This window comes from Moorena sp. SIO4G3 (genome assembly GCF_010692305.1).
Classification (GTDB): Bacteria; Cyanobacteriota; Cyanobacteriia; order Cyanobacteriales; family Coleofasciculaceae; genus Moorena; species Moorena producens_A.
Genome location: NZ_JAAHIG010000035.1, coordinates 1 through 57,671 on the forward strand (window position 1 = coordinate 1; position 57,671 = coordinate 57,671).

Consider the following 57,671-nt stretch of genomic DNA (forward strand, 5'->3'; position numbering starts at 1 on the left):
ATAATTACCCTATCTCCCTATCTCCCTATCTCCCTATCTCCCTATCTCCCTATCTCCCTATCTCCCTATCTCCCTATCCCCCTATCTCCCTATCTCCCCATCTCCCCATCTCCCCACCTCCCTATCTCCCCATTTCCCCATCTCCCCATCTCCCCATCTGCTTACCCTCTTCAACTAAGCTTGATGTTTCATCCTGTTCCAGATTAATGGTATCGGTCGTTTGTACCACAAATGGTAGACTAGCCCCTAGTAAGCCTCGCTGAATCCGTTGGGGTGTCTCTGGGAAAACCACAAACAGGGGATAGATACGGTTGACGCCATCACTGAGAATGTGTTGATAGCCAGGAGGCATTAGCCATTCATAGTCTTTGTCTAGTAAAACTTGGGTCTGACGCCAGCGACTGAGCAAGTCAGAAAAGTCTTCATGGGGGCGATGGATAAATAGAACAATCTCTATCTCCATCTTGACTTTCCATTCGGGATCGCACATTACCATGGCTAGATCACAGGGCAAACCTACGGCTTCGGTGATCGTGCCATGGCTAACGTTTTTATGCCCTAAGGAAGATGGCGAGTGACGAATTCTCACCACTGGTAAGGGAATGGTGATCACACTCTCGTAAGGTCGGCGCATACTAGGAATCATTTCCAGGTAAGGTCGATAGGATTTCAGGAGTGCGATCGCACCATCATGGTTACTATACTCTGCTAGCCAAGCTTCGTAATCAGATTTCTGAACAGGCATTGAATTAAGCTGTTGCGCATTTAAATTGGATATTATTCAGTTATCAAAAAAACCGTCAAACCCTATCCCATGCTCATTTTCCCCCCTTCCGCGCGGGGGGTTAGGGGGGATCCCTGCTGCCCTGCTGTCAGAACCATTGAATTTAAATTAAGACCAGCTTAGCCCATAGTTTCAAACACTTTAAACATTGGTAGATACATAGATATCAAGATCACACCAACCATGCCTCCCAAAACCACAATCATAATTGGTTCCAAGATACTAGTTAGAGCTTTAACCGCTTGCTCCACTTCATCTTCATAGAAGTCAGCAACTTTCATCACCATAGAATCCAACTCCCCCGTCTCTTCTCCAATACTAATCATTTGAATTGCTAGAGGAGGAAAAATGTTTTCTCGTTGTAAAGCGAGGCTAATCATTCCACCCTGTTGAATCTCATTCTTAGCTGAGTTAATAGCATTAGAAATTACCTGGTTACCCGCTGTATCTCTTACAATATCTAAGGAATTCAGGATCGGTACTCCCGAACGAGTTAAGGAGCCAAACACTCGGCAAAAGCGAGCTACTGAGCCTTTTTCATTCAACTCACCAAACAGAGGCATTTTCAACTGCAAACCATCAATTTGCAACTTACCCATGGGAGTTTTATAGTAATATTTAAAAGCGGTAACTAATGCACCTACAACAACAATAGGAATCAGAACTTTCCAACTTCTGAGGATGCCGCTCAACCATAGCATAAATCGGGTTAAAACCGGCAATTCTGTTCCTAAATCTTGAAATATACCAGCAAAGATTGGGATCAGAAACATTGTCATTGCCAGAAAAACCAGTAGGGCTAAGAATCCTACCACACTAGGGTAAGCCATAGCTGATTTGATTTGGTTTTGCAGGCGATTCATATCTTCCAGCAGCTTAGCTAATCGGTTGAGCACTTCATCAAGCACACCCCCAACCTCCCCAGCCTGAACCATACTCACGTAAAGATCATCAAAACAATCTGGATGGTTACGCATGGCATCCGATAGATTAGTTCCTTGTTGGACCTCAGCACTGATGTTCATCAACGCCTTTTTCAGCTTAGGATTAGAACACTGTTCCCCTAATACCCCAAGACATCGGACGATCGCCACACCAGCATTAACCATAGCGGCAAACTGACGAGAAAAGACTGCTTTGTCTTTGATCGTGACATTGGTAAATTTTTCAGAAAGGCCTGATAGGCTAAAGTCAATATCTATGCTTTTCTTGACGCTGCCAACAGTAGCATACCGATGTTCTAGCATGGTGCGGGCTTGTTCAGGACTAGCAGCGTCAATTTTTTCTTTTTTAGATTTGCCTGATTTGTCCCGAACTTGAGCAATAAAAGTAGGCATGGCTTTTTTCTAGATTAAGTCTAATCGAAAGTTTGATGGTACGAGTCGGTCCTTTCTCTAGACTAGCGGGTTGCCTTTGCTCTACCGCCCTTAGAATTCATCCCTGCAGAACCAGCAACGATACGTTGCAATTCATCCGGTTTAGAACTTTTACTAAGTCCTGCTTCCAAAGAGATCAAGCCAGATTTCACCTGACCCGCTAAAGCTTGTTCCAGGGTCTGCATTCCCAATTTCACACCGGTTTGGATAGCAGAGTACACTTGAGACGTTTTTCCTTCCCGGATCAGGTTAGAAATAGCAGGTGTCACTACCATGATTTCCTGAGCCATAGTCCGACCAAACTCACCGGGTTTAGGATTTTTCTTGGGTACTAGACATTGACTAAATACTGCAATCAAAGAGTTAGACAGCTGAGCTCGGATTTGAGCTTGCTGTCCAAATGGAAACACATCAATGATCCGGTCTACGGTTTGAGCGGCTGAGTTAGTGTGTAGCGTTCCAAATACTAAGTGACCAGTTTCAGCTGCGGAAATAGCGAGACCAATAGTTTCCATATCCCGCATTTCACCCACCAAAATCACATCCGGGTCTTCCCGCAGTGCCCCCTTCAGAGCATTGGCAAAGGTCTTAGTATCTTCACCTTTTTGACGTTGGTGAATCAAACTCTTGATGTTAGGAAACACATATTCTATCGGGTCTTCCACTGTCAGAATATGTTCTGCCCTTGTGCGGTTAATTAAATCAATCATGGCTGCTAGGGTAGTGGTTTTCCCAGAACCAGTCGGTCCGGTAACCAATATCATTCCCCTTGGTCGTTCACTCATCGACCGCACCACATCCGGTAAACCCAATTTGTCAAAATTAGGAATCTTGGAAGACAACGCCCTCAAGCAAGCCGCATAGCAACCCCGTTCTTTGTAAACATTGACACGGAAACGAGCCAACCCCTTGACACCATAGGAACAATCAAGTTCCCAGTTTTGCTCCAATTCCTTACGCTGTGAATTGTTAAGCATACTGAAAATCAATCGCTGACAGGCTTGAGGGTTAAGGGCTTCGTCATCAATGGGTTGAAGTTTACCACTGACGCGGAAGTAGACTGGCGCACCCGCTTGGATGTGCATATCTGACCCCCCCATCTCAATCATCTGCTCCATCAAGTCTTCAATCATCAGTTCCATAATGTTGCCTCCCTTAAAAACGTCAGTAGTCGTTAGTGATTAGACCTTAGTCAAAATAAAATAGCCAATTGTTAATTTTTACTTTTAAATTAACAATAAACTAATAACTAAATTAATTTTGAAAACGCGGTGTCATACAGTAAGGACAGTCTAGCCACTCCGGCTGTAATTGAGCTGAGCAAGTGGTACAGGTCAGAGAACTCTTGCGCTTAGCTTTCAGTTCTGCCTCTAAGCCGGAATCAGTAAAGGTTACTCGTTCCACTTCTTCAAAGGTGGTGTAACCTTGCTGTACCAAATTCAAGCTATAGGCTAATATGGTGATCATCCCTTCCTCTACAGCAGCTTCTTTAATCCTCTCCGTGGGAGCTCCTTGGTTGATTAAGGCTTGCAGGTTCTCTGAGATGCGCATAACTTCATAAACACCAACCCGTCCTTTGTAACCAATACCATTACAGGTTTTACAGAGTGTACCTTGTGCCCTAGCTTCAAGGATTTGCTCCGGTGTTAGGGTATTGGCGCGATAGATGGTAATCTCGCCATCCCTAGAGGCTGACAGACCATAGCGGGCTAGTTCTGCAGAACTTGGTTGGTAAGAAATGCGGCAATTGGAACAAACACGCCGCATCAATCGTTGAGCCAATACTCCCAGCAAGGCACCGGAAACCATGAAGGGTTCAACACCCATTTCATCTAAACGAGCGATCGCACCAGCCGCATCATTAGTGTGTAGAGTAGTCAATACTAGGTGACCAGTCAACGCTGCTTCAATCGCCGTTTTGGCTGTTTCTTTGTCTCGGGTTTCACCCACCAGAATCACGTCCGGGTCTTGGCGCAGAAAGGCTCGTAGAATTGAGGCAAAATCCATGCCTTTTTCCCGGATAACTTGCACTTGGGTAATCCCAGGTAAGGAATACTCAATCGGGTCTTCTGCAGTACTGATATTAACCCCAGGGTCATTACGTTCAGCCAGAATTGAATACAAGGTGGTTGATTTCCCCGATCCCGTCGGACCCGTCACCAAAATTAATCCAAAGGGACGCTTAGCCATTTCCCTGACTAATTCTAAGGTGTCTGGGTCTGTGATCAACTTATCCAACCCCAACTGGGTGGATTCGTTATCTAGGATCCGCAGAACCACCTTTTCCCCATAACGACTGGGCAAGGTATTGACCCGAAAGTCAACTTTGCGCCCCTGGAACATACGTCGAATTTTACCGTCTTGGGGTAAGCGTCTTTCCGCAATGTCGAGATCTGCCATGATTTTGAAACGAGCCGCCACCGCTGTATGTATTCGCTGTGGTAAGGCATCAAAGGCTTGACGCAGTACCCCATCTTTGCGATAGCGCACCCGCAACTGCTCCTCTTGGGGTTCGATGTGAATGTCAGAAACCCCTTCTTGTAAAGCCTTAGCCAGGATTTTGTTAACCAAGTTAATGATCGGAGCCCCCCCTGCCTCATTCAAAGACGAATCTAGGTCTGCTTCTGCTTCCTCTGGGGCATCCTGTAAAGTATCGAATGAGCCTAAATTCTCTAAATCCTCCTTTACATCTACGGATTTTTGTTGATCTAGTTGCTTTTGCCGTGCCAACTGATCGTCAAGATACTGACTAATGATGTGCTGATAGTCTTCCTTAGTGATGACCATCCGTTGCAACTTGATTCCCTGAGGTCGTAGAATCCGATTCAAATCATCCTGGGCTTCTAGATCATCAGGAGAAACCATTGCCACCAAAACCGATGGTGGCTCAGTTTCATGCTTAGATATGGGGAGCAGGTGATAGCGACGGCAAATATCAATGGGAATCAGGGTTTCGATCAAGCCACCGACTTGCTGAGTAGAAATATCACTAATTTCCGGATCTAGAGACTCAACACCAAACAGAACTTTCAGTTCAAACAACTGCTGCTTCTTGTATTGGCGGATCAAATCAGGTGGTAACTGACGTCCGGTCATTGCTTCGATGACTTCCGTCAGGGGTCTTCCGGACTTGCGAGTTTCCAGCCAAGCTTGCTGCATCTGGTCAACATTAACGTAACCAGCCTGAATCAGTTTATTACCAAAGGGAGAAAAATCGTTACGGACTACTAGGGCGCGTCGTTGAGATGAGGAGTAAGTCATGACGGAATAGGAACTCTCCTTACTTTACACAATATTCCCAAAAGCCTTATGTTAAGTGACATAGGAGTGGCTGCCACTCCCTTATTTTTATGTTTTAGTTAGATTTACGGACTAGAATAATTTGTCGCAGTTAAATATGGAATTATACATCATCAGAAAAGCTCAGTCAAGTCATTTGCTGTATAATTCTTATCAACCCCTACTCGCTCAAGGTGGTTCACAATCACAGATGCTAGATTTTGGTTAATGACCGATTTACCATCACAACATTCAACTATGCAACAAGGCCAGCCAAAGTATGCAACAAGACCAGCAAACTCAAGTAGCACCATCAAAGACAGTCCGTGGAAAAACCACAGTAGGTGGCGAGCGTAAGCGTACAGGCCATAAGGATCTGATCGGCGACCCTACCCAAGACCTGCATTGTTGCTAACCGAGGGCTTGCCAGACGACACAGTTGAGGTAAGTGTAAGGTCGTAACAACTCTCAATCAAGTTAGAAAGCCATGCTATAGTCTTAGACTGAACGTGGTTAGTTTACAAAATTTGCTGGAAAATTGGATGGCTAGTAAGAAATTATAGATAAACTAGCAGTCTATTGAATTGGGATGAGTGGAGCATGATTGACGAAGCAAAACAGTCAGATAACACTTCGCATGAGACAAACGAAGAGTCCACCACGGTACTCGAAGACAATCGTGAGGCGGAAGCGGTAGCCGTAGCCTCTGACTCAGATGTTAAGCCTGAAGCAGCACAACCAACTGAACCCCCTGCTGCGGAAGCATCTGAGCCAGAGTCGGTAGACCAAGAAGCCCAGACCGAGGTAGCTGCAACAGCTACTACCAATGAATCACCTACCGAGGACGATGCCAAGATTCTAGAAACCATCAAGCAGGAAAATGAAGCCCTGAAAGCTCAACTAGAAGAGCGAACTCAGCAATGTGACTCCTTTAAATCTCAATACATCCGGATTGCGGCAGATTTTGAGAATTTCCGTAAACGGTCAACTAAAGAGAAAGAAGACTTGGAACATCAAGTTAAAGGAAACACCATCACTGAGTTATTGTCAGTCGTAGATAATTTTGAACGGGCCCGCACCCAAATTAAGCCTCAAAATGATGGGGAAATGTCGATTCACAAAAGCTATCAAGGTGTTTATAAACAGCTGGTAGATAGCCTCAAGCGCCTTGGGGTTGCTGCAATGCGACCAGAAGGGCAAGAGTTTGACCCCAATCTCCACGAAGCGGTTATGCGAGAACCAACGGATGACTATCCAGAAGGAGTAGTGATAGAACAGCTAATGCGGGGTTATTTGCTCGGGGAGCGGGTGTTACGTCACGCTATGGTGAAAGTAGCTGCTGCCGCAGAACCACAGGAAACCTCGGAAGCTCAGAAATCTGCTGAGGCAGAAAATTAGCTGCGATTGAGTGGTTAACCTTCCTTTGGTGTCAGTCTGTGATCATCCTAGCAAAAGGGACGAACGCACCAAGGGAAGTTCTATTATTTTGACCAACTCAACAAAAAATCAAACTAAAATAACTTTACTAACCGTTAAGCCGCAACCCTATGGGAAAAGTTATTGGCATCGACCTAGGCACAACCAACAGTTGTGTTTCTGTCTTAGAAGGGGGTAAACCCATAGTCATTTCCAGCTCGGAAGGTGGGCGAACCACACCGAGTATTGTGGGATTTGGCAAGTCAGGGGAGCACCTGGTGGGTCAACTGGCCAAGCGTCAAGCAGTCACCAATGCGGAAAACAGTGTCTACAGTATCAAGCGCTTTATCGGACGTCGTTGGGATGAAACCGCTACAGAGCGTTCCCGTGTCCCCTATACCTGTGTTAAGGGTCGTGATGAGACGGTAGATGTAAAGATTCGGCATCGAGAGTATACCCCTCAGGAAATCTCGGCCATGATCTTACAAAAGCTCAAGGCTGATGCTGAAACCTTTCTTGGGGACTCAGTGACTCAAGCCGTGATTACAGTTCCTGCCTATTTTACCGATGCTCAACGGCAAGCCACCAAGGATGGGGGTACCATTGCTGGGTTGGAAGTGTTGCGCATTATAAACGAACCCACTGCTGCTGCTCTCGCCTATGGCTTAGATAAGCTGGATCAAGACCAAGTTATCTTGGTGTTTGACTTGGGTGGTGGTACCTTTGATGTCTCAGTTCTCCAACTTGGCAATGGGGTCTTTGAAGTAAAGGCAACTTCTGGTAACAATCACTTGGGGGGAGATGACTTCGATAATGTGATTGTCCGCTGGATGGTTCAAAACTTTAAAGCCAAAGAGGGCATCAATCTCACCGAAGACAAAATGGCTCTTCAGCGTTTGCGAGAGGCGGCGGAAAAGGCAAAAATTGAACTGTCTAGCATGGTAGCCACCCCCATCAACTTGCCCTTCATTACTGCTGATGAAACAGGACCAAAACATTTAGAGATGGAGTTGTCCCGGGCTAAGTTTGAAGAACTATCCAGGGACCTGATTAACGCAACTATAGAACCGGTAAAGCAGTCGCTCAAAGATAGTGACCTCAAGCCAGAGGACATTGACCGGATTTTGCTGGTAGGGGGTTCGACCCGTATCCCGGCGGTGCAGGATGCTATTAAAAGGTTTTTTAATGGTAAGGCTACCGATCGTTCGGTTAACCCCGATGAAGCTGTGGCATTGGGAGCAGCAATTCAGGCTGGTGTTTTGGGGGGGGAAGTAGAGGATGTCCTGCTACTGGATGTGACTCCCCTGTCCCTGGGTATAGAAACCTTAGGAGAAGTGTTCACCAAAATTATCGAGCGCAATACTACTATTCCTACCAGTAAGTCCCAGGTGTTTTCCACAGCTACTGATGGACAAACCTCCGTAGAAATCCACGTATTGCAGGGGGAGCGGGCAATGGCTAGAGATAACAAAAGCCTGGGAAAATTCCTGCTCACTGGTATTCCCCCAGCTCCCCGTGGTGTCCCTCAAATTGAAGTTACCTTTGAAATCGATGTCAACGGCATTCTTAAAGTCGCTGCCAGTGATCGAGGAACTGGGAAAGAGCAAAGTATTGTGATTACCAATACGGGGGGATTAAGTCCAGCGGAAGTGGAACGGATGCGCCGTGAGGCAGAAGACTATGCTGACCAAGACCGCCGTCGCATGGAATTGGTGCAACTGAAAAACCAAGCCGATGGCTTACTATATAACTATGAATCTACTATCAAAGACCATGGGGAATTGATTAGCGCTAACCTTCAGGCTCAAGGACTAAAGGAGCAAGCAGATCAACAAAAGCAGCACCTAGACACCATAATCACAGACCCCTCAATTGAGGTCGAGGAGGTGAAAGAAGCTATTGAAACTTTGCAGAAAACTGTCTTGGAAATTGGGGGGATAATTTACGCGAGTGCCAGCCTGGGGTCAGACCCGGAATTTATCGCGTCTGACGAAACAGTTCAAGAGTCCAATTCAAACGACTCCACCCAAATAGAACCAGATGCTTTAGGAGAATTTGTGGTTGATTTTGATGATGAAACCTTAGAAGTAGATGTTGACTACGAAGCTGTTGATTACGGCAACAGCTCCCTAAAAGATAGATAATTCAATTCCTTGCTTTGACTAGCTCAAGCCAACCTTGAGATTATGGTCACATAATCAGGTGGCAATCAGCTGATTTTTTTGATAGACAATGATATAGGATGCAGGTAATGCTGGAATGCGCTCTTTGTGCTTTTAGAGCAATAACCTGAGGAATAACAATAGCCCCCACTATGTAAATGGAAGACCGATCAGCGCTCTATGGCTGACTATTATGATCTGCTTGGTGTCTCTAGTGATGCCGACAAAGATGAAATTAAACGTGCTTACCGTCGCTTGGCACGGAAGTACCACCCAGATGTTAACAAAGAACCAGGAGCTGAAGAGCGCTTTAAGGAAATTAACCGGGCTTACGAAGTCCTCTCAGAACCAGAAACTCGAGCAAGATATGACCGTTTTGGGGAAGCTGGTGTTTCCTCAGGTGCGGGAGCAGCCTACTCAGATTTTGGGGATATGGGCTTTGCTGATATTTTTGAAAGCTTCTTCAGCGGCTTTGCTGGTGGTATGGGTCAGCAAACTGGTCGTCGGCGTAGTAGTGGCCCGGTGCGTGGTGACGACCTGCGACTAGACTTGAAGCTGGCTTTCAAGGAAGCCATATTTGGTGGTGAAAAGGAAATCCGCATTCCTCACCTAGAAACTTGTAAAGTCTGTAACGGCACAGGGGCAAAGCCAGGAACTCGACCCCGCACTTGCCCAACCTGTAACGGTACAGGTCAAGTAAGGCGTGCTACTCGTACCCCTTTTGGTAGTTTCACCCAAGTCTCAGTCTGTCCTACCTGTAACGGTGAAGGTCAAATCATTGAGGATAAGTGTGAAGCCTGTGGTGGTGCTGGTCGTAAACAAGAAACCAAAAAACTGAAAATAACCATTCCAGCAGGGGTGGATAATGGCACCAGGCTAAGGGTTTCTAAAGAAGGGGATGCAGGATTACGTGCTGGTCCACCAGGAGACCTATACGTTTATCTATTTGTAAACGAAGACAGCCAGTTTCAGCGGGATGGCATTAACATTCTCTCTGAAATGAAAATTAGCTATTTACAAGCAATTTTAGGCTGTATTATCGAAGCAGAGACAGTAGACGGTCCAGTGGAATTAACTATTCCACCCGGTACTCAACCCAATACTGTATTAACTTTAGAGAATCACGGTGTCCCAAAATTGGGTAACCCAGTCAGTCGGGGCGATCACCTAATCACGATTTTGGTGGATATCCCCACTCGGATTAGCCCTGACGAAAGGGAATTGCTAGAGAAGCTAGCGAAAATAAAGGGTGAGCGCACTGGTAAAGGTGGTATAGAAGGATTCTTGGGAGGGTTGTTTGGCTCATGAGTAAACTAGCCTCCTCGCAGATGAGTTCATTACCTGATGAGCAGCTGGATCTGCGCGGCACCCCTTGCCCGATTAACTTTGTTCGCACTAAACTCTATCTGGAGAAAATGGCTCCAGGTGCCCTATTAGAAGTGTGGCTCGACCCAGGAGAACCCATTGAACAGGTTCCTGATAGTCTGACTATGGAGGGTTACCCCATAGAGGGTGTTGAAGAACGCGATCGCTATTTTGCTCTGAAGGTGCGTCGTCCACACCAGCATCTTCATGATTGAATTAGAATACACTAATTCGTCAAACTTGTCAACCCGTTGGCTGGGTACCGTGCTGGCGGTTCAGGCAAATTTCTATCAGGTGCGTTTAGATCAGTTGAAGGTTGACAAGTTGGAGGTTGTAGGTTGTGAAGATAACCTTCAAGCAAATAACCTACAACCTTCAACCCTCTTATGTACCCGTAGAGCCCGGTTAAAAAAAATTGGCCAGCAGGTGATGGTGGGAGACCGGGTTGTAGTAGATGAACCTGACTGGGCTGGTGGACGAGGGGTGATTGCTGAAGTGCTACCCCGGACAACCCAGCTCGACCGCCCACCAATCGCCAATGCTCAGCAAATTCTGGTGGTTTTTGCTCTGGAAGAACCGACCCTGGATGCTTATCAGCTGAGTCGGTTTTTGGTGAAGGCAGAATCTACTGGTTTCAAGGTATGTTTGTGTCTGAATAAACGTGATTTAGTAACACAACAGCAACAGCAGCATTGGCAACAGCGTCTGGAAGCATGGGGTTATCAGCCAGTCTTGATCAGCGTTCATAATGGTACTTGTTTAGCACAACTAACTGACCTGTTGAGTCAGACAATCAGCGTTATGGCTGGTCTTTCCGGTGTGGGGAAATCCAGTCTAATTAATTATCTGATTCCAGCAACAAGGGTGCGGGTGGCAGAAGTGACTGGTAAACTCGGTCGAGGACGCCACACCACTCGGCACGTGGAATTATTTGAGTTGCCTAAAGGTGGTTTTTTGGCAGATACCCCCGGATTCAATCAGCCTGACTTGACTTGTTCTCCTGAGGATTTAATCCATTACTTTCCAGAAGCAAGAGAGCGTTTAGCCCAACACCGCTGTCAATTCAGTAATTGCCTACATCGGAATGAGCCAAACTGTGCTGTGCGAGGAGATTGGGAACGGTACCAGCATTATCTGGATTTTTTAGCAGAAGTGATTGCACGACAAGAGGCTTTGAACCAAAAAGCTGATATAGAATCGACTATGAAGTTAAAAATTAAAGCTTCTGGTCGGCGTCAATACGAACCCAAGCTAGAAACAAAAAAATACCGCCGTCGCTCCCGCCGTACTCAGCACCAGACCCTAGATGAACTTTATGACGATATGAATGAAGGATGAAGTATGAATACTTCATCCTTCAACGGTTTAACTTCTCAACGGTTTAACTTCTAAGGCTAACCCCAAATTTTTCCTCTAGGGCTTCTCGCACTTTCTGATGCACTGGCTCGACTTCTGCATCAGTAAGAGTGCGATCGCTAGCACGATAGATTAGCCGAAATGCCAAACTTCTCTGTGCCTCAGGAACAGACTCCCCTTTATATTCATCAAACAATTCCACTGACTCCAACAAAGTTCCCGCAGCTTTGCGAGTTGAACGTTCGATTTCTGCCACAGAGACTTGTAGTGGGGCAAAGAACGCAATATCCCGGTCAATGGCTGGGTAGGTGGAATAGACTTGGAACCGGGGAGTCAAAATTTCATCGCGATCAAGAGCCTCTAAAATTAGCTCCAAGTCCAAATCAAATACATAAACCTGATCGGGAAAACCTCTTTCTGAGCGTAGCTGGGGGTGCAACTGCCCAAATTTGCCTAATTTTTCACCTTGCAACCACAAGGATGCAGTGCGTCCTGGGTGAAGACGGGGATCGCTGTGGTCTGGTTGGTATTCTACTGTCAGACCGCAACGGGAAAACACTCTCTCTAGTACTCCCTTAGCCTCATACCAGGTCATGGGTTCGGAACGCCCTCCCGTGACCCAGTTACCTTGGGTGATATTTCCCCCTAAAATCCCGGCAATAGCATCAGCTTCTGCGAAACCCTCTTCTGCTCGCCAGAAGATCCGACCAATTTCAAAACCGTTGAGTACACCATTGCCTTGCTCGATATTGTACTGACAGGCATCAATAAGCCCTGATAGTAAATCCGTGCGTAGGGATGAGTATTCTGTAAACAGGGGATTATCAAGACGAATTTGGGTCTGTTCCTCTGGCTTGACCAAGGAATACTGGACTAATTCGGTCAACCCAACTGCACGAAATTGCGATCGCAGTTTTCGCTTTAAAAATTCCTCAGCAGATAGATAACCTGGTTCAGTATTGTCTGGTAAGCTATCACAGAAGTTGTCATAGCCGTAGAGACGGGCAATTTCCTCAATTAAATCAATTTCCCGCTCTAAATCCCGGTAGCGGTAGGGCGGTACAGTCACTTTCCATTGGGGAGAATCCTCGGTGTAGCGCGGTTGTAGTTGACATCCGAGGGCAGTCAGGATTTTTTCCACATCTTCTGGCAGGATTTCCCCAAGCTCCTCTGACTGATGAACTGGTCCTAAAATCCGATTGACACGGTCAAGACGTAACTCAATGGAACGTGCCCAAGTAGAGGGGTCAGGGCGCTGGTCAGCAATACTCTGGGTTGTGGGAGTACCACCAGCTAACTCAGTAATTAATGCGATCGCTCTTTTACAAGCAATATCCAATTCTGCTTGATTGACACCACGCTCATAACGGGCAGATGATTCTGTGCGTATGCTTTGACTGCGGGAAGAACGACGAATAGTCACTGGATCAAACAGTGCTGCTTCCAAAACAATACTTTGGGTGTTGTCGTTCACTTCTGTGGCTTCCCCACCCATAACCCCAGCCATCGCAACGGGTTGGTCGTTAGCTGTGATCAGTAACGCTTGTGGTTCCAGGGAACGGGTTTGACCATCAAGAGTAGTCAGGGATTCCCCACTGTTAGCAAAGCGGACACCAATGGTGAGGTTTTCGACCCCAGCAACAGCTTGCAAGCGTTCCCGGTCAAAAGCATGGAGGGGCTGACCCCATTCCAAGAGAACCAAATTAGTGACATCCACTACATTATTAATCGGTCGCACTCCAGCGGCTTTCAAGCGCTGTTGTAACCAATCCGGAGAAGGAGCAATCTTAACCCCTTCAATCACAGTGCCAATATAGGCGGGGCAAGCTTTCGGTTCAGATACTTTCAAGGTCAAGGCATCCGTTCGCGTAGCGTGGCCTACGGCCTTTGTTTTTGGAATAGACACCTCAACAGCTTCTGGCAAGCTTAAGGATACCCCAGTTAAGGCGACTACTTCTCTGGCCACGCCCACCATACTTAGAGCATCTGCCCGATTAGCCGTAGACGTAACATCAAGAATGATATCAGTTAACCCCAGTAAGGGACGAGCATCACTGCCTAGGGGTATAGTTTCTGCCTCGAAAATATGAATGCCAGCGGATTCCTTGGCCAAGCCCACTTCTGCTAGGGAACAAATCATCCCTTCTGAGCGAACACCGCGCAGTTTTGAGGCGCGAATTTTCAAATCAATAGTTGGTAGGTAGGTTCCGATGGTGGCGACAGGCACGTAAATGTCTGGTCGGACATTGGACGCACCACAAACAATATTCAATGGGTCACTGCCACCAATATCCACTTGACAGACCCGAAGCTTATTGGCATTAGGGTGAGGCTCTACCTCCAGAACCTTGCCAATCACCACGCCATCGGCCAGGGTTCCTAGGTCTTCAATATCTTCTACCTCAAACCCAGCCATAGTTAGGGTTTGAGCTAGCTCTTCTGGTGTCAGAGTTACCTCTACTAGTTCTCGCAGCCAGTTTAACGATATACGCATGGACTCCTAAATTTTTTTGCTTAACTCTATATAAGGTAATAAATAAGGTGCAAGTTGCTGGTTACTTCCACCAAAACATTTTTCTATTGTGATCGGGATAACCGCTTAACGCTTGACCAAAAATAATGGGTTTCAAGCCCCGTCCTAAAAGGACGGCTTTAATTCTAATGGCATCCATTCTTGAGCTAACGCTTGCATCATAGCTCAAGAATGGGTGATAATTAGGCTAAGGAGGTAAGCAAAGTGTTTAATCTCACCTACGAGTTCAAGCTAAAACCGACCAAACAACAATCAAAAATATTTGAAGACTGGTTGGAGCAATGCCGCAAGGTCTATAATTATGGATTAGCTGAGCGCAAGGATTGGTATAAGTCTCGTAGCTGTCAGATTAACGCTTGCTCTGTCCGTAGTGAGTACATTATTCCAACAAATGCTAAACGTCCTACTTATGCCAGTCAGTGTCGTGGGTTAACTGCTGCTAGGAAAACTATTGAACAATTAAGAGCTGTTCAAGTTCATGTTTTACAGCAAACACTAAAAAGACTAGAAAAAGCTTTTGTTAGTATGTGGGAGCAAGGCCATGGTTTTCCTCGGTTTAAGAAGCACGGACAAATGCGGTCTTTTGTTTTTCCCCAACTAGGTGTTAAACCCCTCGAACCTGGCAGAGTAAAACTACCCAAGATTGGCTGGGTGAAGTTGAGACAATCACGGGAGATACCTGGCTTAGCTAGAGTCAAGCAAGCTAGAGTGATTAAACGATCCTCGGGTTGGTATGTAATGCTCACGTTAGCGTGGGACGTAAATATTCCCCAAGTTATGCCTCACGGAGAAGCATTGGGGATTGATGTGGGAATTTCGCATTTTGTTGCTGTCAGCAACGGTGCTCTGTTTCCTAATCCGCGCCCTTTCAAACGCCTCGAACGCAAGCTTAAATTGCTGCAAAGGAGGGTAAGTAGGAAACGCATTGGAAGTGGAAACCGTCGCAAAGCACAAAAGAAAGTCAGCAAGTTACACGAACGAATCGCTAACATCAGAAAAAATTACTATTGGGAATTAGCTCATAATCTCTGCGATTGGGCTGGGATGATCTTTGTTGAAGATCTAAATCTCAAAGGCTTGGCTAGAGGGATGTTGGGTAAGCACTGCCTAGATGCAGGATGGGGACAGTTTTTCCAGGTATTAGAGCAATGCTGTTTTAAGCGTGGCGTTTATTTCCAAAAAGTAGACTCTAAAAAGACTAGTCAAGTCTGCCCCAATTGCTTAACTGAAACTGGCAAAAAGACGTTAGCTGAGCGTGTACATCGTTGTGAAAATTGCGGCTACACAACCGATAGAGATGTGGCAGCTGCTCAAGTAGTCCTTCTACGTGGACTTGCAGCCGTGGGACACACGGTCAAGATGCTTTCCGAGGGCAAGTTTGTTGGAATCCCTATGAAGAAAGAATCCTCGTCCTTCTAGGATGGGGAGTGTCAAAAAAGTACACTACCTATGGTCAATACTAAATAAACGCTCTAAAATATAGGTAGCTTCATATACATTTTACTTTAATCACCCTTTACTTAACTCAAAATTGTCTTTTCGACCCTTAGATGGATGCCAAAAATAGGGTATCCTGGTTGAGGATCAGGTTTCACCGGAATAGTTGTCTAACTAAGGGGGTAGTTAAAGACATTTTGCAGAAAATAAAGAAAAGTAAAAGACTATAAATCATCTTTGCTGCTCAGGTGCTCCGAGCAAAAGTTTTAGTTTCAGTATGGGCAAAGCAACATCAGTAAGGCTGAATGAGCTACTGTCTAAATCCTACCTGCACTCAGGCACAAAACCCACAACACGCCGACTTTTGTCAGGCGTGCAGTTCTAAATTATTATTACTTGACCGCTATCGTGTGATCAAACCACTCGGTCAAGGCGGATTTGGAGCAACTTTCTTAGCAACAGATCAATCCTTGCCTGGTAAGCCGACCTGTGTAATCAAACAACTCCGCCCAAGCGCCAAAAGCTCAGAGATTTCACCGATGGCAAGGGATCTGTTTGAGCGAGAAGCCCGAACCTTGGGAGAAATTGGGAATCATCCCCAATTGCCACGGTTATTAGATTACTTTGAAGACAATCAGCAGTTTTATCTGGTTCAGGAATACATTAGCGGTTTGACACTGCAACAGCAAGTCAGACGGTCTGGTTCCTTCTCGGAAGAAGGAGTTAAACAATTTCTCAGTGAAATTCTACCACTGGTGCAATATATTCATCAGAAAAAAGTAATTCACCGGGACATTAAACCAGCGAATATAATTCGTCGTGAGCAAGACCGCAAACTGGTACTGATTGATTTTGGGGCTGTGAAAAACCGCCAAACCAACCCCTCCAACTCGTCAGACACAGTATTGACCAACTATGCTATAGGAACTCCAGGCTTTGCTCCTCCTGAGCAAATGGCATTGCGACCGGTTTATGCTAGCGATATCTATGCAGTGGGGGTTACTTGCCTTTATTTGTTGACGGGTAAATCTCCCAAAGACCTCGATTATAATCCTTCAACCGGAGAAATAGTTTGGCAGACTATTGTCAGCGTTAGTGACCACTTTGCTAAGGTTTTAAGAAAAATGCTGGAGTCTTCTGTCCGTTATCGCTATCAGTGCTCAGAAGACATCCTTAGAGCTCTTGACCTAGAGCCATATCTGGAGAGTTTAAACAAAAGTTTAGTGTCAAAACCCCTTGATGACGCTAATTCTGACTTCAATTCAGGGGATTTGGCTCCTGGGAATGGTTATTCATCCCCCTCGTCACTTCAATCCCGAAGAATGGCAGAGAAAATTAGAGAATTCCGGGAGCGTCGGGGATTGAGCAATGGTCGAAGATCAGAAGCTAAAAACGGTGGAGGTTTTACCAGTTACAGGGATTCTACAGCTGTGAGCGGTAGTAGGAGTAATACCACAGCCAAGTCGAGGGGTAATGCCAAGTTGGATGCGGAAACGTTATTAAAAGCTTATGACTCTGGCAGAAGAGACTTTGCTGCTAAAGATTTGAGGGGACTTAACCTTAATAATGCTCAGCTATCTGGGATAATTTTCCGCCAGGGAAAACTGTTAAATATTAGTTTGAAGGGAGCGGATTTATCCAGTGCTAATTTTGGTGAAGCTAACCTCCATCAAGCGGACTTACGTAATGCCAATTTGGGTCGAGCTTACCTGAAGAAAGCTAATTTGGCAGGAGCAGACTTGCGTGGGGCAAATCTTAGTTATGCTCATCTCGAAAATGCTAATCTGCGGGGAGCCAATTTGTGTGGAGCCAATCTTTCTAATGCTAAAGTTACTCAGGAACAGTTGGCACAAGCTAAGACTAATTGGACAACAGTACTCCCTACTGGGAAGCGGGGGTTTTGGTAATATAGCGCAGGGAGTAGGGAGTAAGGAGTAGGCATGCTAGCAATAGGGAACAAAAATTACCACAATTCATTTATGAATATATAGCACTACGGATTTAGATTAGGACATTCCTAAACTCAGCAAACCTAGTTCTAGCTTACTTTTGACTTCTGACTTCTAACTTCTAACTTCTGACTTGCGCGTAGCGCTATATAGGTAATCAGGGATTATTTTTTTTTACTTCCTGGCTTTACTTTCTTAATCTCACTTGCTGGCTTGACATTCATCTTAGATAAAGACTTTCTGATTTTATCTATTTTATCTTTGAGAGATTCTGAAAGACATTTGGTGGTTTTAATAACAGCAAGCAAATCATCTGTTGTCACTGTATCTTTTTCTGGATCAAGGAAAACATTTTCTATGGTTTCTTTAACAACAGCTTCAATGTCAGCACCACTATAACCATCGGTTTCTTTTAGCAAGCTAATTATATCAATCATCCTATTCCATTTATTTCTCCTTTTTAGATGGATTTCAAATATTTTTTTGCGCTCATCCCCATTAGGAAAATCTACAAAGAACAGTTCATCAAATCTTCCTTTTCTGAGAAATTCAGCCGGAAGTTTGGCAATATCATTAGAGGTAGCCACAATGAAGACAGTGTTTTCTTTCTCTTGAATCCAAGTTAAAATATTACCAAATAATCTGGTGGTGATATCACTTCCGCCTCCAGTTTCGCCAATGCCAGCAAAGGCTTTTTCAATTTCATCTATCCATAAAATACAAGGACTAACCGCCTCAGCTATTTTAATTGCCCGACTTAAGTTTTCTTCACTCTCTCCCACATACTTACCAAGTAGTTTACCAATATCTAGCCGCAGTAAAGGAACTTCAAACAGATGAGAAGTAGCTTTGGCGACTAAACTTTTGCCACACCCAGGCATCCCAATTAGCATCATACCTTTAGGTATATCCACTCCAAATTTGATAGCTTGGTCGAGATTTTTGAATATGTTAGCTTTTTTAGTCAGCCAGGACTTGAGATTATCAAGCCCTCCAACATCATCTAGTGTTTCTTTGAAATTAAGAATTTCAAGGGTGCCAGATTTTTTGATAATTTGTTTTTTTTCTTGGATGATTAGGTGCTTATCATTTTTGTCTATACAGCCACCCTGTTGATAGGCTAGGTTTAAACTCTGGATAATTTCAAATTTACTTAATCCTTTAAAGGATAAGGATAATTCTTCAATGACATTGTCAGTCATATCAAATTGTAAATCCTGCAAAAATTGTTTAATTATTCCTCTAATTTGATTAAGATTGGGAATAGGGACTTCAAAGACCGTAATAAATTTATCAAGTTCAGCCGGAATAATTAATTTACTAGCAACAATAAAACTAGTGGTATAAAAATTCTCCTTGTATAGGGTCTTGAGGGCAATTGATTTGAGCAGAGCAATGACTTTGGGATTATCTAAATAAAAGTGAATATCCTTGAGTACCAGAAAACTCTCTCCAGTTTCATTATTATCAAAAGCTGACAAGAAGGTTTCTAAGTCAAAGTTAGATTTAGAATTTTTGGTATCAAAATCAACATGACCACCAGCATCATTATATTCATAAACCTTAGCTGTTGTAGCAATCTCCTTAATCAGCAAATCAGTAGAATGGAAATCAAAATCGTTGATATAAATGATTGGTCTTAAGGAATCAACATAGGAAGAAAGTTTATGAATTGTATTGTTCATGATAATTGTTAATAGGGAATCAGTAATAGGGAATCGGGAATCGGGAATCGGGAATCGGGAATCGGGAATCGGGAGTGGGGAAGAAAGGTAAGCATTCAGTCAGCTATCACTCACAAGCTGACGGCTGACAGTTGACAGCTGACAGCTAACATGAGAAATGCTATATAATCTCAAACTTCCAAATAACCAATTACATGGTCAGGATTTATACTCTTGTAATCTATCCCATCTAGAATGACAAATTTACCATTAACATCATCGGCTGATAACTCTTCACCATGTTTACCAGAGTTTCTTACATAATTTCCATCGTTCATACCTAAAATCATAAAACGCTTACCCTTGGGTTCAATATCTTTCCAAAACTCTTTTGTCTCACCTTTAAATATTTTTAGATGATTCCTGACTAAATAAAACATTTTATGAATTGCAAATTCTTTTTCTGAAAGTACCAAATTTTGTTCGGAAGGAAATATCATGTATTCCACATAATCATTAGAACTATTAGAATAAAACATTAAACCATTCATGATTTTTCCCACTGCATCTTCTTTTTTAAATTGATCGGACCTCAAACTTGGTTCTGAATGAGATACCATCACATCATCACTCTCAGTTAAATCCAGAATTAAACACTTTTTTTCTGGAGTAACAAGTTTCTGCCACCTACGATTAGTGTCTGCTTTATGCTGAATAGGTTTTAGACTAAGTATATCAGGATGTTTTAAAAATCCTTCAGATAACATTTTGGCTGTATTAGGATTAATTTTATTTGTCAAGTTTTCTATTCTTTCAGCCATCATGTCAGACCCTAACACTAATCTTCTCAAAGTGGGATTCATGAATGATACAAAAAGAGATAAGGGGACTTTGTCAAAAAATTCATCATACAAGCCTGGTAAGTGAAACTTAAATATCCAGAAATAGTTTTTAGCAATTTGTGCTACACTACTTTTAATCAACGCAATATTATCGGGATCCTCCAACATCCCTGTCAATACTCTATAGTAACCCTGGTGATAATCCTTAATAATGGCTTTGCGATTAAAATTGTTCTTAGCATAATTATTTACCTTGTTCTGGAATTCTTCATGGAATTGGATACTATACAAGGATTCCTCTAGTTTAGTTGCTTCAATTTCCATCTCGAAAATTTTCACTAGTTCCTTGCTAATCTCTAGGTCACTTTCGGCTGAGATATCCTTTATTTTTGATAAGATATCTGTAAATCCCCTAACAGCAAGCCACTTTTGCAATAGACCACTTTTGTAATATCCCAAGATATCATCGATATTAAAATTTTCCCTAACACCATCTAAATCTCTGACTGGAGTATTATCCAAAATAAGACTAAACTTAATTGTCTTTGCCATCTTTCTCCACCTCAATAATTTAATTTTAATAATTTAATTTTGCTGTCAAGGGCTACCAATTCAATGGATTTAATTTACTTTTAGTAAAAGCTCGCCCAAAAGATTTTGCTCCTGCCCAGGCTTTTTTTAAAGTTTTGGTTACTGTTTCTTTCCCAAACTTGGCTACTTTTTTGACACCAGTGGCAATAGTTTGACCAATGTTTTTTCCGGCAATTTTACCTGTAACGCTTCCTAGCATTCCTCCAACTGCTGTGCCAATTGGTCCAAATACAGTTCCAACAGTAGCTCCGATACTTGTACCGGATAACCAACCGACAGCCTTGGTGTTTAGACTCACTAAGGTACAGGTAGCTGCAACTTCTCTATCATATAAATCTTCTACAGCCTCAATCAGTGTAATCTCGCCTTTGCCAAGTTTATAGCCGATTTGGGGAAGGGTAAGTCCCATATCAATCATGGCAGCAATTTCGGCTATATCTACTTCTTCAAGTATGCCTAAGTGACCCTCTTCTTTAGCAACTACTGTGCCTAAGGTAACTAGTTGTTTGAAGGTATTATCTAAGGGCCCAAGGTATTGATTTAAATAATTATCAGCAACGTCCAGAAAGGAAAAATTATTAAAATAATCTAGATTTAAAGGGTCTAAAAGTGTATCAAACTGCTGGGCCATGGAAATTGAAGATAGCATGGAGTTGTTCTGAATATCATCTAATACTTGTTGTTCCATAACTCTAGGCTTGTTGATGGCTTCAACTTCAATTTCCTTCAGAGGAGTATATACGCCCGTTGGTTCACCAGACAATGACGCTAATTGCTGATTATTGGCTAAAACTAAGGCTTCTTGAATCTCTTGAACAATTTCACCTCTTTTTCTCTCACTTTCTCTATCGGTGATTTCTTCAAGGGTAGATTCAAGCCAATTTACTTTTGATTTACCTTGTTCTTGAGCACTGATTAAGCTTTGATGATAACTATCAATCAGGTCGATAGTATCTAACGCATTGTTGAGATCAGTAAGGGTTTTGGTTTTGTCTTTTATTCCTTGACGCTTCTCGATAACATCCTTACAAAAATGTTGAATATTATCTCGATCATGATACTCTTGATAGTTGACTAAGATTTCGGAAATTATTTGTTCAGTAGTTTTCCTACCCTGAGGAGGGATCAAGTCGCTCATTGTTGTTATGATTTACTGAGGATATTACTGATAATACAAGGGTTAGGGCTGGTGTGGAATTCCATAGGATCCCATCGTATTATAGCCTAGTCCAGGATATATTCTTTTTTGAGACTTATGTTAATTATAGTACCAAGTTAACTGGGATCAAGTCTTAGATTTTGACGTATAGTTACAATAATTAATATCGCGCTTTGGCAATCGAAACCCATTTGCTGTTTGACCCAGTGGTGCGTTAGGGGCAGCAACCTAAAACTGGCGACTGTGAAAATGAGGGCAAGCCCGCCCCTGAAGCACCACTAGCACTTACCCAAACCGTTCAATCAGATGATCCCCCACCCGCAGAGCATTGGCAATAATGGTTAAAGCTGGGCTGACACTGGCATTGGATGGAAAGAAACTGCCATCGACTACGTAAAGATTTTCCACATCATGAGTGCGGCAGTTGCGATCGAGCACAGTAGTAGCAGGATCGTCTCCAAAACGGCAGGTGCCACACTGGTTTGCCATTACTTGAATCGGTACTTCCCCACGAGGATATATTTTCCCGCTCTGAAAACTATCCAGCCGTTTTTCAATAACTTTTAGTACCTCAGTCAAGCGATAAATCAGGCGATCGTGGGCTTCGATATTATTGGGAGTGTAGTCAATATACAACTTGTTGCCATCAATTCGTACTCGATTATTGGGATCGGGCAAATCTTCCGTCTGCACCCACCAACCAATGGAACGAGTAGCTAACTGCTTTAGTCCAAATCCTGGCATAAATTTTGCCAGAACTGATAACAGTGGTGGTGCTTCAGCAAAAATAATATCTGTGAGCAATCCACCGGAATTTTGAATGTGACCCATTGGGTAAGGAAAATCGGGATCACCCCAATAAAAATCATTGAGATAAATACTTCTTTGAAAAGCACCTGAATTGGGCTTAGTGCTCAGTTGCACTACAGCAGTCATTAGGCTTTTCATCAAATTCCGTCCCACTTGCCCCGAACTGTTAGCAAGTCCTTGGGGGTGTCGATCATTAGCAGAGTGTAATAGCAATGCTGCTGAATTCACGGCACCACAAGCAACCACGACAATTTCTCCCATAAACAGGTAGGATTGTCCGGCAATTTCGGCTTCGACCCCTTTAACTGCTAAACCTGAGGGGTTAGTGTGTAAACAAACTACCTTCGCATTGGTTTTTAAGGTCACGTTCGGATGTGTCAAAGCTGGCACAATTCCGCTGACCTCGGAATCATTGGTTGGGTCGTCGTCTTGGCGCGTCAGTCCTAACGGTAGGTAAGATGGATGCAGACCTTGCTGAGCGATCGCATTGTAAATTTCCGCAATTTGAGGCTCTTGGGGGATTGCTTCAAAGGGATAGTCTTGACTATGAAATGGCTCGGTGGGATCGCTGGTTGCCTGACCGTGAACTTTATAAAGCTGTTCTGCTTCAGTGTAGTAGGGTTCAAAGTCGGAATATTTCAAACACCACTCCGGCGACACTCCCTCTTGATGTTGCACTTTCTCAAAATCCCGCTCCCGCAGTCGTAGCAATGCTGCACCATAGATTTTTGTATTGCCACCTATAGCGTAATTCATTTGGGGGAAAAACGGTTCTCCAGCAGTGTCATACCACATTTCAGGAGCGTGATAGCGTTCTCGCTTAAAAATATCGACATTACTGCGATTTTGTTCTTCTAGAGGCATAAAATCGCCTCGTTCTAGGATGAGAATTTTCTTCCCGGTTGGCGCAAGTTTATAGGCTAAGGTTCCGCCGCCAGCCCCTGTGCCAATAATAATAAAGTCGTAATATTGGTCGTCGATAATCATAGTACAAGTCCGAAGTTTGAAGTGGGAAGTCGGAAGGTAAGCATATGCGCTACGCGCACGCTGCGCGAACAGGCGTCAGCCGTCAGCTGTCAGCCGTTGGGCACAGACCCATGAGCTGATAGCAGATAGTTGATACCTGATAGCACCTCAAGTAGCGTGGCACAGGCTTCTAGCCTGTGAATTAACCCATGAGCTGATAGCTGATAGCTGATAGCTGATAGCTGATAGCTTACGTCGGAAGTTACAGGAGTTCAGGAGTTACAGGAGTTTAGGAGCTTAAAATTCTTAACTTATGCTATATTAATAGTAATAATAAATTTTAAATTTTACGATCAGGTGTAGCGATTGGTTATATTTTTTTGGTGGTATAGATACTGCTTTGATATTGATTGGTCATAGCTTATCTTCTTGATCAAGACTTGCGGCATAATCGCTCATTCCCACTTCAGCAAGAGCGCGGTCTTCCTCAGCAAACTCATGAGCAAGGGCTTTTAACTGAGCAGGATCTAGGACAATCCGACGACGTTTATCTTGAAACTTAAGAAATGCAATAAAATCAGCGACTTGCTGAAGTTGTTCAGCAGTAAGTATATCCAGGTCTTGCTTGATAGCTTCGGTGCTGATTGACATAGCAGTAACTTAGTACAATTATAGGTTAGTGATAGGTTATTCCCCAGAAATGTTGAATCTAGTAGGGCTGATGGCTGATGGCTGATAGCTGATAGCTGATAGCTGATAGCTGATAGCTGATAGCTGATAGCTGATAGCTGATAGCTGATAGCTGATAGCTTACCTCATAACTACGATAAACGCTATCGACAAGTTTAGCTAGGGACAAGGCTCAATTGTCCAATCTTTAGGTTTCTCACTTTTATAACAGGACTGTTGACGACCTGCTTCCTTTAAATTCCATTTACCGGTAGATTGATCGAATTGAAACTCAAGTCGATAACGCTTGCCCATAATTTTGTCATCAGGTAGATTCATCTGGGTTAGAATTACGATTTTCTCAAAAGCTTGCTGATCAATCACCTTTATTTCTTCAGTAAACTCACTCTCGACCGTTTCTTTGTTACCAAATAAGTCTAATGCGATCGCTTGCGGATCATCTCCTATTCCCTTACCTTTGATTTCAGCTAGATTCAAGGGTTGATAACGAGATTTTTCTAAAGCATCATCAGAGGGATTACAACCCATTAGTATTAAGCTAATAGTCAACCCTACTACTATAAGCGGCAACCTAGATTTTTTATCCATGGTCATTTAAAATTAAATTGGTTATAGCCTTGATTTTATCAAACACGAATAAATTTTAATTGACGGCAAATTCAGTTTGCTGACGCATTTCGGGAGGATAGAAAGCTAAAACAATATTTTATTTCTTGATGCCAGCATTAATTAAATCAGTAGTGATACCCGTTTCTATTCCATCATATTCAATATAAATTTTATTATTTTTTATAGTAATATATATTAGGTTTCCTCTGATTCTTTTTCCCTGTGACCATCCTACCTGCATTAATCCGTAGTGCTCTCGTGTTTCGTCAAAAATAGGATCAAGTCTGATGTCTCCATGAGAGGGGCGAAATTGAGCGTATTTTAGAATAACTTGTTTTATTATTTCTCGATAGGTCGTTTGGATATCCATTGTTTTACCTCTAATTTGGAGGAAACCAATCTGATTGGATTTGTTCAGGGGAATAGGGACAGTTGTCAGGAAAGTCCCAATCGGAAATTCCGGTTTCATTAGCAGCGTCGGCTCTCGCATCACCATAAACTTTTGATAAATCTGCCCAGTATCGCTTTAAACTAGGAGTATCTCTCAGATAGCGTTTAAGGTTATTACGCTCTCGTTTGATAGTGATTTCCCAAGACCTAGACCGTTTTTCCGGTTGATATTCCCATTTCAACAGATGTTGAATCGTTAAACGAATCGAGGATAAAAAGCGGTCTCGCTCTCGTTTACTCAAGTCTTCAATCTCTTCTAGGAGATTAACCCAGTCTACTTCACTATACCGTTGTTCTTTGATCAGGGAAACTTGTTGTTCAACCCATTGGATGATGTCAGTTTCATAGAGCATTTTTTTCTAGGAAATCTAACTAAACCTGACAAAAGCCTTACCTGGTTGGGTTACGCTGCTGCTCACCCAACCTAAGAATAACGCTACTGCCAGATGTAAATCAGTACAAACAAAATAATCCAGATCACATCGACAAAATGCCAGAACAGGGAGGTGGCAGCAACCCCAAACTCACCGTTGTCGTAGTTACCAGGAATGAAGGAGCGTCCCAGCATAATCAATTGCAACAAGACTCCTGTGAGCACGTGCAAACCATGAAACCCGGTGAGCAAATAAAAGGTGCCGCCAAATACCCCATCGGTAAATCCAAAGGGGAGACTGCCCCATTCCACTGCCTGACCATACAAAAAGTAGCTCCCCATTGCCATGGTCAGGAGCCAAAATGCCCGAAAGCCCCACAGATTGTTGACATGGAGATATCGTTCGGCAATATAAATTACGAAACTACTAGACACCAGCACTACAGTATTAATAGCTGGCTCTTTGATCTCTAGCCCTGTGACACCGGCAGGGAGCCAGTCGGCTGTGGTAGTCTTGTAAACAATGTATCCAGCAAAGAAGCTCAGGAAGATAACACTTTCCGAGAGCAAGAAAATGATGAAGCCAAACATGCTGTTGCCTGCTTCATCATGGCTATGTTCTGCTGTCCCATCAGAGGTATGGGTCTGACTCGGTATTACACCAGAGGTGAGTGATGGATCGATTTCAGTTGGGTTCATGAATAACTTCTAGCGCATCAGGGTTAGAAACCAAAGGTTCAGATTTGCCATAGCCATAGGGTTCGGCAACCACCACAGGCAACTGTTCAAAGTTCTCGTGAGTGGGCGGGGAGGAGACAAGCCATTCTATCCCGATCGCCCGCCAGGGATTGGCTGGTGCTTTTTCTCCTTGTACCCAGGAACCAACCATATTGAGGATAAAGGGCAAAGTAGACATGCCCAACAGGAAGGCTCCAATGCTAGCAACCACATTCCAAAAGGCAAATTCGGGATCGTAGGACGCAACTCGGCGGGGCATGCCTTGCAGTCCTAATGGGTGCATGGGGAAGAAATTGAGATTGGCTCCGATAAAGGTCAGGGCAAAGTGCAGTTTTCCCAACCCTTCATTATACATGCGCCCTGTCATTTTTGGGAACCAATGGTAGAAGGCGGCATAAATTCCCATAACTGTTGCGCCATAGATAACGTAGTGAAAGTGACCAACAACGAAATAGGTGTTGTTGACGTGAATATCTACTGGAACGGCTGCTAACATAATGCCAGTAATGCCCGCAAATACGAACATCACCAAGCCACCTAGTCCGAAAAGCATGGCGCTGGTTAGTCTGAGTTTGCCTCCCCAAATGGTGGCTACCCAAGCAAAGACTTTGATGCCAGTTGGCACGGAAATCAGCATTGTGGAGAACATAAACAGCATCCGCATCCATCCGGGGGTGCCGCTAGCAAACATGTGATGCACCCAGACTATAGCGCTCAACCCAACAATAATTAGGGATGAAATAGCAACTACTTTGTAACCAAAAAGGGGCTTGCGGGCGTAAACTGGGAATATTTCTGAAAAAATGCCAAAAATTGGTAAGATAATTACGTAAACGGCTGGGTGAGAGTAGAACCAGAAAAAGTGCTGGAACAGAATGGGATCGCCCCCTTTGGCAGGGTCAAAAAAGCTGGTGCCTAGGGTTAAATCAAACAACAGCATGATGGCTCCAGCAGTCAGGGCAGGTAAGCCAAATAATTGAATAATCTGGGCACTGAGTACAGCCCAGACAAACACAGGCATTCGGAATAAGGTCATTCCGGGCGATCGCATCCGAATAATGGTGGTTACGATGTTGACGGCTCCCAGAATAGAGGATACTCCCGAAAGCGCCACGGCTAGTAGCCACAGAAATTGACCGCTAATCAAAGCACCAGTAGGATTTTGCAGGCTCACGGGTGGATAAGACCACCAACCTGCCTGGGCTGGGCCTCCTGGAGCTAAAAAGCTTCCCATCAGGACAATCCCAAAGACGGGCACCATCCAGAAGGCCAGGGCATTCAGCCGGGGAAATGCCATATCCCGTGCCCCAATCATCAGCGGTACTAGGTAATTGGCCAGCCCGGCCAACACTGGAAAGGTCCACAAGAACAGCATTACTGTTCCGTGGAGGGTAAACATAGCATTGTAGACGGTGCGATCAACCAGATCGGCTTCTGGGGTAATCAGTTCACCCCGGACGATCATGGCAAAGATTCCACCAATGAGAAAAAAGAAAAAAGAGGTGACAATATACTGAATCCCAATCACTTTGTGATCGGTGCTGAAGCTGAAAAAGCGTTTCCAGTCTTCAGGGGCACCTGGCGAGGGCTGTTTGCCCAAAGAGCCGATTGGTTCAACTGAAGAAAGATTAGTCATCAGTTCTTCGCGGCTTTCCTCCCCATCCCTCTATAGGGTGGGGAGGAAAGCCGCGCCTCCAATTAGTGGTTTACAAGTAAGCCCGTTGAACGTTTTAGGAGTCGGACTTTTTGGGCAGTAAATTGTCCGACTCGTTTCCAATTGATATCGCTCACAGAAACCTGTCTTACTGTCTGACCGCTTACCCAACCTCGATAGGTTTTTCCGGCCTTAACAGCTTCAACGTAATCTCCTTTACGAAAACCATGACTAGTAGTTGTTCCTCCGTATTTGCGCCGTTTTCCACATGCACGAAAATTCAGCAGGTGTAATTGACGACGACTTATAGGAGCGCGTCTAATCACAGAAAAAGTAGTATCAGTTACATCACAGTTTTTTGGAACACTTAGCTTCCCTTTGCTGTGATAATAATTTTTGCGCCGAAAGAAATGGGTGGCAGCTAATGCAATTCCGTCTACTGCATGAGTGTTAACCGTCTGCTGACTCTTATCGGCCTTGTCTTTTGCTAGCCCTAGAGCTTCCCTCTTCAGAGCAGTTTCCCAACCTTGTTTTTGAGTGACTGGAGCTATTTCTTCTAGCTGAGATATTGACCAATATTGGCCTACCATGACAGGAGAAAAACCTTTGTTTCCTCTAGCCTTGACTACCTCATAGACAATAGCTTTCACCGGGTATAAAAGGCTAAGCTCTTTGGCCACTCTTTGCTCTAACTGGCGATTTGCTCGAATTGAAGGAGGGACTTTTTTAGCTACTCTATTTGAAAATCGCTTTTGTCGATGAGACCTTTGCGAGTAAGGTACTTTACGATTTATTCGACGGCTTCTGCGAGTTTTTCGCATCATTCGCCTAGTGTCCATCCGATCTCGAACCTTCTTGTATGGCAAAACTAAATGTCCTGCCCAAAGAGTGGCCTTCTCTGACTGAACAGCAACGCCAGAAAACATTTTTCCAGGGTCAATGCCAATAGCTATATCCTGGATTTGCTCTCCAGATGGTTGATTGACTAACTCAACAGCAAAAACGTTTAGATCGTTTTGGTAAATAACAGCTAAACCTTGATTAAGCCAACGTCGAGCACGAGATGCTTTTGTAGGCATCAATGGTCTTCCATCAGGTGAAATAACTGGAACTCGTAACATGGTGATAAACCTCACGAGAAAAAGTATTTGGGTTAATAACCCGTCCCCTCGACCACCGAATCTAAGATGTCCTGTCTTTAGCAGCAACTGGCGACACAGTCTTGAAGAGGTTCGGACTGGGGAAATATCCGGACGTTCGTACCAAGATTCGGCTCAAATGGTCTAGTCAAACACAAACAGTTGGTCGCCTGCTCAAGCCCCAACCTAAGAGGATGGGGTTATTGACAACCCTTTGTTTTGGATATTTGAACCGGAGTAATTCACCATAGGAGGCGCAGCTGGAACCACCGTTTTCCAACCTGCATTAATTGCTGTTTCAGAGGCTCGACGATATTCCTCGAAGGCTGGATTGTAGGCTGCTGCGGGTGGTTGAACCGCCGCTTGAGCAAGCCACTGCTGATAGGATTCCGGGGACTCTACTACCACATCCGCCTGCATTGCTGCAAAGTAAGTCCCACTGTATTGAGAATCCCGCAACCGATAGTTGCCTTCGCGAATGGGAGTAAATTCAAACTCGATCGCCTGATTTGGGATAATATCCTGCTTGACTCGAAAGGCGGGTATATAAAACCCATGTATCACATCCTCTGATTTGAGGGTAAGCTTGATGCGATGGTTGTTGGGTAAATGCAGTTCTGTGCTGCTGATACTCTGCTCCGGATAGCGAAATTCCCACGCCCACTGACGAGACAAGACTTCGATGCGCTCTATTGGTTCGATCGAGTCAGGCATTTGTGAGTCAGTACTTGGTTCGATTGGTGCAGCCTCAGCGGTTGCCATTTCTAGATGAACATGCTCCATCGGACCAAGAATCGACATCTGGTCGTAGACCTGGTAGCTGTAGGCTGCAATCCAAATTACTAAGGCCAAGGGAATTGCTGTCCAGACGATTTCCAGGGTGATGTTTCCTTCAATTGCTGGACCATCGCTTAAGTCATACTTGCCTGCTTGCTGAAACAAGACTGAATAGGTTAGGGTTCCTACTACTCCTAAGAAAATAAAGGTTCCCAGTGTCACAAGGAAACTGAATAAATCGTCAACTAGCAGGGATTCAGCTGAAGCTTGGGGAGGAAACCAAGAGTAAGCCTGTTGACCCATCCACAGACTAATCCCGGCTAATGCGATCGCAACGACAACCAAGGTCAAAATCCTGCGAATATTCATGAGCTTATTTATTTCAACAGTAAGTTTGGATCTTCTCCCAGTCTCAACAGGCGATCGGCGCTAATGTGTAGGCCAAAATCTGCCGCTAGTTGCGCTCCCAGGGTACCGTGAACAAACATCAGTGCAAAAATCCCTAGTCCCGCTAACAAATAGGTCCATTGTACTTGTCTGGCCCTATCCTTATTCCAAACAAATCGCTGAAATCCGCGCCATACTGTCATTGCTACAATCAGCAGCAGCAGCAAGACTCCGCCAACTCCATGCCAAAGCATGGTTTCCATGGCCTGTAATCCCCAGGCACTTCTAACCTCTGTGGGTGGGTCTGCCAGCATGATTTCATAGAAACCCGCTGCAACGGTGAAGAAAGTAACCACTGCTGCTGCGAGCATGTTGTACCAGCCGACATCAAAAAAATTGGATCTTGTGGCAGGAATTGCCAGTATCTTAAAGACTGGCTTTTCCAGGGGAAACAAGACTCCAACGATATCAAAGCCGATGGCCACGATAAATAAACCAAGGGTTAGATGTACCAGATTGGGATGAATCGGAATCGGGTAAGGCAAGCCATTGGCTCCCAATTGGCTTCCTAGTTGGTCAATTAGGTTTGAACTCATTGCAACAAGCCCTCCCTAGTCCCTTCTACTACCGGAACAGTATGCAATCCATAGACCCAAACCAGTAAGTCACCCAGGTAGACCTGGACAAATACTAACCCTACTAACAACGCCCCCACTCCCAAAAAAGGGATGGGTAACTCTTTGGGATTGCGAGAACGAATAATGTAGCGCCATGCTGTCACCCCTGCAATGATGCCAGATAGAGACCAACCAATCAGCGTATGCAGGTTCAATGTTGCCTCTGCTGCTGTGTAAGGTTCTGCTAATCCGGCTTCAATTTGCCCAAAAATAACAGCAATAAAGATAGAAATAGTCGCAAAAAATAAATTCCACCAACTTACCTCATACAGGCGATAATTACGGCTCAAGTAGCCGACAGCGTCACAAAAGACGGCAAACAATACCATGGCAATCACAAAATGAACCACGATCGGATGAATTGTATCGGGATACGGCAAGTTGTGATCGTTGAGTGGGGGGAGATACTCTAGCATATTGTTCTCAATGAGGTTTCAATGAGGAATTGTTGGTAGTGGTAGACTAGTAGTGACTTTAACCCCCGAAACATTGACGCTTACCGTAGCAAAATCACTACATCGTTACCACTACCGAATTGTTCATAATACTACTCAATTAATAGTAATAAATTTATAATTACTAAAACGCTAGTATAAAATTATTAGGCATCTTTGACATTAGAGCCATAAAAACAATTATATTCAGGCTGATCAGCAAGAAAATAACATAAAATTGTTGGGGCTTTATTCCTTTCCAAAAAATCACTGTAATTCTCCTAATTAGTTTATTTGCCTAGATAAAAATACTCATTAAATGAGTATTGACTTAGACTTGAGCAGATATATAGTTAGTGACCGCTAATTTTTCAGCAAACAACTAACTGTGTCAAATTAATTGACTCAAATGACAGGGTTTACAAAGCAAGCAGCTAGCTCCAGTTAGTAGATATAGCAACTATATAGAGCAAGGATAGCGATACCTGACTTTAGATATATCACCTGGTTTTACTATAGCCAGCTAACCCTTAGTATTAGTAGATTTTTCAGGAAGTTTTAAGATTTATTACAAAGCCAAAAAGGTTTACAATTTGTCTTATCTGACTTTGACGATTTGTATTGTTATAGCAAAGGTGAATTTAGCTCCCGGAACAGGAAACAGGGAGTAGGTAGTAGGTGAATTTGGAATAGGGAATAGGTCAAAAAAATTGTATCCATAATTACTATTATAACCGCTAGATAAAGTATTAACTGTTTGAACCTCCCCACCCTGTAAGAGGGTGGGGATTCCCAGGCACAACAACTATGTTGCTGTTATCTCCATGGGCGTGACTTTCCCCCGCACCGGAGGTAGCTGAGTTTAAAGTTACCGTAAGATAGTGGTTTGAAGTTACCGTAAGTAGAGGGTCGCCTTTACAGGGGACTGGCTATGAGGATGCATGGTTAAAACTATTGTATTAAGGCTCCACTACACTTACGGTAACTTCAAGACCCGTGGCGAATTTAATTCGCCTACGGTTAGAAGTTACCGCAAGAATAGGGCAGCCTTTATAGTCGGCAGGCTATGAGTCAAAGGGTAATGGTTATTGTTTTAAGGCTGCCCTAATAAACAGGTTTTGTCTCCGGAAAGCGCACCTTTGGTTAAAAATTTGTAATTAAGGCGACCCTATCTAAGGCGCGCGTCTAATGGGTCAATTCCCAGTTTTTTGAGACCCCGCAACTTGATGTTTATTGCCCCATTAATGTCAGCATCGTCATAGTGACCACAGTTGGTACAGACAAACTTTTCTTTTTTTCTGTTACTTTTGCTGACGTGATGACATTTTGGGCATTTTTGAGACGTGTGCTTGGGATTTACCTTGACTACTGGTATGCCTGACTTTGCAGCCACGACTTCTACTTTTTTAACCAGTTCTCCCCAAGCTGCATTAGATATTGACCTATTTAAACCTTTTTTTGCCGACTGCCCATTGCGTTCGTGAAACGTCGGCTTTGCCGAATCGTAGCTACCACTTTCATTGGGTCTAGGTTTACACCGAGATTTCATTGCTTTAATATTGAGGTCTTCAAATACTAAAGCATCTGTTCCGTCAACTAATTGATTGGCAATACCCCAATGGTAGGCACTACGATTATTTGTTATCCGCTCATGAAGCGAAGCAACCGCTTCATAAGACTTCCCTCTATTCCTAGACCCCTTATTCTTCCTGCTAGCAGCTTTCTGCCTCAACTTCAAACGCCTTTCCCTGCGTCTAAAGGATTTTTGTTTAGCCGGATTAGCTATTGTTTTTCCATTAGATAGGCTTATTAACTTATTGATACCTAGATCGCAGCCTTTGACTCTCAGAGGGTCAATTTCGGTATTATCTTTTACTGGAGTAGGTGGAACCGATTTATCTTCGATTTGAAGACTTACGAACCACCCACGAGCTTTTCTGCGAACAGTGACTGACTTCAGGGTAAAACCCTCAGGTATAGGACGGGAGTTATAAAAACCCATCCATCCAATTCCTGGGAGGTATATTTTGTTTCCATTAAGCTTCACCTGACCAGGAGCGTATTTGAAGCTTCTAAATCGTGACCTTCTTTTTGGTTTTGGATATCCAGTTTCTCCTTTGAAGAATTTAGCAAATGCGACATCCAACTGTCTTAGGGTCTGTTGTAAAACAGTTGAATGAATCGATTTATACCAAGGTCTTTCTTTCTTGAGTATGGGCAGACTGGAACTTTGAGCTTCGTAAGCACTTCGTCTTGGATTTTTATGACTTTTCTTCCAAGGGTAGCCTATAGAGTAATTTTTACTCACTGAACAGGTCAATGGACACGCTTCCCCACCACTTTTTAATTCACAGTAATTGCCTAACCTGGGAGTTTTTGCTTGATCGTAAGAATCATTTCTGTCTCTCAACAGGTAATTATACTGTAATCTCAGCATATCCAACCATCTGTTCATTTTAGATTTCTGTTGCTGATTGGGCTTGAGTTTGTAAGAGTATCCTAGTTGCATCTGTTCGACCTATTTTAGTGCTAATCTAATTATAGACCCCCAAAACTATAGTGTCAAGGAAATGTCTGAACAAATTAAAAGAAAAGTAGGAAGACCCAGATTACACGAGGAAGCAAAGAAGAGTTACAGTATCAAGGCTACTGAAACTGGTTGGCAGGGATTGAAACGTTTGGCCGCTTGTTCGGGGTTAAGCCTTTCTGAATACTTAGAGTTCCTAGGAAGAACTGGGACTTTGCCTGATTGAGGGAAAATTCATACCCGGAGACGAAACCTTAGAATAGGGTCGCCTTTATGGTTGGTCGGCTATGAGAAAAAGGGTTAAAACTTTATTATTAAGGCGACCCTATTCTTACGGTAACTTTAAGCCCTGAAAGAGGGATGGGGTATTCTTTTCCCTGGCCAAAGGCCACGCTACGCGAACAAACTCCCTTCTTGATAAATTGAAGGGGATTGGATCTGGAAACTATAGCCTAGAACTGTTGAGTAATTTTACTTATGGTTTTCATTCGATATCGTTCCAAGGTGATTTCGACATAAGCAACGTTATCGAGGTGCGACCCGTGGCGAATTAAATTACGGGTCAAGCGCACCTCAGGAGTCAGGAGCTTCGAGTCAGAATAAATGAAGTTTAATTTGCAATTAATCAGAGTTTAATGATTTGATAAGATTAACGATTGGCCGTAGGCCACGCTACGCGATGAAGCGAAGCTTCCGCTAAAAGCGAACGCACTTTCGTTTTTCTACTTTGACTAGAAAATGCGATAAGTCTCAAAATTCGAATTTTTTGAACTTATATCCGATTTTTTGGGTCAATTACCCTGTTAGTGAGGATTGGACTGACTAATACTGGGGTATTGGCTTGAGGCGATGACAGATTGGCTATACTGACAGATTGGCTATACTGATTAGTTAGTCAGGGCTTAGGCAACAAATCTATGATACGTTTGGTAAATAAAATTGGGGGTAAAGCCCCTCATAGAAATCAATGACTGAGCTAGAAGAGTTCAAGGGATTAAACTATCAGTAGCAACTCAAACCGTGAAGATTCAAACCTTTCTTCAACCCATTGACCGTACTGCTGGGGCAGTCATAGTTATACTGAGTCTACTGATTGGTATATTACTGTGGACTGGCGATCGCACTGCCCCCAGGGTACGGGAATTTACGTGGCAAGATAAACAAGTGGGTGCGGAGGATAAAGCGTTTATCCTAACCTTCAGCCGTCCTATGGATCAGACTAGTGTAGAAGCGAATCTGAACATTGTTCCACCCATCCCGGGCAAAATTAGCTGGGCTGGACGTAAAATGGCTTATACTCCGCTGCTTCCTTTACCCTATGGTACCGAGTATCAATTCCAGCTCACTGGGGCAGTAGACCAATTCGCTAAGCCTGGCAATAAGACTGCCATGGAACCGTTTAAGGCATCCTTCCGTACCCGTGACCGAGCCTTTGCCTATGTGGGTGTTAAAGCAGAAGAACAGGGGCGATTAATTTTCTATAATCTCACTCGCCAAGAAAAAACTATCTTGACGCCTCCAGATTTGCTGGTTATGGACTTTAAGTTCTATCCTGATGGCAGCCGAATTCTTTTTTCTGGTGTTAGAAGTCAGAATCAAGAACAGGACTTGCTCTCCGCAAAATTATATACTGTGACCACCGGCATATCTACTCGTGCCCCAGCTCAAGCGACCGTATCCTCAGACTCTGCGGGTAAAGTTGAGCAGGTTCTCGATAGCAAAGACTACCAGAATCTGAAGTTTGATTTGTCTGCTGATGGTAAAACGATTGTGGTGCAGCGGGTCAGTCGGAGTAATCCTTCGGAATTTGGGCTGTGGACCATACAACCTGGTGCCAAACTGAGACCATTAGACCATGAACCAGGAGGAGATTTTCTAATTACTCCTGATAGCAACGCCATCGCGATGGCTCAAGGTCAGGGAGTGGGCATTTTACCCTTGACACCAAATGCTCAACCCCTAGACTTTTTACCGAAGTTTGGCATGGTTATAAACTTTGCTAAGGATGGTTCAGCAGCAGTGATGGTGAAGTTTAATTCTGACTATACGCGATCGCTATTTTTAGTCAAAAACCAGGGCTCTGAGCAAGAGATACTGCGCACCACTGGTTCTGTCCATAGTTGTGAATTCTCGGCGCAAAACCAGATTCTCTATTGTCTGCTCAGCCAACTCATTGTTGGGGAAGAATTCAAAGAAGAACCTTTCCTAGCAGCGATTAGCCTTAAACCTAATGACAAGAATGAGTATACCTTAAAGCGCTTGATAGTTTTACCGGAGCAACAGGAAGTTCATATGAGTTTGTCCCCAGATGACTTAGGTATACTCTTTGATCAAATAGTCCCTGAACAGTCATCTGAGGAAGGTTTGATCACTGATGAAGGACAAATAATTGCCAATGCTAGACTCTGGCTATTACCTTTAGAGGATGATACATCTTCAGATACTCCAGTGAAGCTTGAAGCGGAACCACTCCTAACTGGATTTAATGCTCGTTGGCTACCTTGAAGGTTAGCAGGTTGAAGGTTAGTAGGTTGTTCGCGAAGCGTGGCCAATAGGCCAAGGTTAGTAGGTTGAAGGTTAGCTGGTTGAAGGTTAGTAGGTTGAAGGTTAGTAGGTTGTTCGCGAAGCGTGGCCAATAGGCCAAGGTTAGTAGGTTGTAAGAAGCATTCAGCCTTCAGCGGTCAGCTGTCAGTAGATGAATAGCACTAACCTTAATTGGTAGTGCTATAACCTTAAACCTGTCGCCTTAAACCATCAAACCTTAAACCTGTAACCAAACAACCTTGAAACCAAACAACCTTCAAACCAAACAACCTTCAACCTTCAAACCAAACAACCTTCAACCTTGAAACCTTCAACCTTCAACCTTGAAACCTTCAACATTAAAACCTTCAACCTTCAACATTAAAACCTTCAACATTAAAACCTTCAACCTGTAACCTTAAAGTAAAAGACTATGGAAATTAATCAGTGTCTTCATGTTGCTGTTTTAGTTTCTGATTTGGAAAAGGCAGAGCATTTTTACGGTAATATTTTGGGATTATCTAAAGTTGATCGAGAGCTGAGATTTCCTGGTGCTTGGTACCAAGTTGGTCAATTCCAAATTCACTTGATGGTTAATCCTAATGCTAAAGTTGACCTAAAAAATCCTGAAAAATGGAGTCGTAATCCCCACATTGCCTTTAGTGTCGTAAATTTAGATGAAGCTAAGGAATCTCTACAAGCTCATGGTTACCCGATTCAATTGAGCTCGTCTGGTCGTGCGGCATTGTTTACCCAAGATCCAGATGGTAATATTATTGAGATTATTGACACTCCCCATGCCTAGAAGGCAGGGGATTCTCGGTTCAACGAGGTTACTTGCTCTCCCAGGCCGGAGCCAAGAAGAGTAGAGGCATCCTCTCCCCGAGCGTTGATAAAAGTTCCTGTGTGCCCCACAGTACTCAAGGCTCTTGTGAGAATGTTTTTCGCGGCATTATGATCGCGGTCTAACTGACACCCGCATTGACAAACATGGGTTCGAGTTGACAAAGATTTTTTCACGACCTCGCCACAACTGGAACAATTATGGCTAGTATAAGCAGGATTTACTGCAACAGTTATCCTACCAAACTTTTTACCAAAATATTCCAGCCATTCACGAAATTGATACCAACCTGCATCATTAATAGACTTGGCGAGACAGTGGTTTTTAACTAAGTTTTTTACCCTTAAGTCTTCGTAGGCGACCAGGTCGTTAGACCGGATTACGCAACGTGCCAGTCTCTTTGCATGTTCTTCACGCTGCCTACTTATCTTGAGGTGTGTCCTACCTAGTCTATTAATGGCTTTTTTACGGTTAGCAGAGCCTTTCTTTTTTCGGGAAACCCGACGTTGATAAAACTTCAGGCGCTTCTCGCCTTTTCGATAAAATCTAGGATTAGGTTCGGCATACCCATCAGAGTCGGTATAAAACTCTTTCAAACCTACATCCAGTCCAACAGTAAAGCCAGTCGCTTCTAGTTTTAAGGCTCTAGGCCACGCTGCGCGAACGGGAACGGAGTTGTCTACTTTGAGGCAGAACTGGACATAATAACCATCAGCCCTTTGGACAATCCGAACCCGTTTGATCAGCTTCTGATCGAAACGCCACAAGTCCCAGGTGCCTTTAAGTTTAAGGCTTCCGATTCCTTTCTTGTCGGTAAACTTGATTGACTTTTTGTCTGGGGATAACTTCCAACCAGACTCCTTATATTCGACCGATCGAGAGTGCTTTTTGAAGCGGGGATAACCCTTTTTGCCTGGAAGCTTTTTCTTGCAGTTATTATAAAACCGCTTGATTGCCCGTTCTACGTTTTCTACCGAGGCTTGGCAAGCATGGCTATTCAGGTCTTTAACAAAAGCGAATTCGTCTCTTATTTGGGTGTTGTAACGATAGAGTTCTTTTTTGCCTATTCCTCGATTGTCCATCCAGTACCTTAGCACTTTGTTTCGGACAAAACGAGCCGTCCTAATTGCTTCATTTATTGCCAATTTTTGAGGCTCCTTTAGGACAGCCTTGAACTCCATGACCAGCACCTTTAAATCACCTCCTTTGGTTGCTTACCTTACTTACTATTATAGTCGATAACGAGCGAGCAAAAGTTCCAGGGACAGTTAGGAAATAAATTCCCTGTGGGCTAACCCCATGGTTTGAAGTTACCGTAAGGAGAGTGGAGCCTTAATCAATAAGTTTTAACCTTTTTATGCATAGCCTGCCAACCATAAAGGCTCCACTCACAATCAGGTTTCGTCTCCGGGATGGAATCCAGGGGCTTGCGCCCTTAGATTTTTCGGTCAGATTAGTACGATTAGCACTTAGGGGTTAAAGTAGGTATGGAGAGGATATATGAAAACTATTGCCTACCTGTACAGCAATCCCCTACTTGACCCAGTGCCTGACCCAGCAGTTTGGGGTTTGGAGGTGGATCAGGTCTATCTAGATTTGGGAGGACGTCAGCAGTGGCAACAGTTAGTTGCGGATTGCCAAGCTCAACCCCCTGATTACTTGCTAATTCGTCGCCTGGAAGAACTGGGAGAGTGTTTAGCTGAAATTAGCGATCGCATTAGCCAAATTGAAACCCTTGGTGTTTGCTTGGTTGCCACAGAGCAATCTTACAATTCTGCTCAGCTAACGGATGCTACCAACTACACTACGATTCGTGCTAGTTTACTGAAGCTCTTACACGAAATCCAGCAGGAAGTCAACAGTCGCCGCCTTCGGCAAGGACATGCTCGTAATCGCCTCAAAGCCTTACCCCCACCAGGAAAAGCCCCCTATGGCTATCGGCGGGGCAAAGACCGCTATCTAATTGACCGCAGTACTGCACCAGTGGTTAAGGATTTTTTTGAACAGTTTCTGCTTTATGGTTCCTTGCGGGGTGCAGTACGGTATTTAGAGCAAAAATATGGTAAACGGATTTCCGTGACTACCGGGCGTCGTTGGCTGACAAATCCAGTCTATCGGGGAGACCTTGGCTATCAAAAAAATGGTGAGGTCATTTCCGATACCCATAGCGCCATTTTGAATCGGGAAGAAGCCGCACAGATTGACCGACTGCTCAGGCGCAACCGACAATTACCTCCTCGAACCGCCAGTGCTCCCCGTTCTTTGGCAGGGTTGGTGGTTTGTCAGGAATGCCAATCGGGGATGACCGTTGTTAGTGTTACTCAATATCGTAAAAACAAACAATATCTCTACCTACGTCCGATCAATTGTCCTCAGCATCCCAAATGTCGTGCTATTAGTTATGAACAGGTGTTGGAGCAGACCATTCAACTGATCTGTCAGGAATTACCCCGTGCTGTTGCTGCTATGAATTCTCCCAGCTTGGATGGGGTCAAGGAATCCCTTCAGGGTAAAATTACTCAAAAAAAAGATAATTTAGAGCAGCTACCTCTGTTAACCTCTAGTGGGGTGCTTGATCAAGAAACTGCTGATTTACGAGCATACAAACTACGGACAGAAATTTCCCAATTGCAGCAGCAGCTAGCTGCTTTGCCGCCAGTGAATTTAAAAGCGATCGCTCAGACAGTATCCATTCCTCAATTCTGGATTGACTTATCAGAATCAGAGCGTCGGTTTTACTTTCGGGAGTTTATTCAAAAAATTGAAATCCTGCGTCAGGTAAAGGAATGGCAGCTGCAACTTGTGTTTATTTTTTAGAAGCTATCAGCTATCAGCTATCAGCTATCAGCTATCAGCTATCAGCTATCAGCTATCAGCTATCAGCTATCAGCTATCAGCTATCAGCTATCAGCTATCAGCCATTTGCCACCGACAAATTACTCCTATTTTAACCAACGCCCTTTCGCGACGCATCCTGTAAAGTTATCCAAAGATAAATTACATTAGCTTTCACAAAGCTAGTCCTGTTCAGTTATTTTTGTAAAATTAAATACAGAAAATAGTTAAGGTTTACCCATTGTCTGGGAAGATTTTGGCTCGAAGCAGTCTCAGCTAGGGTAGACGGGAATTTTTTTACCTTGATGAGAGAACCATGAAACTTTTAGAACCAAAGACCCAAACCCCAACTTGGAACAGCTCCCCTAATCCCAACTTAGATCAATCCCAGGAACCGTTCCAACCTCAGACTTGGGTACATCTGTTAGAGCTACCTAATCCCTATAGCTTTGATGAAGCGCTACTGCTGTGCCAGGTTTCAGAAGAGCACTGGGTATCCTGGATTCCTGATCATGGTGAAGCAACCCTACATATCAGTCAATTTTTCTGAGTTTTTATTAGAAACACAGCCCTTGGAGGCAAAAGGCTTGCAGGCACAATAATCGATTAGCCACCGCTAACAGGAGGAATCAGAACCACTTCATCCCCATCTTGCAAGGGGGTATCGGGGGGAACAAACTGCAGATTGATGCCAAAGCGGGTCACTTCACGCCATTGCTCCAGTTCTGGGTGTTCACTCAGTAAACGGTCTAGCACGGCTGATACTGATGTTTGAGGGGGAAATCCTAACTGGAGTTCTGGCAAGCCATAGGTTTCTTGATAGGCAGCAAAAAGCTTGACTGTAACGGTAATTGATGGTTCAGACATAGATAAAGTAGTTATCAAGCTCCCTAATTGCTATGAATTTGCTATTTTTTTGTGTTAAATGCTGTTTTATTATCTTCTCCCTGACGAGACTCAGACCCAAAAACTTGACCAATAAGATCAAAGAAAATCCAATAATATAGATGCACCCTGAGGATCAAAGCAGTATGTACCCTAATTCAAAAGTATTGTAAAACCTAAGTGACATATTTGACTAGATTGATCAAATAGCTAGTCCAGCGGCATTCGCATCTTATTTTTGTACATGCTGGCGGGGTGAGGATTTCAGGGATCGAGTCCTACCCATGAATCAATTGATGAAATCCTTACTGGATCAGGGTTTTGCCATTTAGATGCGAATGCCGCTGCTTCCTTTAGTAAGCGCGTGATTGAGATGCTCTTACCCTGAGCTATAAACCTGGCTGACCCTAGAAGATATTCTGGTATTCGTTCCAATCCTCTGAAATAACCGTCTCCGTACCCTGATTCTGAAAGTTATGAAGATCCGGTAGACCAATATAGCTATAGTAGGACAGTTGACCGTTGGGCTTTAGAGCAAACAAAACTCCAGAACCTCCGGAAAAAACTTTACTATATTGGTTCCAACCCTTTGAAATAACCGTCTCCGCACCCTGATTCTGAAAGTTATTAAGATCCGGTAGACCAATATAGCTATAGTAGGACAGTTGACCGTTGGGCTTTAGAGCAAACAAAACTCCAGAACCTCCGGAAAAAACTTTACTATATTTGTTCCAATCCTCTGAAATAATCGTCTCCGCACCCTGATTCTGAAAGTTATTAGGATTCGGTAGACCACTATAGCTATAGTAGGACAGTTTGCCGTTGGGCTTTAGAGCAAACAAAACTCCAGAACCTCCGGAAAAAACTTTACTATATTGGTTCCAACCGTCTGAGATAACCGTCTCCGCACCCTGATTCTGAAAGTTATTAAGATCCGGTAGACCAATATAGCTATAATAGGATAGTTGACCATTGGGCTTTAGAGCAAACAAAACTCCAGAACCTCCGGAAAAAACTTTACTATATAATTGCTTCCAACCGTTTGAAATAACCGTCTCCGCACCCTGATTCTGAAAGTTATTAAGATTCGGTAGACCACTATAGCTATAGTAGGACAGTTGACCGTTGGGCTTCAAGGCATAAAGAATCTGAAAACAAGACTTACCTTGAGTCAAAACAGGGGTCAAGGTTGTTAGCCCGGTCATGGTAGCGAGTACAACCAAAAACCTTCGACGTCTGATGACACTTTTCATTTGTATAACACCTTTTCATTTGTATAAGTGTGATTCGATTCCCTCCCAACCTCTTAATAAACAGAGAAGATTTTAAATAAACACAATACTGTCATCAAAAGCTGTTTAATTTATTCCAACTTATAGGGGCATCAGCAAGGGAATTGCTAACTATCAAAATACACATGCTAAGTCATAAAGATACACATAATTTAGAATAATTTAGAATAATTTAGAATAATTTAGAATAATTTAGAATAATTTAGAATAATTTAGAATAATTTAGAATAATTTAGAATAATTTAGAATAATTTAGAATAATTTAGAATAATTTAGACCTGGCGGGGCGACAATGTCAGGGTAAGCGCATCTTGTCAACAAACTGGGGGTAGTTCTCAATAAACCCGGTATTATTGTGCTTATTGACAAGATATTTTCTACCTATAGTGTTCAAGTAAATAAATAAACACTATAGGGATGAATCAATCAATGACATGTGTTTACTCTACTCCCTAGTATTGATAAAACTATGGCGATAGAGTAATAACCCCTTAGTGGAAATTAATCTAAGAAACTGAAGATCAATTGGATTTACCGATTAGGATAGAATATTGGTATTTCTAGCTTAGTAAATGAGCAGATCCCCTCAAGCATCTACTCCCGAATCCAACGATAACCTTCCGAAAAGGGCAACTGAAGCAGCAAGGAAAGTTGCGCCTGAGAATACTGACCATCGGACAGTGGACCGCAGTAAGCTGACACCGATGATGCAGCATTTTGCTCAACTAAAAGACCAGTATTCCCATGCTGTGCTGCTCTACCGAGTTGGGGACTTCTATGAAACCTTCTTTCAGGATGCCAGGATAATTTCTGAAGCCCTGGAACTGGTCTTAACTAGCAAAGAAGCAGGTAAGGGAGTGGGACGGGTGCCAATGACAGGGGTTCCTCACCATGCTTTAGACCGCTACAGCACCATGCTAGTGGAAAAAGGCTATGCGATCGCAATTTGTGACCAAGTGGAAGATGCCTCAGTAGCAGCCAAAGAAGGACGTCAGGTGCGCCGGGAAGTCACCCGTGTTCTTACCCCCGGTACCTTGATGGAAGAGGAGATGCTCCATGCTCGTCGTAACAATTTCCTGGCAGCAGTAGTGATTGCTAAGAATCATTGGGGTTTAGCCTATGCAGATATTTCCACTGGGGAATTTCTGACTACTCAAGACCGAGAGTTAGACCTGCTGGTTCAGGAATTGATGCGCTTGCAGCCGTCGGAGGTATTAATTCCCACCAATGCTCCCGATTTGGGGAGTATGCTACGACCTGGTCAGACCTCTGAGAGTTTACCGGATTGTTTACCAAATTCATTTTGTTATGCACTCCGTCCCCAACGACACTTTACCTTGGCCGAAGCCCGACAGCGACTGTTGGAACAGTTCAGAGTGCGATCGCTTGAAGGCTTAGGGTGTGAACATCTGCCCCTTGGTGTCCGTGCTGCTGGTGGATTGTTGGAATATCTGAAAGATACCCAAAAAGAAAATTATGTAGCGTTACAGATATTACGTACCTATACCATTGCTGATTATTTAATTCTCGACCACCAGACTCGCCGCAATCTGGAAATTACTGCTACTGTCCGAGATAACACCTTTAACGGTTCCCTGCTTTGGGCTCTCGATCGAACCAGTACAGCCATGGGAGGTAGAGCATTGCGGCGCTGGCTACTACAACCATTACTAGAGATTAAGGGAATCCGGGCGCGACATGATACGATTGCCGAATTAGTGGATAATACTGGACTGCGCCAGGACTTACAGCAGCTGCTTCGGAAAATTTATGACTTGGAGCGGTTGACAGGGAAGGCAAGTTCTGGTAGAGCGAATGCTAGAGATTTAGTCGCCCTAGGGGATTCTCTCTTGAGGTTACCGGAATTAGCTGACCTAGCCGCTTATGGGTCTTCTCCCTATCTGAAAGTGATGCAGAATGTACCGCCACAATTGGAAGAGTTAGGGCACACAATCCAGGAGCATCTGGTAGAGTCACCACCGTTGCATCTGACTGAGGGGAAATTAATTCGGCCTCAGGTCAACCAGCAGTTGGATGAAATGCGTGCTCAAGCCGAGGAGGATCAACAGTGGATTGCCAATTTGGAAGTGACGGAGCGGGAAAAGACAGATATTCCCAAGCTGAAGGTAGGGTTTAATAAGACTTTTGGATATTACATTAGTGTCCCTCGTGCTAAAACAGCTCAGGTACCAGATAACTATATTCGGAAGCAGACCTTGGTTAATGAAGAGCGCTACATAACCCCAGAGCTGAAGGAAAGGGAAGCACGGATTCTGACGGCCCGGGAGGATTTGAATCGTTTAGAGTATGAAATTTTTGTAGGTTTGCGCCATGAGGTAGCGCTGGAAGCTGACAGGATTCGGGGTGTGTCTCGGGCAGTAGCAGCGTTGGATGTGTTGTGTGGATTAGCAGAGGTCGCTGTTTATCAGGGATATTGTCGTCCCGATATGGATCAAAGCCGGGAAATTCGGATTATAGATGGACGGCATCCAGTGGTAGAGCAGTCCTTGCCCAGTGGTTTGTTTGTGCCCAATTCCGCGTCTTTAGGTCAAAACAAGTTGAAGGTTGACGGGGAGTTGAAGGTTGAAGGGGAGTTGAAGCTTGAAGAGGAGTTGAAGGTTGACGGGGAGTTGAAGGTTGGAAGGTTGAAGGTTGAAGGTTATTCCGAGTTGAACGTTGAAAATTCTAACCAGCAACTAGATAACGAGCAACTAGATAACGAGCAACCTTCTAACCTTCAACCTGCAACCAACACTAACCTTCAACCTGCAACCGACACTAACCTTCAACCTGCAAACCTTCAACCTGCAACCGACACTAACCTTCAACCTTCTAACCTTCAACCTGCTAACCTTCAACCTGCTAACCTTCAACCTTCAACCGAAACGGATAATCCTGATTTGATTATTTTGACCGGACCTAACGCCAGTGGGAAGAGTTGTTATTTGCGTCAGGTGGGATTGATTCAGTTGATGGCACAGGTGGGAAGTTTTGTGCCAGCATCGGAAGCAAGTTTGGGGATTTGCGATCGCATTTTTACCAGAGTCGGTGCGGTGGATGATTTAGCAACAGGCCAGTCTACGTTTATGGTGGAAATGAACGAGACGGCGAATATTCTCAATCATGCTACCGATAAGTCTTTAGTCTTGTTGGATGAGATTGGTCGAGGCACAGCAACCTTTGATGGTCTTTCCATAGCTTGGGCGGTCGGGGAGTATCTGGCTATGGAAATTAAGGCACGGACGATTTTTGCTACCCATTATCATGAGTTGAATGAGTTAGCGTCGATTTTGCCCAATGTCGCTAATTATCAAGTGACGGTAAAAGAGTTAGCCGATGAAATCATCTTTTTGCATCAGGTACAGCCAGGAGGAGCTAACCGTTCTTATGGCATTGAGGCAGGACGTTTAGCGGGTTTACCAACCTCAGTGATTAAGCGGGCGAAGCAGGTGATGAAGCAAATTGAGAAGCACAGTAAAATTGCCCTGGGGTTGCGCAAGGGGATTGGCAAACAATTGTCAGCTAGGGACGCAACTGGCCAAAAGTTGACAGACCAAGGGGTGACCATCGAACAGTTGGATATTTTTGATGACTAAGCCACCATGGTTGTGATTTGATTAACAGCGACACAATTAACACAGCTTATCAGTCAACGCGGATGGGATGGGACTTAGGAGCCGCTAAGCTAAGGCATTCCTGGCCACTGCCCTTACCCAAAAAATATCCGATTTCATAAATTTCTGAGCTAGCCCTGATTAGTAAATAGACCTTAAGCAATCAATTTGGGGAGTAGCTCAGTGACTATATATAGCGCTACGCGCAAGGCAACAGGCAATAGCTTACTAAAAAAGCTTTTGAGCTTTTAGCAATGTCCTAACTTGAATGCCTAGTGCTATACTAAATCACCTGTAGCTCTTGATAGGTATCAACCTTGAGACACTAAAGGGTCGCGATTAAAGTTTGGTGTACAAACACTTTGTAAGTCTTGGGTTTTTGCTATCTAAATAAACTACAATTCCTAGATTGCATTTGTAGCTTGATTACATCGGGTTAGACGTTGTCATACCCTTAATTTTTAGTGCTATATTTTCCTGGTATTGATAAAAATATTTTTGGTTTTAAGTGTGGAATGTTAGCTATATAATTTGTATTTTTTGATAATTTATTGGATGAGTGAGGAAACTTATGAAAGTTAAAGACGTCTATCAAGATGAACAAGGAAATTGGCATATCGACTATGGAATCGATCATATGATGGGGCTAGCCCTTAGGGTTTATTTAGGATATATAATTATCGCATGTATCATTTCGATAACCATGATTTTTTTTGGTTTAATTGGAGGTACAATAAGTGAATTAATCGAGAAAGAAGATAGCAGCACTCAACAGATAGCTCCTCAAGCAAATTACTTACCATCGTCTTCGCTAACGATTAGATAGGTCAGGAAGATGGTAAACTACTTTCCTCACTAGTGCTGATCATTCAGGGCTATTTCATTCTGATTTCGTTAGTGATATGCCTTGCTAGTATTGCACTGGGAAAGATTTGAGCCATTGCCCGAAACTCTGGCATCAACTTCTATCATCAGCATAGATTTGATCCTATGACTCAGGTTCAGCCTCTTATTGGTTCTCACCTTAATACACTCAAGGACTTGTTTAGAATCAATAGCCCTACTCCCTAAACGGATCAATTCCTGATCCGAAGTGCTCGGAAAATTATCCAGATCCAAATTCATATCCAATTGATCCGATTAATTTAATTGCACAATCTAACAAGTCTTTGATAAAAACTTAAATACTTTGACTAAAGTAATGTGTTCTTATGTTTAACTTCAAGCGTTACTGGAACAAAATAGTTCCTAAAATTACATCAACTAGCAAATTTTTTTTGCTCGCTGCTTTGAGCATTAGTGTGATTTTGATATTTTTTAGAGCACCCTCACTAGCACAGTTGCCGCCACTAAAACAATTGCCCATTGAAGAGGGTTCGGAAACACAACCTGTACCGGAAACAGGAATTGAAGAGGGTTCGGAAACACAACCTGTACCGGAAACAGGAATTGAAGAGGGTTCGGAAACACAACCTCCACTGCAAATCAGAATTAAAGAGGGTTTAGAAATACAACCTCCACCGGAAATCGGAATTGAAGAGGATGTGGAAACAGAACCTGCACCGGAAATCGGATGGGAGTTCTTAGGTAGCCGAGAACTCAATCAAGTAGAAATTAACGAAACTAAGTATAAAGGTGAGTGCCCAGGTTACAGCTGGTCCTCTCGGGAGGCTCGGTTTACTTCCAGTACTACTCCAGCAGCTCGTAAAAGACGTGTAATTGTTAGAAATATTACCAGAGGAGTGGCTAGTGACCCATATCCTTACACTGACAGAGAGTACTATGAGGGCAGATCTTCAGAAGGGACAGAGATGAGTTTTGGAAAAAGACATCATAGTAAATATTTTCATGTTTTAGACGGCGAGAATACATTTGAGTACGAGATTAAAGAACGCGATCGTGTACTTGAGTCTGGAGTGTTCACTGCTGTAATTAAAAGAAATATTAATGTCAGACAAAGAGATTCCTATCCTATTACGAAATCAGTTTGTATGAACTCAGAAGTTCCTATGTCTTTGTGTGCTGATATCAGGACTCTTACTGAGTACAAATGTGGGAGCCGCGTTATCCGAAGCTTTCTCAAGCCAAAGACCCCTGAAGTTGGTACACTTATATCCAATCAGACTCTCTACTCTGTAAAGTATTGGATCAATGATAGGATACAAAACTTGTCATCAGGAAGCGATAGAATCTATACCAATAACTTTTTAAACATAAAGTTTAAATCTTGCTCTGTAGTAACAAAGGATGGAAGCAATGCTAAAGAATGTACTATCAAAACCAGGAGTTTAGAACGAGGTAAAAGATATAAATTTACAGTCTCTGAATTAGACTATGAATCCGTTGACATAGAAGATTTTCCACGATCATAGTTTCTTATAGGGCTGCAATTCTGATAGAATTAAGTACAGCGGTTTGCAATTTATGAGCTATAAATTATTGAGGTGCGACCCGTGGATCGCACCTCTGCATCGCTACTCCCAGATCCGCTGTTCCCAGATCCGCTGTTCCCTTTGCTATAACTGATAGCTAAGAGCTAATAGCTGATAGCTTATATAATTAAAACACCAAAAATTTGCCCCCTAGCCCAACAGTGTGAAATTTTTTACCCCAGAAGTTGGTGGTATAGATACTGAAAAGGAAATAGTTTTGGTGACGAGTGTAGCTTTCGATTACTGGCTTAACTGCATCAGGTGGTAAAGGTTTACCGACAAAACAAGCTGCTTTTACCCCAAGAGGAAGGGATTTCTGTTGGCAGTAAGTATCGTGTAAGTGCCATGCCGCATGATCAAGATAAGCGTCTTTAGTTGGATTGGTGAGTGCCATAATGCTGGACACTAAAGCCAAGAAAACTGTGCTATTGATGCGCTGATACATAATTTCTTGTTATTAAATGTTGGTAATTACTTGCGTAGGGTGCGTAGGGTGCGTTAGGGGCGGACTTGCCCTTATTGTTCGCCTCGACCGCCAGCCTTGGGATAGTCCGCCCCGTAACGCACCGCCAGTGTTAGGTTGCTGCCCGGAAATTGAAACAGGCAAGATGCCCGTTCCACCAAGATTCCCGAAACAGGCAAGATGCCCATTCCACCCACCGGGTCAAACTCAGCCATAGGATGATTAGTCAAGCAGATTTGATCTAACCTCCACCGATGGGAAGCCCAGTTAAATTCCTTGGTTAAATATTTTTTCGTTACGTTGTGGGTGTATTCCGGACAATCTAAGCTCTTGATTGCTATTGCTGCTAAATCGGCTATTTTTCAAATGATTAACCAGACTTGATATAATTCTCTTTTCGCCGATATTAAGTTCCCCGTTACCTAGCTAAAATCTAAAATTTTACAATTCCAGTCCCTACGGGATTTTCACACTTTATTCACAAGCTATGATTATATTTTTTATCTATTAGCGTTATAGTAATCTGGTTATTTTTTATGAAACAATAAGTGAATTCTGTTGATTTATTTATGCAAACCAGAGAAAAATTACTAACAAGTTTATGATTAACAGTTACCCTCTATACCAAGTCGGTGGTAGTCTAGCCAGTGATGCACCTAGCTATGTAGAAAGACAAGCAGATGTCCAACTCTATAACGCCTTAAAAAGGGGTGAGTTTTGTTATGTGATGGCTCCCAGACAAATGGGCAAATCTTCTCTATCGGTGCGAATCAGACATCAGCTAGAACAAGAAGGTATAAGATGCAGTACTATTGATATGACACGCATCGGTAGCGAAACAATTACTCCAACTCAGTGGTACAAAGGAGTGGTTGCTGAGTTAGTACGAGGCTTGAAGTTATTCGGTGACTTTAATTTACAATCCTGGTGGCACGAGGAAGAGTATCTTTCACTGCTTCAGCGATTGAGTAATTTCCTGGAAGATATCCTGCTGGCCAAATTTAATACTGAACAAATTGTTATATTTATTGATGAAATTGATACTATTCTCAACTTACCTTTTCCGGTTGATGATTTTTTTGCCCTGATCCGATTCTGCTATAACCAAAGAGCAATTAATCCTGAGTATAAGCGCATTGTCTTTGCTTTGTTCGGGGTAGCTAAGCCAAGTGATTTGATGACTGGCAAAAAGCGGACACCGTTTAATATCGGGAAAGCCATAGAACTAAATGGCTTTGAATTCCATCAAGCATATCCCCTTGCCAAGGGATTAGAGCAAACAGGGGGTAACCCTAAAACAATTCTCAAGGAGATACTGGCTTGGACAGGAGGACAACCTTTTCTGACCCAAAAACTATGTCAGTTGGTAGTAGATTCAGTAAGAGTCGGGTTGACTATTGCTCCTGGTAATGAGGCATCTTGGGTAGAGAGAATCGTACACACTGGCATTATTGATCATTGGGAATCCCAGGATGAACCCGAACATTTGCGAAGCATCTCGGCTCGCCTTTTGAGTAATAAATACTATGCTGATAAATTGCTGGGACTTTATCAGCAGATTTTAGCTGGAGATGATGTACCGATGGATAACAGCGAACAGTGTAACGAATTGCTGCTATCGGGTTTGGTGGTTAATAAACAAGGATGGCTAAGGGTTAATAACCCTATATATAAAGCAATTTTTAATCCTGAATGGGTTACCAAACAACTAGAGAATCTGCGTGCGTATCCTCGAAAGTTGCCCTCTTCCAGAGTTAGTATGGCATACTGTTAGTTTAAGCGAATAAAACCCTAGCTATACCTGGATTTTGGGCTTCAGCCCCTTGGTATAACTTAAACTATAGCATTTCTGATATAGCAATCCGTGTAGGAATTGTGAGAATTTTGTTCCCTGTTCCCTGTTCCCTATTCCCTTTGGTATAGCTATGAGCTACACAGCATTTTTTACCTATTTACTCTTACCTGATACCTGGTTCATAAAACCCAGAACTTTGTACATCATGACTAGGAGAATTGCTATAATATATTAAACTCTTGCTGGGGAATAAGTTTAGTATGTCGAATAAGAATAATGAAAACAGTGGATGTGGATGCGCAAATATTCCTATTTCTCTAATCTTACTGGTTTTAGGCGGTGGTTATTGGTGGTTGAACCATCAAGGAGGTTTCGCTATTATTAGCAAATTACCTCAACATCTCCCCATAGCTATTCCTCAAAATCTCCCAATAACTATTCCTGGTTTAAATTCGAGGACCGCCGAAGCAGAACCTTCGGCTCCTACTAAGCCTCCTGTAACCACTGCACCTTCCTTACCAAATTCGTCAATTGTTAAACCTAATAATCAACCAGCTTCACCAACACCAATAACACCTCAAAAACCTCAAACACCAATTGTTAAACCTAATGATAAGCCAGCTTCCTCAACACCAATAACACCTCAAAAACCTCAAAAACCTCAAACAACTCAAAAATCTCAAACTCCTTGGGAGAAAAAAGCAATCAGAGGAATTTATATAAGTCGTTATAACGTAACTAATAATGCTAGTGAAGAGAAGATTAGAAAACAAGTTCGTCATTATCACTCTCAAGGTATTAATACGATTATTCATGGTGTATGGGGTAATGCTTGTCCTATGTACACTAGTGAAGTGATGCAAAAAACCTTTGGTTATAAAAGTTGTCCCAATCTGTTTCGCGACCGCTGGTTAACTTGGCTAATTGATGAAGCACACAAACACGGCATGGAAGTTCATGCTTACTTTGAAAAAGGTATCAAAATAGATAAAAATAGCCCGATTTTTGATTTAGCTATTGAACGCAAATGGGTTGTACCGGGCGTTGACCGCACGTATCCGGGAATCGAGCATTATATTCTTGATGTAGAAATTCCTGAAGTTGCTAATTTTTTTAGAGATATTTTAGTAGAATTTGTCCAAAAATATCCTAAAATTGATGCAGTCCAATGGGACGATTATCTGGGTTACCATGCCGAGTTGCCAGGTAAAGTAAATCGCACTAATAAGCTAACCACTTTTTCACAAGAAATGATCGGTGCTATGAAACAAGCTAACCCAAAGGTTAGTTTTGATCTTTGTCATCATAATCCTTATTGGGCTAAAAAATATTTTGCTGCTGACTGGCCAAAATGGAATGTAGATCGAGTTTTTATTCAAGCTTATAATGATAAAAATTTTACCAAAGAAGTAGATTATGCCGAAACCTATGATGGAATTGCTATTTCCGATCAACAATTCCATCGCTTGCCAGAAATAGTGGCTAACAACAAAATTAAGGGCATTTTAGTGTTTCCTAATGGTACAAATCCAGAAGAGATAGCTTCTAAGTTAAAACAATTTTCTATTAAATAGACCTAAGCCTCTAACTATAGTAGTCGAAGTAAAGGTTAAGATCATGTCAGGATAATTACCCTGTCTTGATGCAGTCGCTCATGGGGGAAACCCCCAAGACCGCGCTGCATCGCTTAATAAAAACCTCCCCAATCTCGCCATACCCCCATCTCCCTATCTCCCCATCTCCCCATCTCCCCATCTCCCCATCTCCCCACCCTCCCCACACTCCGCTTAATTATGGGTATTCAACCAGACTTGATATAAAACATATTTCTGTTCCCTATTCCCTGTTCCCTGTTCCCTGTTCCCTAGCTATACAATGCCAAAATTTTCCCCTTCAATCACTGCTTCTGCTTGTAATGCGATCGCTCTCAATTTCTCTAAGGTCTCTGGTGCAACTGACTGCCACAATCCCCGCTGATTAGCTTCGAGTAACCGTTCTGCCATATCTCGCAATGCCCATGGATTCTTTTGTTGGACAAACTCTTGCACATCTGGGTCAAATAAATACCCCTGAGCTACTCCTTGATACATATGGTCTGCGACACAATTAGCGGTAGCATCATAGGCAAACAAATAATCTACCGTTGCTGCCATTTCAAATGCTCCTTTGTAACCATGGCGCATCACTCCCTCAATCCACTTAGGATTCACGACACGAGAACGGTACACTCGGGCAATCTCTTCGTTTAGCTGTCGAACTTTGGGCTTTTCAGGGATAGAATTATCACCAAAGTAGGTTTGAGGATTTTTGCCAGTTAACCCCCGCACCGCTACGGTTAACCCCCCCTGAAACTGGTAATAATCATCTGAATCGAGTAAATCATGTTCCCGATTATCCTGATTGTGTAATACAATTTGCATTTGTTTGAGACGCTGCTCAAAGGCTTCTGGGGCTCCCTTGGGGGAAGATGAGCTGTAGGCGTAACTACTCCAATTAATGTAAGCGCGAGCTAAATCCTGCTCATCTTGCCAGTTTTGAGATTCAATCAAACCTTGTAACCCGGCACCATAGGCTCCTGGTTTTGAGCCAAAGATGCGGTAGTGCGATCGCATTTGGGCTTGGGACTGACTCAACCCTACCTGTAACCAAGAGTCTGTTTCCTGTTTCACCTGGGCTGCTAGAGGATTGTCTGATGGTGATTCATCCAGGCTTGCCACAGCAACTACTGCATTGTGAAATAGGTCGATTAAATTGGGGAAACTATCTCTAAAGAAGCCAGAGATGCGCAAGGTCACATCCACTCGGGGACGTTGTAACACAGACACTGGCAATATTTCAAAGTCTACCACCCGCCGTGAGGACCCATCCCAAATCGGTCGCACTCCCAACAAGGCCAGAGCTTCAGAAATATCATCTCCCCCCGTACGCATGGTAGATGTGCCCCATACCGAAATCCCTAGGGTTTTGGGATACTCACCATTTTCCTGGGTATAGCGCTCCACTAGCACTTCAGCTGCCTTTCTGCCCACATCCCACGCTGTTTCTGTAGGAATGGCACGGATATCAACAGAGTAAAAATTGCGACCAGTGGGCAGAACATCCGGTCGTCCTCTAGTCGGCGCACCAGATGGCCCACTCGGTACATATCTGCCATCTAATCCCCTTAACAATTGGGTGAGTTCCTGATTAGTTTGTTGTAGTGCTGGTAACAGGCGATCGCGTATCCAATCTAATTCTTGTTTTGTTGTTTTACTAATCGGTAATCGATAATCAGTAATGGCTAATGGGGAATTAGTGATGATTTGTTCTACTAATTCAGACGCTTTTTCTTCCAATACTTCAACCAAATCACCAACAGTGATTTTTTTATTATATAATTTATCTGTTACCTCTTCCCTTTCTATATTACTTATTGCGATCTCCTTAACTACTGAAAAATCGTCCGTTAGGGGGTCAAAATTCCAACCTAAATCCTGAGCCAAAGCACGAGTTAAGCCGATGCGAGTCTTTCCTGGATGACGAGCAATTGCTACTATTAAATCCTGCAATTGACGTCCTTGGGGACATTGACTAAATACATGTAATCCATCTCGAATTTGAGCTTCTTTCAATTCACAAAGATAAGCATCAATTTGATTAGTAATTTCCGATTCTCCAGCTTCGATGTCGTCTACTGCAATCCCCAAATCTTCGTGCAAATGCTCGTCAAGGATAAGTTTAACAATGCGGTCGCGAATAATTGGTAACCGAGACAAATCCAAACTCTGCGCTTCATAATACTCATCAACCAATCCCTCCAACTGTTGCAGAGGACCATAAAGTTCAGCACGAGTCATGGGAGGGGTTAAATGATCAATAATCACCCCTTGAGCGCGACGCTTTGCTTGAGCTCCCTCCCCCGGATCATTAACAATAAATGGATACAAATGAGGCATGGCTGCTAAGGCTACTTCTGGATAACAGCACTCTGACAAGGCCACACTCTTACCCGGTAACCACTCTAAATTCCCATGCTTGCCCACATGAACAATTGCTTGGGCACCAAAACACTTCCGCAACCAATAATAAAATGCTAAATATCCATCAGTGGGTTCCAAATCCGGAGCATGATAATTCAAAGCTGGGTCAAGATCATAACCCCGAGAGGGTTGAATCCCTACAAACACATTTCCCAACTGAATCCCTGAAATGGGAAATCCTGAAATCTCGGTTATCTCTCCCTTTCCATCCTTGTTGTCTTTACCGTTAAGATCAAACTCTCCCCAACGCTCACGGATTCCCTTTTGAACCCCTATCGGTAATCCTTGAAAATAGTCCCAATACTCCTGCCAACTCAACTCTTGTCGTACCAAACGTAACTGCCATCCTTCTGGATCATTGGTCACCCCAGCGGTCAACCACTCAATCAACTCATCCCCAGTTTCCGGAATCTTCTCAACCCAATACCCAGCATCCCGTAACCCTTTTAAAATCTCCACACAACTGGCCGGGGTATCTAATCCTACGCCATTGGCCAGCCTGCCATCTCGATTGGGGTAATTCGCTAAAATCAGAGCAACCTTTCTCTGATTCGGTAGGGTTTGCCGTAACTGTAGCCAATTCATGGCTAAATCTGCTACAAACTGAATGCGATCGCATACTGGTTCATAAACCACCACATCCGTTTCCAGAGCAGGATTCCACCGTTGCGCCGACTTAAAGGAAATCGCACGACTAATAATTCGCCCATCCACTTCTGGCAACGCCACATTCATGGCAGTATCCCTGGGCATCAATCCCTGAAACCCAGACTCCCACTGTTCCACCGTGCCACTACTTAAAATAACCTGCAACACAGGCACATCCAGCCGTTCCCACAACTCCAACTGATGTACCTCAGCATCCAACTTAGCCACGGAGAAACTAGTCGTATTAAGCAACACTGCGATCGCGTAGCGTGAGCAAAGCTCAATCGCACTACTAGAGCTATCGGGATTTTGGAAATAGCTAAACAATTCCCGTTGTACCTCTAGATCCCGTAAAGAAGAGACAAATACTGGTACCGGTTCCAAGCCCCGTTCTACCAAAGCCTGACATAACCCATCAATCGGTGCTGTATTTCCTGCTAAATAATGGGCACGGTAGAACAGGATACCTACTTTAAGATTGCCAGTAGGTTGTTTGGTTATCCCCGATTGCCATGGATAAACCCCAACCCGAGGCACAGGTTTTGGTGATGGTGGATTATTGGTTTGCTCCAAGCATACATCTACGACAAATTTCAGAGCGTTAGTGAAATTCTCAACACCGCCTTCTGTAAAGTAGCGCCATAATTGATTCACTATCGGAATAGTTTCTGTGGAGTGACTAGTTAAGGTAGGGTCTGGTCGGTCATCCCCTGGTAAAACCAATAACCTAGCGCCAGTTTGTTCTACTGTTTCTTTCACCACTTCTAAGCCATAAGACCAGTAGGAGCGTCCCCCCAATAATCTGATAATGATAATCCGTGCTTTGGCCAAGATATCCTCAGCATAGGTATCAATGGTTAGTTGTTGCTGCAACTGCAACAGATTAGCGACTCGCATAGCTGGGAAATCTGGGGGAAGTTGAGATACTGATGCGGCTAGGGTTTGGATATCGGTGTCAGCAGCAGTGAGGAAAATAATCGGTGCTGGGGTTTGTTCGATGAAGATAACCCCTTCAGCTTCAGGGTTCCATCCTCCCGGAGTTGCGGCGATGCGATGCATAGTTTAGTGTTCGGCTCTAACCATTCTAGATGAGTCTATATGGACTCTGGGATAGATGGCAAGGCTCAACCCAAACTACCAGGCAACTTGTTCGCACTTGTGCTCAGATTCGGTACCTCTCTGACTTTATCTAAATTGATAACTCCCATTTCCAACATTCTTGTTGGTGATGGATAATAGAATGGACCAGCACAATACATTGCTCTATTTGGATTAGAATCCTCAGAGGCAATATAGAGTTTTCCAGAATGATCCTGTAAAATCTCAGGAGGACATGTGAATGGTACACGCAGTTCTACACCAGCAAACTGTTCATTAAATGCTTTAATCAGATCATCAGAATATCCGGGAGCGAATTCGGCTGATCCTTCTTTCATTAACTGGTGGTAGTCAAACTGCTCTTGTGTTGAATAAATACTTGTTGCCCATATAGCTTGTCCGATATCATCTACTTCTGAGACACCGTAGCTCTCAATTTTGGGAGCAGGAATTCCTACCTGTACAAATGCATAATTCTCGTTACTTCCAAGCCCACTAAATCCCATCTCAATATAAAACGCCTTTGCATACCGATCCAAATCGAACCCCGTTGTTCCCTGCCATGGCATATCTCGATACACAGGTGCCCAAACAATTGCTTCTCCAGGAGATGGCCATGCAACGCGACAAAGCTCCAAGCCCATCTGCCTCATTTTGGCATCTCCAATTGCCGTATTAGCCATCATCATCCATGCTGGCAAGCAGACTTCCCCTTTTCTTCGCACACCTGCTTTGGCAGGTTGAACAACAGAGATTTTATGAGAGCTTGGCATGTATGCCGCTGCTGCTGCCATGTACTCGGCAGGTCTATATGGACTAACACGACGTCTTTCTTTTGAATCTGTCTGATAATAAGGTCCAGAAAAATCTAAGTTTATTTCATCAGTATCAGTATGGCCAATATAGGTTTTATCATTAATTAATCCATGAGCCATAGCCCAAATGAATCCAGCTAAAAGTGTCGTTCCTTTTCCACTCAAGCGAACATTTCTATGCTTTGGGAAAAACCCCTCTTCTCGTAATGCATTGATATTAATCTGTTCCAAAACCTGGCACTGATCGATAACAACATCACAATG

46 protein-coding genes (1 of these 46 running past the window's edge) are annotated in these 57,671 nt (G+C 43.5%); 17 read left to right on the forward strand and 29 right to left on the reverse strand.

The genetic code is table 11. The features are described from left to right. Positions 1–121 precede the first annotated feature (121 nt). From F6J99_RS09080 to F6J99_RS09095, 4 genes are all read right to left on the reverse strand, one after another. A complete protein-coding gene (locus F6J99_RS09080; RefSeq protein WP_293112643.1) occupies positions 122–745 on the reverse strand; it encodes a hypothetical protein in 624 nt (207 codons plus the stop codon). A 158-nt stretch (positions 746–903) separates the two neighbouring features. Next, positions 904–2,121 carry a type II secretion system F family protein gene (locus F6J99_RS09085; protein ID WP_293112644.1) on the reverse strand — a complete coding sequence of 406 codons (1,218 nt, stop codon included), beginning with the start codon at positions 2,119–2,121 and terminating at the stop codon, positions 904–906. A gap of 62 nt (positions 2,122–2,183) precedes the next feature. Continuing rightward, entirely contained in the window at positions 2,184–3,302 is a 1,119-nt protein-coding gene (locus F6J99_RS09090; RefSeq protein ID WP_293112645.1) for a type IV pilus twitching motility protein PilT, read from the reverse strand. 112 nt (positions 3,303–3,414) lie between these two features. Then, entirely contained in the window at positions 3,415–5,421 is a 2,007-nt protein-coding gene (locus F6J99_RS09095) for a GspE/PulE family protein (protein ID WP_293112646.1), read from the reverse strand. Positions 5,422–6,039: 618 nt separating this feature from the next. On the opposite strand from F6J99_RS09095, the gene grpE reads away from it, so the two are divergent. The 5 genes from grpE to rsgA all read left to right on the forward strand — a co-directional run bounded on the left by grpE (position 6,040) and on the right by rsgA (position 11,720). Continuing rightward, positions 6,040–6,837 (forward strand): nucleotide exchange factor GrpE, encoded by a 798-nt coding sequence (gene grpE, locus F6J99_RS09100; protein WP_293112647.1) that lies wholly within the window; start codon positions 6,040–6,042, stop codon positions 6,835–6,837. A gap of 149 nt (positions 6,838–6,986) precedes the next feature. Beyond that, positions 6,987–8,999, forward strand: a complete 2,013-nt coding sequence (gene dnaK / locus F6J99_RS09105) for a molecular chaperone DnaK (protein ID WP_293112648.1) — start codon at positions 6,987–6,989, stop codon at positions 8,997–8,999. Between the two features lie 198 nt (positions 9,000–9,197). Next, complete coding sequence (gene dnaJ, locus F6J99_RS09110; RefSeq protein ID WP_293112649.1) at positions 9,198–10,325, forward strand: molecular chaperone DnaJ; 1,128 nt, start codon at positions 9,198–9,200, stop codon at positions 10,323–10,325. A 20-nt stretch (positions 10,326–10,345) separates the two neighbouring features. Next, positions 10,346–10,597, forward strand: a complete 252-nt coding sequence (locus F6J99_RS09115; protein WP_365972946.1) for a sulfurtransferase TusA family protein — start codon at positions 10,346–10,348, stop codon at positions 10,595–10,597. Continuing rightward, positions 10,590–11,720 (forward strand): small ribosomal subunit biogenesis GTPase RsgA, encoded by a 1,131-nt coding sequence (gene rsgA / locus F6J99_RS09120; protein WP_075903422.1) that lies wholly within the window; start codon positions 10,590–10,592, stop codon positions 11,718–11,720. Before F6J99_RS09115 ends, rsgA begins: the two co-directional genes overlap by 8 nt. Before the next feature lie 43 nt (positions 11,721–11,763). Here the strand turns inward: rsgA and pheT are convergent, their stop codons facing one another. Beyond that, positions 11,764–14,232: a phenylalanine--tRNA ligase subunit beta gene (gene pheT, locus F6J99_RS09125; protein WP_293112651.1), complete on the reverse strand. Its 2,469-nt coding sequence runs from the start codon at positions 14,230–14,232 to the stop codon at positions 11,764–11,766. Positions 14,233–14,475: 243 nt separating this feature from the next. Between pheT and F6J99_RS09130 the strand changes: the two genes are divergently transcribed. Further along, positions 14,476–15,690 carry a transposase gene (locus F6J99_RS09130; RefSeq protein ID WP_293112652.1) on the forward strand — a complete coding sequence of 405 codons (1,215 nt, stop codon included), beginning with the start codon at positions 14,476–14,478 and terminating at the stop codon, positions 15,688–15,690. 323 nt (positions 15,691–16,013) lie between these two features. Beyond that, complete coding sequence (locus F6J99_RS09135; protein ID WP_293112653.1) at positions 16,014–17,615, forward strand: serine/threonine-protein kinase; 1,602 nt, start codon at positions 16,014–16,016, stop codon at positions 17,613–17,615. 206 nt (positions 17,616–17,821) lie between these two features. On the opposite strand, the gene F6J99_RS09140 is transcribed toward F6J99_RS09135, so the two are convergent. From F6J99_RS09140 to F6J99_RS09210, 15 genes are all read right to left on the reverse strand, one after another. Beyond that, positions 17,822–19,342 (reverse strand): AAA family ATPase, encoded by a 1,521-nt coding sequence (locus tag F6J99_RS09140; protein WP_293112654.1) that lies wholly within the window; start codon positions 19,340–19,342, stop codon positions 17,822–17,824. Positions 19,343–19,512: 170 nt separating this feature from the next. After that, positions 19,513–20,715, reverse strand: a complete 1,203-nt coding sequence (locus tag F6J99_RS09145) for a hypothetical protein (protein ID WP_293112655.1) — start codon at positions 20,713–20,715, stop codon at positions 19,513–19,515. A gap of 52 nt (positions 20,716–20,767) precedes the next feature. Continuing rightward, on the reverse strand, positions 20,768–21,892 hold the full coding sequence (locus tag F6J99_RS09150; RefSeq protein ID WP_293112656.1) for a hypothetical protein: 1,125 nt from the start codon (positions 21,890–21,892) through the stop codon (positions 20,768–20,770). Positions 21,893–22,198: 306 nt separating this feature from the next. Then, entirely contained in the window at positions 22,199–23,710 is a 1,512-nt protein-coding gene (locus F6J99_RS09155; protein ID WP_293112657.1) for a GMC family oxidoreductase, read from the reverse strand. A 393-nt stretch (positions 23,711–24,103) separates the two neighbouring features. Then, positions 24,104–24,340, reverse strand: a complete 237-nt coding sequence (locus F6J99_RS09160) for a hypothetical protein (RefSeq protein ID WP_293038235.1) — start codon at positions 24,338–24,340, stop codon at positions 24,104–24,106. A 198-nt stretch (positions 24,341–24,538) separates the two neighbouring features. Beyond that, complete coding sequence (locus F6J99_RS09165) at positions 24,539–24,907, reverse strand: hypothetical protein (protein WP_293112658.1); 369 nt, start codon at positions 24,905–24,907, stop codon at positions 24,539–24,541. 178 nt (positions 24,908–25,085) lie between these two features. After that, positions 25,086–25,358 (reverse strand): element excision factor XisI family protein, encoded by a 273-nt coding sequence (locus tag F6J99_RS09170; RefSeq protein WP_293112659.1) that lies wholly within the window; start codon positions 25,356–25,358, stop codon positions 25,086–25,088. A 10-nt stretch (positions 25,359–25,368) separates the two neighbouring features. Then, positions 25,369–25,791 (reverse strand): DUF29 domain-containing protein, encoded by a 423-nt coding sequence (locus tag F6J99_RS09175; RefSeq protein ID WP_293112660.1) that lies wholly within the window; start codon positions 25,789–25,791, stop codon positions 25,369–25,371. Positions 25,792–25,874: 83 nt separating this feature from the next. Continuing rightward, a complete protein-coding gene (locus F6J99_RS09180) occupies positions 25,875–26,510 on the reverse strand; it encodes a heme-copper oxidase subunit III (RefSeq protein ID WP_070395153.1) in 636 nt (211 codons plus the stop codon). After that, positions 26,497–28,185: a cytochrome c oxidase subunit I gene (gene ctaD, locus F6J99_RS09185; RefSeq protein WP_293112661.1), complete on the reverse strand. Its 1,689-nt coding sequence runs from the start codon at positions 28,183–28,185 to the stop codon at positions 26,497–26,499. The genes F6J99_RS09180 and ctaD overlap by 14 nt, the downstream gene beginning before the upstream one ends. Before the next feature lie 62 nt (positions 28,186–28,247). Further along, positions 28,248–29,324, reverse strand: coding sequence for an RRXRR domain-containing protein (locus tag F6J99_RS09190; RefSeq protein WP_293112662.1), 1,077 nt, complete (start codon positions 29,322–29,324; stop codon positions 28,248–28,250). 204 nt (positions 29,325–29,528) lie between these two features. Continuing rightward, the gene (locus F6J99_RS09195) at positions 29,529–30,488 is read right to left on the reverse strand and encodes a cytochrome c oxidase subunit II (protein WP_293112663.1); all 960 of its coding nucleotides are present in this window, start codon (positions 30,486–30,488) and stop codon (positions 29,529–29,531) included. A gap of 8 nt (positions 30,489–30,496) precedes the next feature. Beyond that, the gene (locus F6J99_RS09200; protein ID WP_070395150.1) at positions 30,497–31,102 is read right to left on the reverse strand and encodes a DUF2231 domain-containing protein; all 606 of its coding nucleotides are present in this window, start codon (positions 31,100–31,102) and stop codon (positions 30,497–30,499) included. Then, positions 31,099–31,599, reverse strand: coding sequence for a DUF2231 domain-containing protein (locus F6J99_RS09205; protein WP_293112664.1), 501 nt, complete (start codon positions 31,597–31,599; stop codon positions 31,099–31,101). The genes F6J99_RS09200 and F6J99_RS09205 overlap by 4 nt, the downstream gene beginning before the upstream one ends. Before the next feature lie 1,186 nt (positions 31,600–32,785). Beyond that, positions 32,786–34,126: a transposase gene (locus tag F6J99_RS09210; RefSeq protein ID WP_293112665.1), complete on the reverse strand. Its 1,341-nt coding sequence runs from the start codon at positions 34,124–34,126 to the stop codon at positions 32,786–32,788. Between the two features lie 61 nt (positions 34,127–34,187). Here F6J99_RS09210 and F6J99_RS09215 point away from each other — a divergent pair, with 61 nt between their 5' ends. Together F6J99_RS09215 and F6J99_RS09220 are read left to right on the forward strand one after the other, a co-directional pair. Then, positions 34,188–34,370, forward strand: coding sequence for a hypothetical protein (locus F6J99_RS09215; protein ID WP_083305378.1), 183 nt, complete (start codon positions 34,188–34,190; stop codon positions 34,368–34,370). Positions 34,371–35,164: 794 nt separating this feature from the next. Then, on the forward strand, positions 35,165–36,649 hold the full coding sequence (locus F6J99_RS09220) for an Ig-like domain-containing protein (RefSeq protein WP_293112666.1): 1,485 nt from the start codon (positions 35,165–35,167) through the stop codon (positions 36,647–36,649). On the opposite strand, the gene F6J99_RS09225 is transcribed toward F6J99_RS09220, so the two are convergent. Beyond that, positions 36,627–36,788: a hypothetical protein gene (locus F6J99_RS09225; protein WP_293112667.1), complete on the reverse strand. Its 162-nt coding sequence runs from the start codon at positions 36,786–36,788 to the stop codon at positions 36,627–36,629. The two genes, F6J99_RS09220 and F6J99_RS09225, sit on opposite strands and share 23 nt — an antisense overlap. A 312-nt stretch (positions 36,789–37,100) precedes the next feature. Between F6J99_RS09225 and F6J99_RS09230 the strand changes: the two genes are divergently transcribed. Continuing rightward, on the forward strand, positions 37,101–37,472 hold the full coding sequence (locus F6J99_RS09230; protein WP_293112668.1) for a VOC family protein: 372 nt from the start codon (positions 37,101–37,103) through the stop codon (positions 37,470–37,472). Here the strand turns inward: F6J99_RS09230 and F6J99_RS09235 are convergent. Beyond that, a complete protein-coding gene (locus F6J99_RS09235; protein WP_293112669.1) occupies positions 37,469–38,701 on the reverse strand; it encodes a transposase in 1,233 nt (410 codons plus the stop codon). The two genes, F6J99_RS09230 and F6J99_RS09235, sit on opposite strands and share 4 nt — an antisense overlap. A gap of 310 nt (positions 38,702–39,011) precedes the next feature. On the opposite strand from F6J99_RS09235, the gene F6J99_RS09240 reads away from it, so the two are divergent. Then, positions 39,012–40,328, forward strand: a complete 1,317-nt coding sequence (locus tag F6J99_RS09240; RefSeq protein WP_293112670.1) for a recombinase family protein — start codon at positions 39,012–39,014, stop codon at positions 40,326–40,328. 334 nt (positions 40,329–40,662) lie between these two features. Then, on the forward strand, positions 40,663–40,896 hold the full coding sequence (locus tag F6J99_RS09245) for a hypothetical protein (RefSeq protein ID WP_293112671.1): 234 nt from the start codon (positions 40,663–40,665) through the stop codon (positions 40,894–40,896). Between the two features lie 56 nt (positions 40,897–40,952). Here the strand turns inward: F6J99_RS09245 and F6J99_RS09250 are convergent, their stop codons facing one another. Then, a complete protein-coding gene (locus F6J99_RS09250; protein ID WP_009149283.1) occupies positions 40,953–41,213 on the reverse strand; it encodes a MoaD/ThiS family protein in 261 nt (86 codons plus the stop codon). A 425-nt stretch (positions 41,214–41,638) separates the two neighbouring features. After that, a complete protein-coding gene (locus F6J99_RS09255) occupies positions 41,639–42,484 on the reverse strand; it encodes a tachylectin-related carbohydrate-binding protein (protein ID WP_293112672.1) in 846 nt (281 codons plus the stop codon). A gap of 611 nt (positions 42,485–43,095) precedes the next feature. On the opposite strand from F6J99_RS09255, the gene mutS reads away from it, so the two are divergent. The 3 genes from mutS to F6J99_RS09270 all read left to right on the forward strand — a co-directional run bounded on the left by mutS (position 43,096) and on the right by F6J99_RS09270 (position 48,509). Then, positions 43,096–46,119 (forward strand): DNA mismatch repair protein MutS, encoded by a 3,024-nt coding sequence (gene mutS, locus F6J99_RS09260; protein WP_293112673.1) that lies wholly within the window; start codon positions 43,096–43,098, stop codon positions 46,117–46,119. A 589-nt stretch (positions 46,120–46,708) separates the two neighbouring features. After that, on the forward strand, positions 46,709–46,963 hold the full coding sequence (locus F6J99_RS09265) for a hypothetical protein (protein ID WP_293112674.1): 255 nt from the start codon (positions 46,709–46,711) through the stop codon (positions 46,961–46,963). A gap of 451 nt (positions 46,964–47,414) precedes the next feature. Next, positions 47,415–48,509: a hypothetical protein gene (locus F6J99_RS09270; RefSeq protein WP_293112675.1), complete on the forward strand. Its 1,095-nt coding sequence runs from the start codon at positions 47,415–47,417 to the stop codon at positions 48,507–48,509. Between the two features lie 187 nt (positions 48,510–48,696). Here F6J99_RS09270 and F6J99_RS09275 read toward each other — a convergent pair whose 3' ends face one another. Both F6J99_RS09275 and F6J99_RS09280 read right to left on the reverse strand, forming a co-directional pair. Continuing rightward, on the reverse strand, positions 48,697–49,014 hold the full coding sequence (locus F6J99_RS09275) for a DUF4359 domain-containing protein (protein ID WP_070395137.1): 318 nt from the start codon (positions 49,012–49,014) through the stop codon (positions 48,697–48,699). Positions 49,015–49,085: 71 nt separating this feature from the next. Next, positions 49,086–49,247 (reverse strand): hypothetical protein, encoded by a 162-nt coding sequence (locus F6J99_RS09280; protein WP_293112676.1) that lies wholly within the window; start codon positions 49,245–49,247, stop codon positions 49,086–49,088. A 386-nt stretch (positions 49,248–49,633) separates the two neighbouring features. Here F6J99_RS09280 and F6J99_RS09285 point away from each other — a divergent pair, with 386 nt between their 5' ends. Together F6J99_RS09285 and F6J99_RS09290 are read left to right on the forward strand one after the other, a co-directional pair. Continuing rightward, positions 49,634–50,806, forward strand: coding sequence for an AAA-like domain-containing protein (locus tag F6J99_RS09285; RefSeq protein WP_293112677.1), 1,173 nt, complete (start codon positions 49,634–49,636; stop codon positions 50,804–50,806). A 281-nt stretch (positions 50,807–51,087) separates the two neighbouring features. Beyond that, positions 51,088–52,401: a family 10 glycosylhydrolase gene (locus F6J99_RS09290; RefSeq protein WP_293112678.1), complete on the forward strand. Its 1,314-nt coding sequence runs from the start codon at positions 51,088–51,090 to the stop codon at positions 52,399–52,401. A 55-nt stretch (positions 52,402–52,456) separates the two neighbouring features. Here the strand turns inward: F6J99_RS09290 and F6J99_RS09295 are convergent, their stop codons facing one another. From F6J99_RS09295 to F6J99_RS09305, 3 genes are all read right to left on the reverse strand, one after another. Continuing rightward, entirely contained in the window at positions 52,457–52,582 is a 126-nt protein-coding gene (locus F6J99_RS09295; protein WP_293112679.1) for a hypothetical protein, read from the reverse strand. A 113-nt stretch (positions 52,583–52,695) separates the two neighbouring features. Next, entirely contained in the window at positions 52,696–56,553 is a 3,858-nt protein-coding gene (gene cobN / locus F6J99_RS09300) for a cobaltochelatase subunit CobN (protein WP_293112680.1), read from the reverse strand. 65 nt (positions 56,554–56,618) lie between these two features. Beyond that, on the reverse strand, positions 56,619–57,671 hold the 3' portion of the coding sequence (locus F6J99_RS09305; RefSeq protein WP_293112681.1) for a hypothetical protein. It continues 483 nt past the right edge of the window; 1,053 of the gene's 1,536 nt are visible here — the last part of the coding sequence; the start codon falls outside the window, past its right edge; its stop codon occupies positions 56,619–56,621.

What these genes read in the sequence shown, in the direction of transcription:
- rsgA (WP_075903422.1), top strand. Translation starts at nt 10,590, where the DNA reads ATGATTGAATTAGAATACACTAATTCGTCAAACTTGTCAACCCGTTGG.
- dnaK (WP_293112648.1), top strand. Translation starts at nt 6,987, where the DNA reads ATGGGAAAAGTTATTGGCATCGACCTAGGCACAACCAACAGTTGTGTT.
- dnaJ (WP_293112649.1), top strand. Translation starts at nt 9,198, where the DNA reads ATGGCTGACTATTATGATCTGCTTGGTGTCTCTAGTGATGCCGACAAA.
- F6J99_RS09180 (WP_070395153.1), bottom strand. Translation starts at nt 26,510, where the DNA reads ATGAACCCAACTGAAATCGATCCATCACTCACCTCTGGTGTAATACCG.
- F6J99_RS09115 (WP_365972946.1), top strand. Translation starts at nt 10,346, where the DNA reads ATGAGTTCATTACCTGATGAGCAGCTGGATCTGCGCGGCACCCCTTGC.
- F6J99_RS09150 (WP_293112656.1), bottom strand. Translation starts at nt 21,892, where the DNA reads ATGAGCGACTTGATCCCTCCTCAGGGTAGGAAAACTACTGAACAAATA.
- F6J99_RS09210 (WP_293112665.1), bottom strand. Translation starts at nt 34,126, where the DNA reads ATGCAACTAGGATACTCTTACAAACTCAAGCCCAATCAGCAACAGAAA.
- F6J99_RS09145 (WP_293112655.1), bottom strand. Translation starts at nt 20,715, where the DNA reads ATGGCAAAGACAATTAAGTTTAGTCTTATTTTGGATAATACTCCAGTC.
- F6J99_RS09230 (WP_293112668.1), top strand. Translation starts at nt 37,101, where the DNA reads ATGGAAATTAATCAGTGTCTTCATGTTGCTGTTTTAGTTTCTGATTTG.
- F6J99_RS09290 (WP_293112678.1), top strand. Translation starts at nt 51,088, where the DNA reads ATGTCGAATAAGAATAATGAAAACAGTGGATGTGGATGCGCAAATATT.
- F6J99_RS09170 (WP_293112659.1), bottom strand. Translation starts at nt 25,358, where the DNA reads ATGGATATCCAAACGACCTATCGAGAAATAATAAAACAAGTTATTCTA.
- F6J99_RS09160 (WP_293038235.1), bottom strand. Translation starts at nt 24,340, where the DNA reads ATGTCAATCAGCACCGAAGCTATCAAGCAAGACCTGGATATACTTACT.
- F6J99_RS09190 (WP_293112662.1), bottom strand. Translation starts at nt 29,324, where the DNA reads ATGTTACGAGTTCCAGTTATTTCACCTGATGGAAGACCATTGATGCCT.
- F6J99_RS09255 (WP_293112672.1), bottom strand. Translation starts at nt 42,484, where the DNA reads ATGAAAAGTGTCATCAGACGTCGAAGGTTTTTGGTTGTACTCGCTACC.
- F6J99_RS09275 (WP_070395137.1), bottom strand. Translation starts at nt 49,014, where the DNA reads ATGTATCAGCGCATCAATAGCACAGTTTTCTTGGCTTTAGTGTCCAGC.
- F6J99_RS09265 (WP_293112674.1), top strand. Translation starts at nt 46,709, where the DNA reads ATGAAAGTTAAAGACGTCTATCAAGATGAACAAGGAAATTGGCATATC.
- F6J99_RS09205 (WP_293112664.1), bottom strand. Translation starts at nt 31,599, where the DNA reads ATGCTAGAGTATCTCCCCCCACTCAACGATCACAACTTGCCGTATCCC.
- F6J99_RS09095 (WP_293112646.1), bottom strand. Translation starts at nt 5,421, where the DNA reads ATGACTTACTCCTCATCTCAACGACGCGCCCTAGTAGTCCGTAACGAT.
- F6J99_RS09155 (WP_293112657.1), bottom strand. Translation starts at nt 23,710, where the DNA reads ATGATTATCGACGACCAATATTACGACTTTATTATTATTGGCACAGGG.
- F6J99_RS09175 (WP_293112660.1), bottom strand. Translation starts at nt 25,791, where the DNA reads ATGCTCTATGAAACTGACATCATCCAATGGGTTGAACAACAAGTTTCC.
- F6J99_RS09200 (WP_070395150.1), bottom strand. Translation starts at nt 31,102, where the DNA reads ATGAGTTCAAACCTAATTGACCAACTAGGAAGCCAATTGGGAGCCAAT.
- F6J99_RS09085 (WP_293112644.1), bottom strand. Translation starts at nt 2,121, where the DNA reads ATGCCTACTTTTATTGCTCAAGTTCGGGACAAATCAGGCAAATCTAAA.
- cobN (WP_293112680.1), bottom strand. Translation starts at nt 56,553, where the DNA reads ATGCATCGCATCGCCGCAACTCCGGGAGGATGGAACCCTGAAGCTGAA.
- F6J99_RS09080 (WP_293112643.1), bottom strand. Translation starts at nt 745, where the DNA reads ATGCCTGTTCAGAAATCTGATTACGAAGCTTGGCTAGCAGAGTATAGT.
- F6J99_RS09295 (WP_293112679.1), bottom strand. Translation starts at nt 52,582, where the DNA reads ATGGGGAGATGGGGAGATGGGGAGATAGGGAGATGGGGGTATGGCGAG.
- F6J99_RS09250 (WP_009149283.1), bottom strand. Translation starts at nt 41,213, where the DNA reads ATGTCTGAACCATCAATTACCGTTACAGTCAAGCTTTTTGCTGCCTAT.
- F6J99_RS09285 (WP_293112677.1), top strand. Translation starts at nt 49,634, where the DNA reads ATGATTAACAGTTACCCTCTATACCAAGTCGGTGGTAGTCTAGCCAGT.
- F6J99_RS09135 (WP_293112653.1), top strand. Translation starts at nt 16,014, where the DNA reads ATGAGCTACTGTCTAAATCCTACCTGCACTCAGGCACAAAACCCACAA.
- grpE (WP_293112647.1), top strand. Translation starts at nt 6,040, where the DNA reads ATGATTGACGAAGCAAAACAGTCAGATAACACTTCGCATGAGACAAAC.
- ctaD (WP_293112661.1), bottom strand. Translation starts at nt 28,185, where the DNA reads ATGACTAATCTTTCTTCAGTTGAACCAATCGGCTCTTTGGGCAAACAG.
- mutS (WP_293112673.1), top strand. Translation starts at nt 43,096, where the DNA reads ATGAGCAGATCCCCTCAAGCATCTACTCCCGAATCCAACGATAACCTT.
- F6J99_RS09140 (WP_293112654.1), bottom strand. Translation starts at nt 19,342, where the DNA reads ATGAACAATACAATTCATAAACTTTCTTCCTATGTTGATTCCTTAAGA.
- F6J99_RS09090 (WP_293112645.1), bottom strand. Translation starts at nt 3,302, where the DNA reads ATGGAACTGATGATTGAAGACTTGATGGAGCAGATGATTGAGATGGGG.
- F6J99_RS09165 (WP_293112658.1), bottom strand. Translation starts at nt 24,907, where the DNA reads ATGGGTTGTAATCCCTCTGATGATGCTTTAGAAAAATCTCGTTATCAA.
- pheT (WP_293112651.1), bottom strand. Translation starts at nt 14,232, where the DNA reads ATGCGTATATCGTTAAACTGGCTGCGAGAACTAGTAGAGGTAACTCTG.
- F6J99_RS09280 (WP_293112676.1), bottom strand. Translation starts at nt 49,247, where the DNA reads ATGGCTGAGTTTGACCCGGTGGGTGGAATGGGCATCTTGCCTGTTTCG.
- F6J99_RS09240 (WP_293112670.1), top strand. Translation starts at nt 39,012, where the DNA reads ATGAAAACTATTGCCTACCTGTACAGCAATCCCCTACTTGACCCAGTG.
- F6J99_RS09215 (WP_083305378.1), top strand. Translation starts at nt 34,188, where the DNA reads ATGTCTGAACAAATTAAAAGAAAAGTAGGAAGACCCAGATTACACGAG.
- F6J99_RS09195 (WP_293112663.1), bottom strand. Translation starts at nt 30,488, where the DNA reads ATGAATATTCGCAGGATTTTGACCTTGGTTGTCGTTGCGATCGCATTA.
- F6J99_RS09245 (WP_293112671.1), top strand. Translation starts at nt 40,663, where the DNA reads ATGAAACTTTTAGAACCAAAGACCCAAACCCCAACTTGGAACAGCTCC.